This is a genomic window from Nocardia sp. NPDC056952, assembly GCF_042674185.1.
Taxonomy (GTDB): Bacteria; Actinomycetota; Actinomycetes; order Mycobacteriales; family Mycobacteriaceae; genus Nocardia.
In genome coordinates this window covers 394,168-451,838 of the sequence record NZ_JBHURA010000002.1, presented here as the reverse complement: position 1 = coordinate 451,838, position 57,671 = coordinate 394,168, and the positions used below count along the sequence as shown (strand labels likewise).

The following is a 57,671-nucleotide window of genomic DNA, read 5'->3' as shown; positions in this document are numbered from 1 at the left end:
GCCTTCCCAGCCCAGATAGAGCACGAGGAAGTTGTCGGCCAGCACCAGCACGAGCATCGCGGCCAGGAACAGGTTGAGATAGCCGAAGAACCGGCGCTTGCCGGGATCGTGGCTCATGTAGCCGATCGAGTAGAGGTGGATCAGCGACCCGACCCCGGTGATCAGTAGCGCGAAGCAGATCGACAACTGGTCCAGTTGCAGGCTGAACCCGACCTGTAGATCACCGACGGGCACCCAGTTGAACAGTTCCTTGTGCACGGCGCGGTCGGCGTCGGCGCGGCCGAGCATTCCGAAGAACGCGACAGCGGCGACGACGAACGAGGACAGCGCGGCCGTCGTGGCCAGGTAGGGGCCCCAGCGATCGGTGAGGTGGCCGAACAGGAGCAGGACGATCGCGCCTGCGAGTGGGAGGGCGGGCAGCAGCCACAGCGTTGCGGTACCCATGTCAGAACTTCAGCAGGTTGGCGTCGTCGACCGAAGTCGACCGGCGGGCACGGAAGATCGTCATGATGATGGCCAGGCCGACGACGACCTCGGCGGCGGCGACCACCATGGTGAAGAACGCGATCACCTGACCGTCGAGGTTGCCGTGCAACCGGGCGAAGGTCACGAACGCCAGATTCACCGCGTTGAGCATCAGCTCCACGCACATGAACACCACGATCGCGTTGCGGCGCAACAACACTCCCGCGGCGCCGATGGTGAACAGCAGCGCAGACAGGAACAGGTAGTTCTGGGGGTTCACCGCTTGCCTTCCTCGTCGGCCGTCGGATTGTCGTCGCGGACCGTGCCGACCGAGAGCACAGCGGCTTCGGTGTGGGCGCGGTTGCGGCGGTGACGCAGGATCGTGCTCACCGAGAGTTCGGCGAAGGAGCCGTCGGGAAGCTGGGCGGGGCTGTCGACGGCGTTGTGCCGTGCGTAGACACCCGGTGTCGGCAGCGGGGTGGCCCGTTCGCCGGCTGTGCGGAAGCGATCGCGTGACATTTCCCGCTGTCCGCGTTTCGGGGTGAACTGTTCGCGGTGGGCCAGCACCATCGCACCGATCGTGGCGGTGATCAGCAGTGCGCCGGTGAGTTCGAACGCCCACACATAGCGCAGGAAGATCAACTCGGCGAGTTCGGCGATCACGTCGCGGTCGCCGAAACCCCGGCCGGGGAAGCTGGTTCCGCTGTCGCGCAGGGCCGCGCCGATGCCGCCGATGAACAGCAATCCGAATCCGAGCCCGACGATCGCGGCGGCGATGCGCTGGCCGCGCAACGTTTCCCGCAGCGATTCCGCGGAGTCGACGCCGACGAGCATCAGCACGAACAGGAACAGCATCATCACCGCGCCCGTGTACACCACGATCTGCACGACGCCGAGGAACAGCGCACCCTGCGCGATGTAGAACACGGCGAGCGCGATCATGGTGGCGGCCAGGCACATCGCCGAATGCACGGCCTTGGCCGCGGTCACCATGCCGAGGGCGCCGAGCACCGCGATCGGGGCCAGTACCCAGAACAGCACGCCCTCACCCGTGGAGGTGTTGGTGACCTCGGCGGCCAGCACGTGTGCGGTGCTCATCGCAGTACCTCCTGCTCCGACGGTGCGGGACCGACCCTGCCCAGGTAGTAGTCGGCCGCGTCGGTGCCCGGTGCCATCGGGTGTGGCGCGGGCGTCATGCCAGGCTCCATGGGGGCCAGCAGCTGGTCCTTCTCGTAGATGAGGTCGGCGCGGTTGTCGTCGGTGAGTTCGTATTCGTTGGTCATCGTCAGCGCACGCGTCGGGCAGGCCTCGATGCACAGGCCGCAGCCGATGCAGCGCAGGTAGTTGATCTGGTAGACGCGGCCGTACCGCTCACCCGGGGAGAAGCGCTCGTCCTCGGTGTTGTCGGCGCCTTCGACGAAGATCGCGTCGGCCGGGCACGCCCATGCGCACAGTTCACAGCCGATGCACTTCTCGAGTCCGTCGTCGTAGCGATTGAGCTGGTGGCGACCGTGATAGCGCGGCGCGGTCGGCACCTTCTGCTCCGGGTAGGACTCGGTATTGGGCTTCTTGAACATCGTGGCCGCGGTGACCGCGAAACCCGCGAGCGGGTCGAACAACCCGAACTCGGGCTGGTCGTTCGCGCGCCGTGCCGGCATCGGCGGCACCGGGAAACCCAGGAACACCGACGAGGTCGAGGGCTCCTGTGGCGGCAACGGCGGCAGCCCCTTGCTGCGACCCGCGCGCAGGAACATCGCGATCATGGCCGCGGTGATCACCAGCCCTACACCGACCAGGATGAAGTTCTGTCCGGGGATCCCCTCGAGGTCCAGGACCCGTGCGGTGGCCACGACCATCACCCACACCAGCGAGGTGGGGATGAGCAGCTTCCAGCCGAGGTTCATGAACTGGTCGTAGCGCAGGCGAGGCAGGGTGCCGCGCAGCCAGACGAACACGAACAGGAACGTCCACACCTTGAGGGTGAACCACAGCAGCGGCCACCATCCGGAGTTGGCGCCCTCCCACAGGCTGATCGGGAACGGCGCCCGCCAGCCGCCGAGGAACAGCGTCGTCGCCAAGGCGGACACCGTGGCCATGTTCACGTATTCGGCGAGCATGAACATCGCGAACTTCAGCGACGAGTACTCGGTGTGGAAACCACCGACCAGTTCACCTTCGGCTTCGGGCAGGTCGAAGGGCGCCCGGTTGGTCTCGCCGACCATCGACACGCAGTAGATGAGGAACGAGGGCAGCAGCAGGAACACATACCAGGTGCCCTCCTGCGCGCTCACGATCTCGGAGGTCGCCATGGTGCCCGACAGCAGGAACACGGTGGCGAAGGTCAGTGCCATCGCGATCTCGTAGGAGATGACCTGCGCGGTCGAGCGCAGGCCGCCGAGCAGCGGATAGGTCGAACCCGAGGACCAGCCGGCGAGCACGATGCCGTACACGCCGATGGAGGTGATGGCGAGGATGTAGAGCACCGCGACGGGCATGTCGGTGAGCTGCAACGCGGTGTGGGTGCCGAAGATCGAGACCTCCGGGCCCATCGGGATCACCGCGAAGGCCATGAACGCCGGGATCACCGAGATGATCGGGGCGAGCACGAAGATCGGCTTGTCCACGATCGCGGGGATGATGTCTTCCTTGAGCGCCATCTTCACGCCGTCGGCGATCGACTGGAGCATGCCGCCGGGGCCGATCCGGTTGGGCCCGATCCGCATCTGCATCCACGCCACGACTTTGCGTTCGGCGTAGACCGCGATCAACGGCACCAGCATCAGGTAGATGAACACGCCGAGCGCCTTGACCACCACCAGCCACAGCGGATCGGTGCCGAAGACAGGCCCGGTGTCGGCCGCGAGGAGTAGGACTCGATCACTCATGACGGTGTTCCTTCATCCTGTCGTCGGCGCGACGCAGGCGCACCACGGCGCCGGGTGTCACACCAAGTTCGGCGGCGACCGTCGAACCGGGCGAGTGCAGCGGCAGCCACACCACCCGGTCGGGCAGGTCCGTGATCATCAACGGCACCGAGATCTCGCCGCGCTCGGTGGAGACGATGACGTGATCGGCATCGTCGGCTTCGATCTCGGCGGCGGTCGCGGCCGAGAGCCGTGCGACCGGCGGGCGGGCGACACCGGCGAGATTGGGTTCACCGTCTTGCATGCGGCCGGCGTCGAGCAGCATCCGCCATCCGGCGAGGACGGCCGTTCCTGGCCCGGGTGCGGGGCGAGTCTGGCTGGTCAGCTCCGGGGCGGGGATGGGCTCACCGGTCCAGGCGCCGAGTCCGTCGAGTTCGGTGCGTGCGGCGGCGGGGTCGGGCAGGTTGATCGGGACGCCCATCTGCGCGGCCAGCGAGTGCAGCACCCGCAGGTCCGACAGGGGAGCGGCGACGCGGCGGGTGGTGTCGAGCGAGGCCGCGGTGAAGGGACGCGGGCGCCCTTCCCAGGTGCGGAAGGTGCCGGACTTCTCCATCGCGGTCGCCACCGGGAAGACGACGTCGGCGCGTTCGGTGACGGCGCTGTGCCGCATTTCGAGGCTGACGACGAACCGGGCCGCGTCGATCGCGGCCAGGGCGGCGGCCGGGTCGGGCAGGTCAGCCGGATCGACGCCGCCGATGACCAGCGCACCCAGCTGGGCGGCGCTCGCCAGGATGGCGTTGGCGTCGCGGCCGACGGTGACGGGGAGTTCACCGGCTTGCCAGCGGTGTCGAACCTGTTGGCGTGCTGAAGGATCCACGACGGGTCTGCCGCCGGGCAACAGGCTGGGCAGTGCGCCGGCTTCCAGCGCGCCGCGTTCGCCCGCACGGCGGGGCACCCAGGCCAGTGCCGCGCCGGTGGCATCGGCCAGGCGGGTCACCGACGACAGGGCGCCGGGGCTGCCCGCGAGACGTTCACCCGCCATGATGACCGCGCCGGGCGTGTTCAGCATCGTCATGAGTTCGGCGGCATCGGCGGACGTTTCGGCCATGATCGAGGTGATGACGTCGGCTTCCCCGCACGGCGGGGTTTGGATGAGCGCGCCCGACATGCGTTCGAGGCCGCGGGAGGCGAACGGCGCCAGCGACACCACGCGTTGCCCGCGGGTCCGTGCGGCCTTGCGCAGCCGCAGATAGACGATGGGCGATTCCTCTTCCGGTTCGAACCCGACCAGCAGCACGACGGGGGCTTTGTCGAGCGCGGCGAAGTCGACCCGCACACCGCGTCCGGCGATGCGGGCGGCGAGGAATCGTTCTTCCTCCTCCGAATGCACCCGGCTGCGGAAATCGATGTCGTTGGTGGCGAGGACCATGCGCGCGAACTTGCTGTACGCGTACGCCTCTTCCTCGGTGACGCGGCCGCCGACGAGCACACCGGCATTGCCGATCGCCGCGCTCAGGCCCGCAGCGGCGGCGGCGAGAGCTTCGGGCCAGGAGGCCGGGGCCAGGACGCCGTCCCAGCCGCGCACCATCGGCGTGGTGAGGCGGTCGCGCTCGGTGGCGTAGGCGAAGGCCCAGCGGCCCTTGTCGCAGTTCCATTCCTCGTTGACCTGCGGGTCGTCGCCGGCCAAGCGGCGCAACACTTTTCCGCGACGGTGATCGGTGCGTTGTGCACATCCGGAGGCGCAGTGCTCGCACACGCTCGGGGTGGAGACCAGGTCGAACGGGCGGGCCCGGAAACGGTAGGAGGTACCGGTGAGCGCGCCCACGGGACAGATCTGGACGGTGTTGCCGGAGAAGTAGGAGTCGAGGGGTTCGGCTTGGGCGATGCCGACCTGCTGGAGCGCACCACGATCCATCAGTTCGATGAAGGGGTCGCCGGCGACCTGCTGGGAGAACCGGGTACAGCGTGCGCACAGCACGCACCGCTCCCGATCGAGCAGCACCGCGGTGGACAGCGGGATCGGCTTCGGATATGTCCGCTTCTCGCCGTCGAAGCGGGATTCGGCGCTGCCGGTGGACATCGCCTGGTTCTGTAGCGGGCACTCGCCGCCCTTGTCGCACACCGGGCAGTCCAGCGGATGGTTGATGAGCAGCAGTTCCATCACCCCGCGCTGGGCCTTTTCGGCGACCGGGGAACTGATCTGGGTACGCACGATCATGCCGTCGGTGACCGGGATCGTGCAGGAGGCGACCGGCTTTCGCTGCCCTTCGACCTCGACGAGGCACTGACGGCACGCGCCGACCGGGTCGAGCAGGGGGTGATCGCAGAAGCGCGGGATCTGCACGCCGATCAGTTCGGCGGCACGGATCAGCAAGGTGCCCACGGGAACTTCGATCGTGGTGTCGTCGATGGTGACGCTCACCATGTCGGTGGGCACCACATCGCTGCTGTTTCCTGGCGCGATGGCTGTCATCGGTCCTCTTTCGCTGGTGCCCACACGGTCGAGGCGGCCGGGTCGAACGGGCAGCCGCCGAGTCGCTGATGCGCGAGGTATTCGTCGCGGAAGTACTTCAGCGAGGAGAAGATCGGGCTGGCCGCGCCGTCACCGAGCGCGCAGAACGATTTGCCGTTGATGTTGTCGGCGATGTCGGCGAGCTTGTCCAGGTCGGCTTCGGTGCCGTCGCCGGCTTCGAGTCGGCGCAGCAACTGCACCAGCCAGTAGGTGCCTTCGCGGCACGGTGTGCATTTGCCGCAGGATTCGTGGGCGTAGAACTCGGTCCAGCGCAGAACCGCGCGCACCACGCAGGTGGTGTCGTCGAAGATCTGTAAGGCCTTGGTGCCCAACATGGATCCGGCGGCGGCGACACCTTCGTAATCGAGGGCGACGTCGAGGTGTTCGTCGGTGAACATCGGGGTCGAGGAACCGCCGGGAGTCCAGAACTTGAGGGTGTGCCCGGCTCGCACCCCGCCCGCGTAATCGAGCAGCTCGCGCAAGGTGATGCCCAGCGGGGCCTCGTACTGGCCGGGACGGGCCACATGCCCCGACAGGGAGTACAGGGTGAAGCCGGGTGACTTCTCGCTGCCCATCGAACGGAACCACTCGGTGCCGTTGCGCAGGATCGAGGGCACGCTGGCAATGGATTCCACATTGTTCACCACCGTCGGGCACGCGTACAGGCCCGCGACGGCGGGGAACGGTGGGCGCAGACGGGGCTGTCCGCGCCTGCCTTCGAGGGAATCGAGCAGTGCGGTTTCCTCACCGCAGATGTAGGCGCCCGCGCCGGCGTGCACGATCAGGTCGAGGTCGAAACCCGAGCCCAGGATGTCGTGGCCGAGCAGGCCCGCCGCGTAGGCCTCGGCGACGGCGGCTTGCAATCGGCGCAGAACCGGCACCACCTCGCCGCGCACGTAGATGAACGCGGTCGCGGCCCGGATCGCGTAGGCGGCGATCACGATGCCTTCGATGAGAGTGTGCGGGGTGGCCAGCATCAACGGGATGTCTTTGCAGGTGCCGGGTTCGGATTCGTCGGCGTTGACGACGAGGTAGTGCGGCTTCGTGGTGCCGTCGGGACCAGGGCCCTGCGGGATGAACGACCACTTCATCCCGGTGGGAAAGCCGGCCCCACCACGACCGCGCAGACCCGCGTCCTTGACGGTGTGGATCACCTCGTCGGGTGTCTTGCCCAAGGCGGCGCGGAGACCGTCGTAGCCACCGGTCGCGCGATAGCTTTCCAGGGTCCAGGACCGTGGAGCGGCCCAGTGTTCGCTGAGTACCGGGGTGAGGGCCATCATCGCGAACCCCCTGCCGAATCCTGTTCTGCGGCAGCGATGTCGAGCCCTGCCAAGGTGGGTGCGCCCGGTGTTCCTTCGAGCGCGCCGGGACGCTCGTCGGGGAATCCGGCGAGGATGCGGGCGGTCTCGCGGAATGTGCACAGCGGTGCGCCGCGGGTCGGGCGGACCTGGTGGCCCGCCCGGAGGGCGTCGGTGATCGCGACTGCCGATTCGGGAGTCTGGTTGTCGAAGAATTCCCAGTTCACCATCATGACCGGCGCGTAGTCGCAGGCGGCGTTGCATTCGATGTGTTCGAGAGTGATGGCGCCGTCGGAGGTGGTTTCGCCATGCCCGACGTCCAGATGTTGGTGCAGCGCTTCGTAGATGGCGTCGCCGCCGAGGATCGCGCAGAGGGTGTTGGTGCAGACCCCGACGTGGTAGTCGCCGGTGGGGGTGCGCCGGTACATCGAATAGAACGTGGCGACCGCGGTCACCTCGGCGCCGGTGAGGTTCAGGTGATCGGCGCAGAAGTCGATGCCGGTGCCCGTCACGTACCCCTCCTCGGCCTGCACCAGGTGCAGCAGGGGGAGCAGGGCCGAGCGGGGGTGCGGGTAGCGGGTGATGATCTCCTTGGCGTCCAGTTCGAGACGCTCGCGCACATGCGGCGGATACGGTTCGGGACGCGTGCTCAGGCTCAGGAGAATCGGTGTGCTGGTGGGGTTGTCGATTGTCATCTGTCCACTCCGCCCATGACCGGGTCGATGCTGGCGACCGAGGCGATCACGTCGGCGACCATGCCGCCCTCGCACATCGCGGCCACCGCTTGCAGGTTGGTGAACGAGGGGTCGCGGTAGTGCACCCGGTAGGGCTGGGTGCTGCCGTCGCTGACCATGTGCACACCCAGTTCCCCGCGCGGGGACTCCACCGCCGAGTACACCTGTCCCGCAGGCACTCTGATGCCTTCGGTGACGAGCTTGAAGTGGTGGATCAGCGATTCCATGGAGGTGCCCATGATCTTGCCGATGTGCTTGGGTGAGTTGCCCAGACCGTCGGGGCCCAGTTCCAGGTCGGCGGGCCAGGCGATCTTCTTGTCGTCGATCATCACCGGGCCCGGACGCAACTTGTCCAGGCACTGTTCGACGATCTTGATCGACTCGGTCATCTCGGCGATCCGGATGATGTAGCGGCCGTAGCAATCACAGCCGGTGGTCGTCGGGATATCGAATTCGTAGTTCTCGTACCCGCAGTACGGATCTGATTTGCGCAGATCGTGCGGCAGACCCGTGGCGCGAAGGACCGGCCCGGTGATGCCGAGGGCCATGCAGCCGGTGAGATCGAGGTAGCCGATGTCCTGGGTGCGCTTCTTCCAGATCGGGTTCGCGCTGAGCAGGTGCTCCATGTCGCGCAGGCGCCCGGGCAGCAGGTCGAGCAGTTCCCTGACCTTGGTGACCCCGTCGGCGGGCAGATCCTGCGCCAAGCCGCCGGGACGGATGTAGGCATGGTTCATCCGCAGGCCGGTGATGTTCTCGAAGACGTCGAGGATGAGTTCGCGTTCACGGAAGCCGAACAGCATCGGGGTGAGCGCGCCCAGTTCCATGCCGCCGGTCGCGAGGGCGACCAGGTGCGAGGAGATGCGGTTGAGCTCCATCAGCAGCACTCGCACCACGGTGGCGCGTTCGGGGATCTGGTCGGTGATGTCGAGGAGTTTCTCCACGCCGAGGCAGTAGGCGGTTTCGTTGAAGAACGGGGACAGGTAGTCCATTCGGGTCACGAAGGTGACGCCCTGGGTCCAGTTGCGGAATTCCAGGTTCTTCTCGATGCCGGTGTGGAGGTAGCCGATGCCGCAGCGGGCCTCGGTGACGGTTTCGCCTTCGATTTCGAGGATCAGGCGCAGCACCCCGTGCGTGGACGGATGCTGGGGGCCCATGTTCACCACGATGCGTTCTTCGGCGCCGCCGTCGATCACTTCGCTGACCTGGTCCCAGTCCTGGCCTGCGACGGTCACTACCGGTGGTTCGTCGCGGCGGAAGTCGGTGTCGGTCATCAGCTGTAGGTCCTCCGCTCGTCGGGCGGCGGTATGCGCGCGCCCTTGTACTCCACCGGGATCCCGCCGAGCGGGTAGTCCTTGCGCTGCGGATGCCCGCGCCAGTCGTCGGGCATGGTGATGCGGGTCAGGGAGGGGTGCCCGTCGAAGAGGATGCCGAAGAAGTCGTAGGTTTCGCGTTCGTGCCAGTCGGTCGTCGGATAGACCGAGAACAGCGACGGAATGTGCGGATCGGCATCGGGCGCGGACACTTCCAGCCGCACGCGGCGTCCATGCGTGATCGACTTCAGGTGATAGACCGCGTGCAGTTCGCGGCCGTCGTCGTCGGGGTAGTGCACGCCGTTGACACCCAGGCACAGTTCGAACCGCAGTGTGCTGTCATCGCGCAACGTGCTCGCGACCGCGACGAGGTGTTCGCGCTTCACGTGCAGGGTGAGTTCGTCGCGGAAGACGACGATCCGCTCGATGACGGTGTCGAAGGCGATGACCCGGCCAACGAGTGCGGCGCGCAAGGTGCCGACGAAGGCGTCGAACCAGCTGCCGTACGGGGGAGGTGTTCCCGCGGGCAGGGCGACTGGGGTGACCAGGCCGCCGTAGCCGGAGGTGTCACCGGTGCCGCTGACGCCGAACATGCCGCGCCGGGTGCCGATCACCTCGTCCTGTGGCGGTTTGGGTTGGGCCTGCGCGGGTGATTCCTCCGGAACCTGGTGTCCCGCAGGGTTGTCGGTGTTGTCGGGCGAGTCGAACGTCATCGCAGCAGGCCCTCCATCCGGATGGTCGGCGTGCTGGCCAGTGCGGCCTGCTCGGCGGCGCGGATCGCTTCCTCGCGGTTGACGCCCATCGGCATCTCGGCGATTTTCGCGTGCAGCGCCAGAATCGCGTTGAGCAGCATCTCCGGGCGGGGTGGGCAGCCGGGCAGGTAGATGTCGACCGGGACGATGTGGTCGACGCCCTGCACGATGGCGTAATTGTTGAACATGCCCCCCGAGGACGCGCAGACCCCCATGGCCAGCACCCATTTCGGTTCGGTCATCTGGTCGTAGACCTGGCGCAGCACCGGCGCCATCTTCTGGCTCACCCGGCCCGCCACGATCATCAGGTCGGCCTGGCGTGGGGAGGCGCGGAACGCTTCCATGCCGAAGCGGGCGATGTCGAATCGTCCGGCGCCGGTGGCCATCATCTCGATCGCGCAGCACGCCAACCCGAACGTGGCGGGCCAGACGGAGCCCTTACGCAGGTAGCCGGCGAAATCCTCGACCGTGCTCAGCAGGAACCCGCTGGGCAGTTTCTCTTCGAGACCCATTATTTCCCACTCATTCCCAGCTGAGGCCGCCGCGACGCCACTCGTAGGCGTAGGCGACAGACACGTTGACGATGAACAGCGCCATCGCGGCGAGACCGAACAGCCCGAGGGTGTCGAAATGCACGGCCCACGGGTACAGGAACACGATCTCGATGTCGAAGATGATGAACAGCATCGCCGTGAGGTAGTACTTCACCGGAAAGCGCTGTCCCGCTGCATTTCCCGGGCCACCGGCGATGGCGTGCGGGGTCGGCTCGATGCCGCATTCATAGGGTTCGAGTTTGGCCCGGTTGTAGCGTTTCGGGCCGATCAGCGACGCCATGATGACGGAGAACACCGCGAACGCCGCGGCGATGGCGCCGAGTACGAGTGCGGGCACCTCGATATTCACGACTGCACTTCCCCTCCTCGCTGGAGCAGGCCGAGCCGTGTGGCCCGGCCGCGGACGGCAGCTTTCGGCGAGACGGGGCCGACAACGTTGTCCGCCGAACCGGGGCTCGCGCAAGGCTGTGCAGCGATGGCGGAGCGTTATACAAGAGCCCGTGCTCGTGTGAGCTAGAGCACAGACTACCGCCGTTTCGGGGGTCCGCCGCACGTTTCCGGGGTGGGGTTTGATCGATATCGGTACCGCGATTCATGAGCGATACGGGGGTAATCGTCTGCGGGCATGCAGCAGCGAACCACTGGCGTTACCAGTGGTAATAGATAGAAAGGTGCGAAGCGGACTATCCGACAGGTCGGGACGATGCCCGGATGGTCCTGTTCAGCGAGCGAGCAGGATGCCCGCGACCGCGTTGGTGAGCTGCATGGCGTCGATCGGGTGCGAGACGGCGGCCTCGGCGCGCGACCAGTTGGCCAACCAGGCGTCATCGGGTCGGCCGGTGAGCACGACCACCGGCGGGCACTGATCGATCTCGTCTTTCAGCTGTTTGGCGATACCGAGGCCACCCGTCGGGGCGGATTCGCCGTCCAGGATCGCCAGATCGATCCCACCGGCATCCATCTGCTCGATGACCACCGGTGCGGTAGCGACCTCGAAGAAGTCGAGCTCCGGTAGGTCGGCGCGCGGCTTACGGCCCAGCGCCAGGATCACCTGTTGGCGGGTATCGGCATCGTTGCTGTAGACCAGCACACGCAGCGGGGTGGAACCATGGGATTCGGCCACGCTCGGATCGTACGTCCGCGGGTGGCGCCACCGTGGCAGGTTCGCCGGATCGACCAGTCGCGCAGTGGTATCGGCGGCGATCAGCACCAGCGGGGCTTGCGCTCACGACCGCGGGGGTAGATCGAACTCGCCGCGGATGCCGGTGAACAGGCTCTCGACGTCTGGGCCGAAGGTGATCGCGGCTTCGGTGATCGCGGAGAGCGCGCCCTGCAACGGATCGGTATGCCGCGCATGGAAAACCGTGTTGAGGGCGAAGTGGGGGCGACTGATGTTGCCGCGGTCGTAAGGGTTCGGTGTCGGGGTACTGGCCTCTGACACTTCCCGCATGACGCTGCTCTGGAAGCTCGCCTCGTCGGGTCCGTACTGGTCTCTGTCCAGCCGCGCGAACGCGGCGTCGTTGTCGTGGAAGGGTTCGGGCAGCGGTGCGCCGGATGCTAGCGCGTCCAGCGCGGGGCGCACCCAGGCGCGATCGCTGAGACCGGCGAGATCGTAGGCGCGCTGTGCGCAGTACTCGGCCAGTCGACGCAATCGCGTGGCGCTCATGGCGGCTATCGACTCCGCCATCGCGCGGTCGTAGCCCGCGAGTTCGCGTCCGTGATAGGTGTTGGCGAAGGCTGGTATCGGGTCGCCGCCCCATTCGGCGCGGACTCTGGTCTCGGCTTCTGTGCGGATCTCTCGTTGCCGGTCCGATTCGGGCTCGGGCAGATTCGGGGCAGGCTCGGTCGGCGGTACTGCGCTGTTGGCGGGAATGCCGTAGCCGGGCATATCCCACTGCCGGGCGGGTCGAGGAGCGGTGCCGTCGTCGGGCCAGAGCCGGATTCGCCAGTGGTCGCCGGGGGTGGTGTCGCCGGGCCAGCCGTAGTTCGCGAAACCCGTTCCGGCGATCTCGGCAAGGTAGTCGCCCGGCGGCACGGGTGCGTCGGCCCAGCCGTCGACGGGTGAGCCGATGGTGAGCCCGTGCTCGCCGATGTGCAGCCGGGCTTCGCTGACCTGCTGCCATTCGCCCTCGTCGACCGGTCGCCGATCCCACACCTGTATGTGAATCGGCATCTCGAAGTTGTTCTGGTGCGGGCTGAGCACCACCACGGTGTGGCCGTCGCCCGCCGACGGCCTGTCCGCATGCGCGGCGTCGAGCAACGCGAGCTCGATACCCTCCTCACCCTCCCCTCCGTGCAGGATGAACTGGCCGTAATCGAGCATCAGTTCCAGGTGATGCTCAGCAAGGAGGTGCGAGGGTTCGGTCACGCACGAGATCGTGGCACAGCCCATCGACAGCGATCCGCCGTCGATGGCGTTGTCGCCCAGTGCAATCACCGAGATCAGTGATCCACTACTCGTCCAACTCGGCGAGAAGCCGGGCCTTGGAGCGGGCGCCGACCAGGGTGCGCAGCAGTTGGCCGTCGCGGAAAAGCAGCAGCGTAGGAGCGGCCATGACCTGGTAGGCGCGGGCAGTGAGTGGGTTCTCATCGGCATTGAGCGTGCGAACGGCGAGCGTGTCCGCACGCTCGCGGGCGACTTCGGCCAGCACCGGCGCGATCATTTTGCATGACGGGCACCACGTGGCCCAGACGTCCACGAGAACGAGGCCGGGGTGGGCGAGCACATCGCGGTCGAATGTCTCATCGGTCACCGCCACGGTGCCGACGATCGCAGAACTCAGGGTCATCGGGAATCCTTCTGTTCGGTGGGGTTGTCGTGTGTTCGATCGGCCGGTGGCTGGGGCGTCCCATCGCGACCTGATGAGGGCTGCAGCGCGGAGACCGCTGTCGGCCACGGGAGCGTTCGTGTGGTGCTGTGGCGGTGTGCGGCCTCGCGGAGGCGATCGGTGAGGGCGTCTCTGCGGGCGGTGAGGGCGTCGATTTCCGGGAGTGCACGGGTATCGCGCGTTGGAGGGCACCTTCCTGGGCGGATGCATCTTCTCCGGACGTGCCGCCGGCCGGGCGGTCGCTGGTCGGCTGTGAGGCCGCGAGGACGGCGCCGTGAACGTCGACTCCGTGGCCGAGAACGCCCGGACATTCTCGACGAATCGCCAGGCGCGTATTGCGGGCCAACGGCCGTGTCCTGGCGGTGCGCGCGGTCAGTGCGTCGATGGTTCGCTGGTATTCGGCCAGGGAGGCCGGACAGTCGTCGACGTGTTCGCTGCCTGTCGCCAGGCAGTCCAGAAACGGGCGAGTCTCCTCTACCGGGATGCCCAGACGGTTCAGGGATCGGATTTCGCGCACCAGGCGGACGGTGTGGTCGTCGTATTCGCGGAAGCCGTTGGGGTGCCGTTCCGGTGCGACCAGCCCGAGCGCCTCGTACCGCCTGATGGCCTTGGGGCTGAGCTGAGCCAGCCGCGCAAGCTCTCCGATCCTCATGCAGCGAATGTAAACGCTGCCCCCAGGGGCAAGGTCAAGTGAGAGTTCACATTGCCTATCGGCGGGCGGTGAGCCATTCTGAAAAGGGCAAGGGACGCACCGGATTTCGCAGGGGGTCGTGACCGAATGGCGAATGGATTGAAAACGCTGACGCGGTACACGATCGAGGAAGAGCATCGGCATCCCGGTTCGTCGGGGGAATTCTCCGCGCTGGTGAATGTGGTGGCGACGGCGGCGAAGATCATTGCCAATCAGGTGACGCGCGGGGCGATCATCGGGTCCGGGGTCGAGGACGAGACGTCGGTGAGTGGGCGGCTCGATGTGTTGACCGATGAGATCATGGTGGGGCAGACGCAGTGGTCGGGGCATCTGTCCGGGTTGTTGTCCGAGCAGCATGCGACGGTGCTGCCCGCGACGCAGCGCCGGGGCAAGTATCTCCTGGCCTATGACGCGTTGGACGGGTCGAGCAATATCGACGTGAATCTGCCCGTCGGTTCGATTTTCAGTATTCTGCGGGCGCCGGAAGCGGTGGTCGCCGGCGACGCGGACCCCGCCGAAACCGACTTCCTGCAGCCGGGAGTGGAGCAGGTGTGTGCGGGGTTCACCCTGTACGGGCCCGCCACGATGTTGGTCCTCACCACGGGCAGCGGCGTCGACGGGTTCACCCTCGATCGGGAGATCGGTGCGTTCGTGCTGACTCATCCGCAGATGCGAATCCCGCAGGACACCTCGGGTTTCGCGATCAATGCCGCGAACGAGCGGTTCTGGGAGCGGCCGGTGCGCCGGTATGTGCTCGAGTGTTTGGAGGGAGTCGAAGGGCCGCGCGGGCGCGATTTCAATATGCGGTGGGTGGCGTCACTGGTGGCCGACACCTTCCACATCCTGACCAGGGGCGGGCTGTATCTGTACCCGCGCGATACGCGCAATCCCGCACAGCCGGGCCGAGTCTCGCTGCTGTACGGGGCGAACCCGATCGCGTTCATCGTCGAGCAGGCGGGCGGGGCGGCGACCACCGGGCACGAGCGCATGATGGAGGTTCCCCCGGCCCAGGTGCATCAGCGGGTGCCGTTCATCTTCGGTTCCCGCAACGAGGTGCTGCGCATCGAGCGGTATCACCGGGAACCGGACGCGGGCAAGCGGTTCGACAGTTCACTGTTCGGGACGCGGTCGTTGTTCCGGCCCGCCAAACACGATCAGCGCACGTAGATGCGCGATCGGCACCGTGCTTCTCTGGCGATCAGGCCGGGTCCTGGTCGCGTTCTTGCTGTTGCCTGCGGGCCTCGCGACGTTGCTGTTCGGCACGCTCGCGCAGGCCGCGGAGGAAGGCCTCGTCGTCGTCGGGATTCGACGCGACCCGGCGACCGGGGCGATCGTATTCGCCGAACCGGGTATTGGAGACAGGCCCTGACTCGCCGACCGGCTTGCCCGCGAACAACCACAGCAGCGCACCGATCGTCGGGATCAGCACGACGACGATGATCCACCCCATCTTCGGTAGGTGCCGGATGCCCTCGTCGGGGCTGGTGATGATGTCGACCAGGCAATACACCCACAGGGCGAGAGTCAGAAAGCCGATGACGGCGTATGGCATTCGGCGATTATTCCACGACGGCTCGCACGGTGGATCCGCAGTGGCCGGCGACGACCGACATGCCGGCGCAGTCAGTCGGGCAGGAGCGGAACCGAGAGGCCTTCGCCGCTGCGCAGGAGTGCGGCGCGGGTGACGGCGGTGGAGCCGAAGCGGCGGCGCAGGTCGTCGAGGGTGGCGTCGAGGGTGTTCTCGGCGCGCGCTTCCAGCGGCAGGGTGAGTTGCCTGGTGTCGGCGTCGTCGAGGTTGGTCAGCGACAGGCCGATCAGGGTGATGCCGCGTTCGGTGATCAGTGGTTGGGCGGTGTGCAGCAGCAGGCGGGCGGCGTGGCGGATCGCGGTGGAGGCGTCGGTGGCTTCGACGAGGGTGTGTGATCGGGTGGCTCGGGTGAAGTCGTCGAAACGTAAGCGCAGCACCACCGTTCGGCAGACGCGGTCGGCGGCGCGCAGGCGGCGGCCGAGGCGGTCGGTGAGACCGTCGAGGTAGGCGGCGATCTCGTCGGGGTCGCGAGGGCGGCGGCCGAGGGCGCGTTGGGCGCCGATCGAGCGCCGGCGTTTGCCGGTTTCCACGCGGCGTGGATCCCGAGCCCAGGACAGGGCGAACAGGTGACGGGCCGCGGCGGGGCCGAGAATGGCACGCAGGTGGGGTTCGCCGAGTTCGGCGAGCTGGCCGATGCGGGTGATGCCGTTGGCGTGCAACGTCGCCGAGGTGACTTTGCCGACGCCCCATAATCGCTCTACCGGCAGCGGATGCAGGAAGTCGATCTCTTTGCCGGGCTCGACAAGGCGTAACCCGTCGGGTTTGGCGACGGCGGAGGCGACCTTGGCGAGGAATTTGTTGCGTGCGATGCCCACCGAGATGGGCAGGCCCACCCGGGCGGCCACCTGCGTGCGCAGCCGGTGGCCGATGTCGATCGGTTCGCCGCTGATCCGGCGTAGCCCGCTGACGTCGAGGAACGCCTCATCGATCGAGATCCCCTCCACCACCGGGGTGGTGTCGTGGAATACTGCGAACACCGCTTTGCTCGCCTCGGCATAGGCCGACATCCGCGGCGGCACCACGATCGCGTGCGGACACAGGCGCAGCGCCTGGGCCGCGTTCATCGGCGTGCGGATACCGAACGCCTTGGCCTCGTAGCTGGCCGCCAACACCACCCCGCCACCCACGATGACCGGTTTGCCACGCAGCCACGGCTGGTCACGCTGCTCGACCGAGGCGTAGAACGAGTCGAGGTCGGCGTGCAGGATCGAGGCCTCGGCGCGGGACTGGATACGCGGGCGACGCGGGGCGGCGGAATCGGACACGAACATATGTTCGCATCGGGGTCCGACGAGTTCGGCCTGTCAGGGTGTGGAGATAGTCCTGGCCTGCAGGTTTTCGGCGAACTCGCGCGCGGCGGTGAGGTCGGAGGCGTCGGGGTGGCCCTTGCGGACACCACCGACCACGCGCAGCGGCAGCCAGGTGTCGAAGCCCCGGCAGTCGAAGGCGTCGACCACGTCGAAGCCCTTCTTCTCGATGTCGCGGGTCAAGGTGGTGACATAGCGGCGAAACGGCGTTTCCGGGAATCCACTGGTGCGGAACACGAACGCCTTGCCCTGGTGTCGGGCCGGCAGCGAGGCGATGAACCGGCGCAGTTCCGGATGGAAAGCCATGTTGTAGATGCCCGAGCCGAAGCCGACGAGGTCGTAGGCGGCGAGCTCGGCCGGATCGATGTCGGCGGGAGCGACGACCCGGCCGCCGAGCACCTGGCTGATAGCTTCGGCGACGCGCTGGGTATTGCCGTGCGACACCGACTTGCACACGAGGATGACCTTCATAGGGGTTGTCCTTTCGTTCCGCTGCGTTGCTGGACACTCTCGGAGACACCGCTCGAGTTCCCCGCGTGACACGTAGGTGTTGTGCCCTCCGTCACAGCGTGTGTTCGGCTGCGATGTCGAGATCGCGCACGACATCGATGGACTGCAGCTTGTCGGGGTTGCGGACCGCGTAGAGCCCGGTGATGAGGTCGTCGGCCAGCTCGACCACCAGCACCGTATCCAGGTCGCCGTTCTTCGATCGGGCGATCACCGTGGGCTGCGCGTTGAAACTGCCGAATTCGACTGTCGCGCCCGCCATCGAGTTCTGGGTCAGCCCGATCAGGAACCGGGCGACGGGCTCGGCGCCGATGATCGGGCGGCGCGCGGCACTCACGCGGCCACCGCCGTCGGAGATCTGCAGGACGTCGGGCGCGAGTACCGCCATGAGGGCGCTGACATCACCGGTGTTGGCGGCCAGCAGGAATCGGCCGATCACCGCGCGACTGGTGTCGGAGTCCGGTTGGAAGCGCCGGCGCCGTGACGCGACATGCGCGCGGGCCCGGTGGGCGATCTGCCGCACGGCGGTGTCGGATTTATCGATCATCCGCGCGATCTCGCGATGGCTGTGCCCGAACACCTCCGACAGCACGAACACCGCGCGCTCGGTGGGACCGAGAGTTTCCAGCACGAGCAGCATCGCCATCGACACCGATTCGGCCAGTACCACATCCTCTCCCGCGTCGGGCGCGGTCCGGATCGGTTCGGGCAGCCAGGTGCCGACGTAATCCTCGCGGCGACGCCGGACCGTGCGGAGATGATTGATCGCCTGACGGGTGACGATCTGCACCAGGTACGCGCGCGGATGCGTCACTTCCGTCGCGTCGCGCCAGCGAAGGTAGCTGTCCTGCAACACGTCCTCGGCATCGGCGGCACAGCCGAGGATTTCGTAGGCGATCGTGAACAGCAGTGGCCGGAATGTGGCGAATGTGTCGGACTCGGTCATCGGGCCACCCCGGCGCGCCTCATACGCCGATGATTCCGGGCGACAGCGAGTCAGCGCAACCACGCTGTCGCGCAGATGATCCCCGTGGATGCTGCGGACGACACCTCATATCGCCGCGGTGCCCTCGCGCCGACCGAACCAGACAGGCAGGTGGTCGAGGAGATCCTGCTGATCTCGACCGGCCCATGCCACATGCCCGTCGGGGCGAAGCAGTACCGCGGGGGCGTCGAGTTCTTCGCTGACATCGACGATGTGGTCGACCCGGTCCGCCCATCCCCGCACGGAGAGGTGGCCGGTCTGGTCGAGCAGGAGTCCACGGCCCGCGTGCATGTGCGCGTAGAGGCGACCGCGTTTCAAGGCGATATCGCGCAATCTCCGGCCGAGCAGTGGGCCGCCCTCGCCGAAGTCGTAGCGGATTGCGACGGCGATGATCTTCTCGGTGAGATAGCGGCTGACCTCGTCGAATTCCATCAGCTGGGATACCAGCCTGCGTACCGCCTGTGGTCCCGCGTCCAGCGACATCAGTTCCATCTGGGCGCGGGTGTTGTCGAGCACGTCGGCGGCCACGGGGTGGCGTTCGGTCTGGTAGGTGTCGAGCAAGCCCGGTGGCGCCCAGCCGTTGATCTCGGCGGCCAGTTTCCAGCCGAGGTTGAACGCGTCCTGCACGCCCAGGTTCAGGCCCTGTCCGCCGGTGGGCGGGTGGATATGGGCGGCGTCGCCTGCCAGCAGCACGCGGCCGACGCGGTAGTGCTCGGCTTGGCGGGTGCCGTCGCCGAAACGCGACAGCCAGCGCGGCGAGTGCGCGCCGAAGTCGGTGCCCGCGGTGGCGATGAGCTGTTGTTTCATTTCCTCGAGGGTGGGCGCGACAGCCCGGTCCTCGGCGACTCCGGCCGCGGGGGCGAGGACGCGGTAGACCCCGTCTGCCAGGGGCATCGCGCCGAATCGCAGCTGAGTCTTGCGGACTTCGGTCATCACCTCGGTGATCGTCTCCGGTGACGCGGTCAATGCCATTTCGCCGAGCAGGGTCTCGACCCGGCTCGGCTCACCGGGGAACGCGACACCGAGCAGCCTGCGCACGGTACTGCGGCCACCGTCGCAGCCGACGACATAGCGCGCACGCAGCCGGGTACCGTCGGCCAGTTCGACGGTGACCGCGTCGTCGCGCTGGTTCACGCCGACCACTTCGGAGCCGCGCCGGATCTCGGCACCGAGCTCGGTGGCGTGCTCGCTCAGCAGCTGATCGGTGCGGGGTTGCGGGATGGCCAGGACATAGGGGTGGGCGGTGTCGAGTCGTTCGGGCGCCGGTTTCGGAATGCCGGCGAAGTACCCGCCGAGCGGATGGCGGCGTCCGAGCGCGAGGAACCGGTCGAGCAGGCCGCGCTGGTCCATGATCTCGATACTGCGCGCGTGCAGGCCGAGCGAGCGGACGATCGTCGTCGGCTCCGCGTCCTTCTCCAGCACGACCACCCGCACCGCGTGCAGCCTCAATTCGGCGGCCAGCATCATGCCCGTCGGCCCACCGCCGACCACGATCACGTCGATCATCGAATACTCCCCTTCGACAAGATTCCCGCAGGTTGCGGGCTCGCCGAGAGATTGTGCGGCATCACCGGGGTCTTGCCGCAAGCCCCGGGGTGCGCTATATGTTAGAGGTGGCAAGGAGTGGTTTTCCCTCCTTGCCATTGCCATGCTCGCGACTCTCACCGAGGCAGTGCCGGTACTGTGAAGCGGTTCGGGCAAGGTGAAGGAGTCGGTCGGCGGTGCGTGGTTTCGGGGATCTCGAGGCAGTGCTGATGGATCGGCTGTGGGACCGCGATGTGGACACGACCACGGTGCGCGAACTGTTCGACGAGTTGGCGACCGAACGCGACATCGCCTACACCACCGTGATGTCGACGATGGACAATCTGCACCGCAAAGGCTGGCTGGCCCGCGAGCGTGCGGGGCGCGCGTACCGGTACTGGCCGACGGTGACCCGCGAGGAACACAGCGCCCGGCTCATGCACGAGGCGCTCGGTGTGGGCGGGCGCTCCGACCTCGTGCTCAACTACTTCGTCGACCGGATCAGTGACGACGAATTCGCGGGATTGCGAGCCGCGTTGCGCCGTGTCGCCACCCGGCGGACCGAGGCGAGTTAGCCCGTTCGTGTCGGAGTGATCTGATCTGATGGGACTCCGATCGGATCGTCACGGGGATGGGGACACATGCTGAGTGTCGGATGGAATCAGGTGTTCGCCTGGCGGCTGGGCCGTCAGTTCGTCGCGGCACCGACCGCGGGTTCTGCCGAGGAGGTCGCGGCCCGGTTGGCCGGGGTGCAGGCGCAGGTGGCGTCGGCGGCGGAGATGGCTGTGGCGGTACGCAGTTCCGATTCCCGCGGGCTCGGTGTCGGTGAGGCGTTGGCCGCGGGCACGTTGATCAAGACCTGGGCGATGCGCGGCACTCTGCACGCGATGGTGCCCGAGCAGGCCGCGGCCGCGCTGTCGCTGATCGGATCGGCGCGGACCTGGGAGAAGCCGTCGTGGCAGAAGACGTTCGGCGCGACCCCGGAGCAGGTGGCCGGTCTGGTGGAGGTGGTGTCGGGAGTCCTGGCCGGTCAGGTCCTGACCCGGGACGAACTGGTCGAGGCGGTACTCGCCGAACCCGGCTTCGCCCACCTCGGCGAGCAGTTGCGCTCCGGCTGGGGTGCGGTGCTCAAGCCGTTGGCCTGGCAGGGCGCGCTGTGTCACGGTCCCGCGCGCGGGACCAAGGTCACCTTCACCGCGCCGGCCGACCTGACTCCCGGGTGGAAGGGCATCCCGGAACCCGATATCGCCGCACCGGCGCTGATCCGCGCGTATCTCGGCGCGTACGGTCCCGCGACCCCGGAGGCCTTCGACGCGTGGCTCAGTCGCAACAGCGTGCGCAAAACCGTGCTGCGCGGGTGGTTCGCGGCGATGGGTGACGCGCTGACCGAGGTCGACGTCGAAGGACGGATCGGCTGGATTCCGAGCGAGTTCGCCGACGATCTCGCCGCGGCGACTCTCGACGGCGGTGTCCATCTGCTCGGTCCGTTCGACCAGTACGTGCTGGGACCCGGTACTGCCGACACCGTGCTGCTGCCCGCCGAGCACCGGTCGAAGGTGAGCAGGACGGCGGGCTGGATCTCGCCGCTGGTGCTGGTCGACGGTCGCATCGTGGGCACCTGGGAACAGGTCGACGATGAGGTCGTGGTGTCGATGTTCGACGCGCGCAAGGTGGCGAAGCGCGACCTGACCGCAGCGGTGAACCGGCTGGCAGAGGCTACCGGCGCATCGGGGCTCGGCGTCCGCGCGAGCTGAGATTTCGGATACGCCAGACGACGAACCAAGCGCTTGCTACGGTGGCTCGATGATCCCCACGATCGTCTGGGGCACCGGAAACGTCGGCCGCGCGGCCATCCGTGCCGTGGCTGCCCATCCGGCGCTGGTTCTCTCCGGGGTGCTGGTGCACAACCCCGACAAAGTCGGCCGAGACGCGGGCACGCTCGCGGGCCTGGACACCGAATTGGGGGTGGCCGCCGTCGACGACGTCGACGCGCTACTCGCCACCGGACCCCAGGCGGTGGTGTACGCGGCGTCCGGAGACATCCGGCCCGACGACGCGCTCGCCGACATCGTGCGGGCAATCCGGGCAGGCGCCGTCGTCGTCACCCCGGCGCTCTACGCCCTCTACGACCCGCGCAACGCACCGGCCGAAATGCGCGAGCCGGTGCTGGAAGCCATTGCCGCAGGCGGTGGTTCGCTGTTCGTCTCCGGGGTGGATCCCGGCTGGGGCAACGATGTGCTGCCGCTGTTGATCAGTGGGCTCGCCGCCACCGTCGACGTGGTGCGCTGCCAGGAGATCTTCGACTACTCCACCTACGACCAACCCGACTCGGTGCGCTACCTCGTCGGGATGGGACAGCCGATGGACTACCAGCCACCGATGCTGATGGCGAGCGTGCCGACGATGGTGTGGGGCGGCCAGATTCGGCTGATGGCCAGAGCGCTGGGTGTCGAACTCGACGAGATCCGCGAAACCGTCGACCGGCGCGCCCTCGACGCGACAGTGCAGACCACCCAGATGGGGGCGTTCGACGCCGGCACGCAGGGGGCGGTGCGGTTCGAGGTGCAAGGCATCGTCGACGGGCAGGCGCGCATCGTGATCGAGCACGTCACCCGCATCCATCCCAGCTGCGCACCGGACTGGCCGACACCACCCGACGGGGACGGTGCCCACCGGGTGATCATCGAGGGTTCGCCACGCATCGAGGTGAGCGTCGAAGCGACCGATGAAGGCGGCAATCGCGCGGCGGGCGGAAACGCCACGGCGGTGGGACGTTTGGTCAATGCCATCGACTGGCTGGTCGAGGCGCCGCCCGGTCTCTATGACGCACTCGATGTGCCGCTGCGCGCCGCGGTCGGCAAACTCGGAAGGACACCACGATGATCATCGATATTCCCGAGGGCAAAGATCCCATCGGCTACGTGTGGGGCGAGATGGTGCCCGGCATCGGCGTCGCCGCGGCGGCGTTCTCGCTGTCGGTCTACGAGCACTCCACCCTTGGCCTGCGTGAATTCGAAGCGGCCCGGCTGCGGATCGCCCAGATCAACGGCTGCCTGTTCTGTCAGGACTGGCGCACCGAACGCGACGGGCAGAAGGTCGAAGCGGAATTCGCCGAAGCCGTCACCCACTGGCGTGACACCGACCGGTTCGACGAACGGACCCGCCTCGCCGCCGAATACGCCGAGCGCTACGCCACCGATCATCACGGCCTCGACGACGAATTCTGGACCAGGATGTTCGCCGAGTACTCCCAGGCCGAGGTGGTGGAGCTGAGCATGAGCATCGGTTCCTGGCTGGCGTTCGGCCGCCTCAACCGTGTCCTCGGGCTGGACACCGTGTGCGTGCTGCCCGGCCACTGACCGCCGGGTGCGCCGGACGGAGCACCACCGCGCCGGCGGCCGGGCGGCAGGGACTGGGCAACACTGTCGCGCCCGCGCCGATTAAGCTGCGGGCCGTGATGGAACCTGCGAGACAGCAGCTCATCGATACGGTGGCCTGGGTGCTGATCGAGAACGGTCGCATCCTGTGTGCCCGCCCGCGCGGCAAGGACGTGTTCTTCATCCCAGGCGGTAAACGGGAAGGCGTCGAGACCGACCTGCAGACCCTGGTCCGTGAGGTCGCCGAAGAACTGACCGTCGAGCTCACGCCCGAGAGCGCCACCCACGTCGGCACCTACGAGGCCGCGATCGCCGACGGGCACGACACCGTCGTCCGGATGGCGTGCTACACCGCCGACTACCGCGGGGTGCTCACGGCCAGCAGCGAGATCGAGGCGCTGGCCTGGTTCGGATTCGGGGACCGCGATCTGGTTCCCCCGGTCGACCAGTTGTTGTTCGACGACCTCGCGGCGGCCGGATCGCTGCGGTGATCGGCGCGGTGGCACGGTCGGCGTTCTACGAACTGCTGGCACTGCCACTGGCCTTCACCCGGGTGCGGACCCGGCTGCGGGTGCCGCGACTGCTCCTGCGCGAACCTGTCAGCGCTCACAATATTTCGCTGCGACGCTGCCTGATCCAATCGGTGCTCTCCGGTGGTGTCGGGCTGCTCGGCTGGTTCCTCGCGATGCTCAGCGTGCTGGTTGTGGTGCGTGGGTTCGCCTATCCGTGGGTCGCCGCCGACAGTTATGAGACCTCGTGGGGCGGGCCGACGCTGGCGGGCGCGTGGCTGGTGCACGCGGTGTTGGGTGGGTTGATCGCGCCGGCATTCGTCGCGGTGATCGCCCTGTTCGGCCGGTTGCAGCTGCGGGTGACGCGGACTGTGCTCGGCGGTGACCGGTCGTGGTGGGCGATTCCGGTCGCCCTGGTTCTCGTGGCGGCGGGCGGGTTGTTCTTCGTCGCGTGGGTGCGGCAGATCTGAGCGTGCGGGTCAGCGGGATCCGGGGATGTAGACGCCGGCGGCCCGCAGTTTCGCCTCGACGAGGGCAGAGAGCCGGGCCGGGGCCGATTCCTGCTCTTCACCGTGGTGGCGGATCAATTTGTAGCGTGTCGCGGCTTCTGTGCGGGCTTGCAGACCCGTCACGATCTTCAGCTGTTCGGGGTGGGCGAGATAGTGCTCGGCCAGTGCGGTGGCCACTTCCTCGATACGTGGGTCGTCCGGTTCCCAGGTGGCCGATTCCGAGGCGCGCCTGCTCAGGGTGAGGAACTCGGTGTCTTCGAGGGCGTTCTCGACATTGGTGAGGTAATCGTCGAAGCCCTCCGGGACCAGCGCTCTGGCCAGCACCCACCCTTCCCTGGCCGCCGCCACCTCCGCCGGGGGAAAGCCGAGGCCGGGCAGGCGCGCGAGCAGCTCCACCGCGCGGTCGGGCAGCAGCGTGCGGTCGCCGTCGGCCAGCCGGTGCAGCGTATCTCGGCGCACGATCAGTTCCTCGATCCGCTCGGTGAGACGCCGTTCGACGTCGGCGAGCTCGGTGGCGAACGCGTCGGCGTCGGCGTCGAGCAGCGATCCGATCTCGGCCAGCGGAACTCCGGCGGCGGCGAGGGTTCTGACCTGCACCAACCGCAACAGCTCGGCGGAACCGTAGCGCCGGTAGCCGGAGCTGTCGCGGGCCGGTTCGGCGAGCAGACCGTTCTTCTCGTAGTGCCGCACGGTCTTGATCGTGACACCGGCGAAAACCGCGGCCTGGCCGATCGTGACGCCGTTCATCATCTGCATCAGCCCGCCTTGTTCGAGGTAGTCCTACTCAGAAAGTTGACCTTGATGGTGCGTCGAGGTCAAGCATCCGGGCCGCGCCCGACTCGGCACGGCCCGGACGGTGCGTTCAGTCCGTCGCGGTACCGAACACTTCGTCGAGCAGTCGCTGCGTCGCGGCCTGGAACGTCGCCGACATCGACAGGTCGGCGTCGTCGATGTAGTTGAGTGCGGCGGTCATGGTCTTGGCGCCGTCGAGCGTGCTGTACATCAGCGCCGCATGGCCACCGTGGCCGCCGTTGTGGGTGATGACGGTGCCGGTCTCGGTCTGCTGGACGAACACCCCCAAGCCGTAGCCGACCTTGGCTTCGGGCGTGAGCATCTCGGCCAGCAGCGGGGCGGGCAGCAACGTGCCGCCCACCAGTGCGGAGAGGAAGGTGTGCAGGTCCTTGCTGGTCGAGATCATGTCGCCGCCGCTGGAAATCCAGGACGGGTTCTGGGAGGTGACGTCGACCGTCTTCTCCACCCCGGCGTCGTCGTAGCGGTAGTAGGCGTGGGCGTGCGGTCCGCCGATCTCGGTCGAGGTCTCCGGCACGACAGTGTCGGAGAGCCCGAGCGGACCCAGGATCAGTCGCTGCATCTCCTCGGCCAGTGAGTGACCGGTGACCGCTTCGATCAACAGCTTGGCGAGCGCGTAATTGGTGTTGGCGTAGCTCCAGTCCGTGCCCGGCTCGAACCGCGCGGGCTTTGCCAATGCCAGCCGCACCAGCTCGTCGGTGTGGTGGGTCTGGAAACGGTTGTCCACCCAGTCTTTGCCGCCCCAGGCGACGACTCCCGGCGCGCTCGTCCCGTCTTCGTAGAACTCGCCGGTGAAGTTGAAGATCCCGCTGGTGTGCTGCAACAGCATGCGGACGGTGATGCGCGGATCCAACTCGAACCGGGGCAGGTAGTCGACGGCGGGAGTGTCGAGGGCGATCTTGCCCTCGGCGACCAGTTGCAGGACCACGGTCGCGACGAAAGTCTTGGTGTTGCTGCCGATCCGGACGCGTCCGTTGACCGGCGGTGGTGCACTGTGGCCCAGCTCGCTGCGCCCGGCGGTGCCGACCCACGTGCCCTGCTCGTCGTCGACTCGCACGTGCAGGCCGACGAATCCGGTGGCGACGATCTCCTCGATGGTCTGCTGCAGGGTCGGGTAGTGCTGTGCGGCAGCGGGTGTGGTGGTGTTCGCTGTGGTGTTCGCGTTCGAAGTCATGGGATGAGCGTCCGGGTTGACCCAAGGTCAACCGCAAGAGTGATCTGCGTCACCCGGTGTGCTCGGGTCCGATCGTGTCGGACCCGAGCATCGGGTTGTGGAATCGGTGTCGGCTAGCCGAGTTCCTTGCGCAACGTGTCGGCGATGACGGTGAGGGCGTGGTCTTCGGTCATGCGCCAGTGGGTTGCGGCCACCGCGTGATTGTCGACGGTGCCGGTCACCGCCTCGGACCAGGACGACGCACCGGTGGTTCCGGTCGGATCACTGTGGGCCGCGGTGAAATAGGTGAGGGTGCCGTCGAAACGGCGGGGGTGGTAGGCGGCGTCGAGGGCGACCGAGGCTGTCGCCGCGTCGACGATCCGGTCGATGCGGGACGGGTCGGCTGCGGCTTGTGGTGCGGAGAGCTCGAACAGTGTCCGGGCGAGCTGGTGGATGTCGACCGGGTCGGCGAGGTCCACCTGGTCGGTGCCGGCGAATCCGCCGAGCAGGTCGGCGGCGGTCACCGTCGTCGCGACAGCCGTCGAAGCCGACGACAGGGTGCTGTCCAGCATGGCCAGCACCGCGACTTCCTCGCCGTCCTCCTGCAGTTGCACCGCCATGGCGTGCGCGATGACACCGCCCAGGGACCAGCCGAGCAGGTGGTACGGACCTTCGGCCTGCACCGCGCGAATCTCCTTGAGGTAGCGCAGTGCCCATTCCTCGATCGAATCCGGCAGCGGCTCGCTCGAACTCAGCGCCGGTGACTGCAGACCGTACAGCGGGCGGTCGAGGTGGGCTGCGAGGCCGCTGAACGACCAGGCGATACCGCTGATGGGGTGGACGCAGAACAGCGGTGCGCCGGTGCCTTCGGCGCGCAAGGGCAGCAGGACATCGAAAGCCGCATCGATGCCCGCGCTGTCGGCGCCCTCGGCGCGCAATGCCGCCACGATGCCCGCCGGGGTAGGGGTGGTGAAGATCCAGGTGACGGGGACGGTCGCGGCCGTCGCGGCACCCAGCTGGGTCGACAGGCGGGTGGCGCTCAGTGATGTGCCGCCGAGTTCGAAGAAGTGATCGTCCATGCCGACGCGGTCCAGGCGCAAGACGTCGGCGAAGATTGCGGCGACCGTGTGTTCGATGGCCGTGGCCGGGGCCCGATAGGCGCGGGTGGCGAATTCGGGCGCGGGCAGCGCGGCGCGGTCGAGTTTGCCGGTGTGGGACAGGGGGACTTCGTCGAGCACCATGATCGTGGCCGGGATCATGTGGGTGGGCAGTGCCTGGGCCGCCCATCGCGCGAGGCCGTCCACGTCGACCTCGTGGCCGTGCGAGGCCACCACGTAGGACACCAGAACTGTTTCCCCGGCCTGGTTCTCGCGACCGACGGTGACGGCGAAACCGACGTCGGGATGGGAAGCCAGCACCGCGTCGATCTCTGGGAGTTCGATGCGGAAGCCGCGGATCTTGAGCTGGAAGTCGGTGCGGCCGCGGTATTCGAGTTCGCCGTCGGCGCGCCAGGCGGCCAGGTCGCCGGTGCGGTACAGGCGGGTGCCGACGTGGAAAGGATCGGCGACGAAGCGTTCGGCGGTGAGGTCGGGACGGCCCAGGTAACCGGTGGCCAGCTGAGCACCCGCCAGATACAGCTCGCCCGGGACGCCGACGGGGACCGGGCGTAGCCGTGCGTCCAGGACGTAGACCTGGCTGTTCCAGACCGGTGTGCCGATCGCGACGGTGGTCGTGTCGGCGGCGCTCACCCGGTGGCTGGTGATCGAGACCGCGGCCTCGGTCGGCCCGTAGACGTTGAACAGGGCGGTGTTCGGCGCCGCGGTGGCGAATCGGCGCGTCAATGCGACCGGCAGGGTTTCACCGATGGCCAGGACGCGGCGCAGCGACGATGGGAGTTGCTCGGTGACCAGGGTGTCGAGCATCGACGGCACGACGTGCAGAGTTGTCACTTCTTCGCGGCGCATCAGGTCGGCGAGGTAGGCCGGATCCCGGTGGCCGTCGGGCGCGGCGAGGACCAGTCGACCGCCGCAGATCGCCGCGGACCAGAACTCCCAGACCGACAGGTCGAAGGTGGCCGCGGTCTTGAGCAGCACGCTGTCCTGTGCTGTGAGGCCGAATTCGGCTGTCTTCCAGCGCAACTGGTTGACGATCGCGGCGTGGGAGACGGCGACACCCTTCGGGCGCCCCGTCGATCCCGACGTGAAGATCACGTAGGCGGTGTTCGCGGAACGCAAGGGCGCGCGGCGATCACGGTCGGTGATCGAGGCGGGACTGTGTGCGGCGAGGTCCACCTGCTCGACACATCGAACACGGGTTGTCGCGAGGTCGTCGGCCGCGCCGAGCCAGGTGCCGGCATTGGTGAGGACGAGCAGCGGGGCGGCCGTGTCCAGGATGTAGCCGGTGCGCGATCGGGGGTGGTCGGGGTCGATCGGCACGTACACGCCGCCCGCGGCGCTGACCGCGTACATCGCCACGACCAGGTCGATCGATCGCCGCATCGCCAGCGCCACCCGCGTTTCCGGGCCGACGCCCGCGGCGATGAGGTAACGGGCCAGGCGGTTGACCCGGTCGTCGAGGTCGGCGTAGGTCAGCCGGGTGTCGTCGGCGACGAGGGCGAGGGCGTCCGGGGTGCGCGAGACGGTCGCGTCGAACAGCGAGGCGAGGGTCGCGGTCGGATCTGTTCGGCGCGCTGTGTGATTCCAGGTGTCGAGGATCCGGGCTCGTTCGGCGGGGGCGAGCAGGTCGATGGTGTGCAGCGGTGCGCCCGGGTCGGTGACCACCGCGGTGATCAGGCGGGTGAGCCGGGCCAGGAAACCTGCGACTGTGGCCGCGTCGAACAGGTCGGCGGCGTAGGTGCAGTAGCCGGTGATGCCCGCCGGCGAACCCTCGGCGGTGTAGCGGTCGGCCACGATCAGGTGCAGGTCGAACTGGGACAGCTCCCGATCGAGCTCCACCGACGACACGCTCGTGCCGGGCAGGTCCATGCGCACCTCGGCCAGGTTCTGGAACGACAGACCGACCTGGAACAGGGGGTGGCGGGCGGTGGAGCGGGCCGGGTTGAGGACTTCCACCAGCCGTTCGAACGGGATGTCGGCGTGGGCGAAGGCGGCCAGGTCGGTGTCGCGCTGGCGGGTGAGCTGTTCGGCGAAGCTCGCATCCGCGTCGACGCGGGTGCGGAAGACCAGGGTGTTGACGAACATCCCGATCAGGTCGTCGAGGGCGGCCTCGCCGCGGCCGGCGACCGGCGTGCCGATGGCGATGTCGGTGGTGCCCGACAGCTCGGCGAGTACCACCGCGAAGGCGGTGTGCACGGCCATGAACAGGGTCGCGCCGTGGGTACGCGACAGTTCGGCGAGGGCGGTGTGGGTGGCGGTGTCGACGGTGAACGGGACCCGGCCGCCCGCGTAGGACTGGATCGCCGGTCGGGGCCGGTCGCGGGGTAGTTCGAGCTGGTCGGGTAGCCCGGCCAGGGCTTGCTGCCAGTAGGCGAGCTGGGTGGCCGACACCGAGGTGGGATCGGTTTCGTCGCCGAGCAGGGTTTGCTGCCAGATCGCGTAGTCGGCGTACTGCACGGGCAGCGGTGCCCAGGTGGGGCCCTGTCCTTGTGCGCGTGCGGTGTAGGCGATGACGAGGTCGCGGGTGAGGGGTCCGCCGGAGAAGCCGTCACCGGCGATGTGGTGCACGGCCATGGCCAGGACGTAGTCGTCCGGGCCGAGCTCGAACAGGGTGGCACGCAAGGGCACTTCTCGGGTGACATCGAAAACGGTCGAAACCAGTGCTGTCACTGCGGGGGTCAGGCTTTCGTCGACGTCCGGGGCGATCGTGGTGATGTGCAGGCGCGGTACATCCGGGTGGTCCGACGGCAAAACGATCTGGGCTGGTGCCTGGTCGACAGTCGGGTAGACGGTGCGCAGGATCTCGTGGCGTGCGACGAGATCGGTGAAGGCCTGCCGCATCGCGGTGGTGTCGAGTTCGCCGGTCAGGCGGAGCACGACCGGGATGTTGTAGGCGGCGGTCGCGGTATCGAAGCGGTTGAGGAACCACATGCGCTGCTGGGCGGGCGAGAGGGGGATGTGATCAGGTCGTGGGCGCGCCCGCAGGGCGGGTCGGCGGGCCGCGCGGGCCAATCCGGCGATCTCGTGCGCGCACGCGGCGACGGTGGGTGCGGCGAACAGCACGCGCACCGGCACCCGGATGTCGAGTGCGGCACCGATTCGAGCGGTCAGGCGGGTGGCGAGCAGTGAGTTGCCGCCCAGATCGAAGAAATTGTCGTCGGCGCCGACGCGTTCGGCACCGAGCACCTCGGCGAACGCCTCGGCGACGGTTCGTTCCTGCCCGGCCGCGGGCGCACGGTAGGCGCGCGTCGCGAACTCCGGTGCGGGCAGCGCAGTTCGGTCGATCTTTCCGGCGGCCGAGAGCGGGATCCGGTCCAGGACGACGACGGCGGCCGGGACCATGTGCGCGGGCAGCATCGACGCCGACCACCGTGTGATGGCGCCGGGGTCGACCTCGCGGCCTGTCACATACGAGACCAGCACGGTGTCCCCGGCGGGGTTCTGCGTGCCGAGCGTGAGAGCGAAACTCACCTGCGGGTGCCGCAGCAGGACGGCGTCGATCTCACCGGGCTCGATGCGGAAGCCGCGGATCTTGATCTGGAAGTCGGTGCGGCCCAGGTATTCCAGCTCGTAGGTGTCGCCGTGCACCCAGCGGACGAGGTCGCCGGTGCGGTACATGCGTGCGCCGGGTCCGGCCCAGGGGCAGGCGACGAAACGATCCGCGGTGGCGGCGGCGCGGCCACGGTACCCGCGTGCGAGTGCGGGACCCGCGAGATAGAGCTCACCGGTGGCGCCCACCGGCACCGGGTGCAGACGGGCGTCGAGGACCACGGCCCGCATGCCCGGCACGGGGCGACCGATCGTGACGCGGTCCCCGGCACGCAGCGCCGAGTAGGTCGCGCCGATGGTCGCCTCGGTGGGGCCGTAGCCGTTGAGGAAGCTGCGGCCCGGTTGCCACGTGGCCAGCAGTTCGGGGGCGGTGGCTTCGCCGCCGGCGGACACGCACTGCAGGTCGGGCAGGGTGGTCGGGTTCAGCGTGCTCAGCAGGGCGGGGGTGATGATCGTGTGCGTCACCTGTTCGGTGCGCAGCAGGTCGTCGAGGTCGGCGCCACCCAGGGTGTCCGGCGGGGCGATGACCAGGGTGGCGCCGTGGTGGAAGGCCGTGCCGAGTTCCTCGATCGACTGGTCGAAGCTGGGCGAGCAGACGTGCAGCATGTGGTGGTCGTGGCGCAGGCGCATCAGGGCCGCCGAGTGGGTCACGAGGGCGCCGAGTCCCGCATGGGTGACCGAGACGCCCTTGGGTGTGCCGGTGGAGCCGGAGGTGTAGATCACGTAGGCGATGTTGTCGCGGCGCAGGGGTGCTCGGCGGTCGCGGTCGCGTACCGGGGTCGACGAGCGGGCGGCGATACGGGCCCGGGCGGCCGGTTCGTCCAGCGCCAGCCAGCGCAGCGAGCCGGGCAGGCTGTTCGCCCTGGCGGCGACGGTGAGGCCGATGGTGGCGCCGGAGTCGGCGATCATGTGACGGACACGGTCTTCGGGGTAGTTCGGGTCGACGGGGAGGTACACGCCACCCGCTTTGGCGATCGCCCAGAACGCGAGGACCGACTCGTAGGAGCGCGGGATCGCCGAGGCGACGACCGTTTCCGGGCCGATTCCCTCGTCGATGAGGACTCTGGCCAGGCGTGAGGAATCGGCGTCGAGGGTGCCGTAGGTGTAGGTGTTCGCGGTGTCGCGCACGGCGATTCGATGCTGGCCGTAGCCGGTGCCGCGTACGAGCAGCTCGGGCAGGGTGGGGGTGGCAGCCGGGGTCTGGCCGTCACCGAGGTGCGTCAAGAAGGTGTACTCGGCGTGATCGGACAGCGGTAGATCGCCGGCCGGAATCCGTGGATCGGCGGCGACCGCGGTGAGCAGCCGGGCCAGACGCCGCACGAACGTGTCCGCTTCGTGGTCATCGAAAACGGTGCGGGCGAAAGACATCTCGATCGCCGTGCCCGACGCCGTCTCGACCACCGTCACGGTGAGTTCACCGGCTGTCACGGCGTCGTCCCCGGGCAGGGTGTGCCGCGCATCCGAACCCGCTTCGCTCGTCGCCGCCCCGGGGACGGGCAACGAGTTGTCCGATGAGCCGGTGGACCGTACTTCCAGCGACACCTGTCCCAGTGCACGGGGCTCCACGCCGAGCAGCTCGGCGAAGTCCGCGAGCGGAATTCCGGCATGAGCCAGCGCCGACGTCTCGGCCTCGTGCGCCCGCGTGAGCAGATCGAGGAAGGGCTCCGCGAGATCGACGACGGTGCGCAGCACCAGATCAGGGGTGCGGGTTCGGATCACGATGTCATCGGACGCGGTGAGCCGCGCGAGGAGTACGGCCAAGGCTGTGCGGACCAGCGATTGCCGGCTCACGTTCGCGGTGTCGGCGAGTTCATGGAGGGCTCGGTGCACCGTCGTCGGGACGGTCGTCCGGGCACAACCGTGCTCGGCATCGAGGCGACGCTCCGCGTGCCCACTCTGCGCGCGCGAGCGGTCGGGGCGTGCGCCGCCGGCGACCACGTGGTCGGTGGGTAGAGCCAGGCGAGCCGGCAGGTCGGCCAAGGTCTGGCGCCAGTAGCGGGATCGGGTGATCGGGTCGGCGGGGTCGGTGGTGAGCTGTTGGGCGATGCGGACGACAGGCGTGGTCACGGTGGCGACGAGGTTGTCGATCGCTGCGCGGAGACGGTCGGTGAGCGCGCGGGCCGCAGGATCCGAGACGACGTCGCGGCGGTACTTGATCTGCACCTGGGTGCGGGCACCGAGGAAGACCAGGACTGTGATCGGGTAGTGGGTGTGGTCGGCGCCGTGCAGGTCGTCGATGCTCAGGTCGTCGAGCGCGCCGCCTGCCTGTTGGAGGCCTTCGACGTCGACGGGGTAGGACTCGAAAGCGAGCATGGTGTCGAAGAGTTCGCCCAGTCCCGCGACGCGCTGGATCGCGCCGAGGCCGAGATGGTGGTGATCGAGCAGCGAGGCCTGCTCGGCTTGGACGGCGCGGATCAAGTCACCGACGGTGGCGGTGGGGTCGATGCGCACCCGAACCGGGACCGCGTCGACGAACAGCCCGATCATGTCGCCGACGCCGTCGAGCTGGGGCGGGCGCCCGGACACGGTCGCGCCGAACACGACATCCTCGCGCGCGGTGCTCGCGGCGACGACCAGGCCCCAGGCTGTTTGGAACACGGTGTTCGCGGTGACCTCGGCGGCCGCGGCGAAGGCGGTCAGTGCGGAAGTCCGCGCGGCGTCGAGTTCGAACTCGCACAGGCCGTAGCCGTGGCCGGTCGCCGGTGGCCAGGTCAGCTCGGGGGCGATCATCGTCGTCGACACCCCGTCGAGGACCTCCGACCACGCGCGCTCGGCGGCGGTGCGGTCCTGGCGGGTGAGCCAGGCGAGGTAGTCGCGGTAGGGGCGCACCGGCGGCAGCGGGGTCGCGTCGCCGTGGGTGGCGTAGAGGACGAGCAGTTCCTTCATCAGCAGCGGCATGGACCAGCCGTCGAGGAGGATGTGGTGGCCGGTCAGGACGAGGTGGCTGCGCCCGGAACCGGTGGTGTACACCGTGAATCGCAGCAGCGGCGCGATCGTGGGGTCGAACCCTGCCTGTTGATCGGCGGCGAGCAGGGCGGGCAGCTCGGTGTCGGTGGTTGCGACGATCCGCAACGGCGCCTCGACGGCGTCGGCGACGAGCTGAACGGGGGTGCCGTCGGGGGTGGTGACGAAGGCCGAGCGCAGGTTGGCGTGCCGGTTCAGCACCGTCGCGGCCGCGTGGCGAAGCCGGTCGGTGTCGAGCTCGCCGGTCAATTCGGCCATGAGCTGGATGACGTAGGCGTGGACCGACTCATCGAGCATGTCGCCCAGTGCGAGCAACGAGTGCTGCAACGGTGACAGTGGAAGCACATCCGACAGGCCCGGGTGGGTGGTGCGCCAGGTGTCGAGGTCGTTTTGCGAAACCTGTACCAGGGCAACATCGGAGGGGGTCAGCCCACCCGCGCACGGGTGGAGGGTGTGGTCGGCCAGTGCGGTGAGCCAGCTCGTCCAGTCGTCGGCCAGCTCCTGGACCTCGGACTCGGACAGGATGCCGGTGGCGTAGCGGAAGTCCGCCCGCAGCCGCGGCCCGGTGTCGGTGGTGACGGCGATCGCGTTGATGTCGAGAACGGTGTGCGCGGGCAGGGTGGGGTCGTAGTCGACGTCGATGTCACCGAGGTCGGCGGTGGGCAGCCACGCGGTGTCGTCGGTGGGCTGGGCCGCGGTGCTCGCGCGACCCAGGTAGTTGAGGCCGATCTGGCCGACGGTGCCGGACAACCGGTTTCGGGTCCGCGGGTTCCGGCGCAGCACACCGAAGCCGATGCCGTTGTCCGGCACGGCCAGCAGCTGTTCTTTGACGGTGCGCACCGTCGCGGCGAGGGCTTCGTCGTCGAAGACCGTCGGTGTGATCGCCGACAGGTCGAGGGCGACGGGGTAGACGGTGGTGAACCAGCCGACGGTGCGGGTCAGATCCGCGCCGGGGACGGCGTCCTCCTGGCGGCCGTGGCCTTCGAGCCGCAATCGCAGTGTGGGAGCGTCGACACCGCGACGGGCACGCCAGACCCGCACGGCCAAGGCCAAGGCGGCGAGCAGGGGGTGATCGGCGCCTGCCCGGTATTGCGCGGGCAACGTCGTGAGCAGGGGTTCGGTGATCTCGGCGGGGATCTGCACGGTGATCGACCGCATCGTCGCCTCGGTATCGAGGCTGCTGTCGACCGCGCGGGCGCCGAGCAGCGGGTCAGGGGTGGACAGGACCTGTTGCCAGTGGTCGAGTTCGGCGGTGCGGTCGGCGGTGGCCAGGCCGTGCGCCCATCGGCGGAACGACGTTCCGACCGGCGGCAGGGCGATCCGCTGACCTGCGGTGTACTGGGCCCAGGCCACGACCAGGTCGGGGAGCAGGATCCGCCAGGAGACGCCGTCGATGACGTAGTGGTGGGCGGCGACCGCGAGGACATCGCGGCTGTCGTGCCTGCGGATCCAGGTGAAGGCGATCATGCGGGCGGTGGTGGGGTCCAGCGCCGAGAGCGCCGAATCCATGGCGGCCGTGCCGATTCGGGTCAGCTCGTCCGGGGTGATCGCGGTGAACGCGTCGACCTCGGTGATCAGGGCGTCCACGTCGACGGCGTGGGGTGGCAGGACTTCGAACTGCCAATCGTCGCTGTCTCGTCGCAGGCGCGAGCGCAGCATGTCGTGGTGGCGCAGGACCGCGGCGATGACGGCGACCAGAGCCGGGCGGTCGATGTTCTCGGGGAGCGCCAGGACCATGGTCTGGGCGAAACGGTCGCTGGAACCGGTGGTCAGGAACTCGGCAAGGACCGGCGTCAACGCGACATCGCCGATGCCCCCGCCGGGCAGTTCCGCCAGCACGGGCGACTGTGGGCTGTCGAGCGCGGCGATGTCGGACAGCTTTGCCACAGTGCGGTGTTCGAACACGTCACGGGTGGTGAAGACGATGCCCGCGGCGCGGGCCAGTGATACCAGCTGGATCGACAGGATGCTGTCGCCCCCGAGCGCGAAGAACGAATCGTGCACGCCGACGCGCGCTATGCCGAGGACGCGGGCGAACAGCTCGGCCAGCAGAGTTTGTCTCGCACCGATGGGTGCCGCGGTGGGCACGGTCGCGACGACCGGTTCGGGCAGGGCGTTGCGGTCGAGTTTGCCGTTGGAGGTCAGGGGCAGCGCGTCGAGAACCACGATCGCCGACGGCACCGCGTGCGCGGCCAGGCGGTCGGTGGCGTACGCGGTGAGGACGTGGGGGTCGGCGCAACGATCCGGTGCCGCGAGCACATAGGACACCAGCGTGGTCGATCCGGCGGGGCTCCGACGCCCGACGGTCACCGCGAATTCGACATCGGGGTGGCTGACGAGCACGGCATCGATCTCGCCCGGTTCGATCCGGAAACCGCGCACCTTCACCTGGGCGTCGGCACGGCCGAGATAGTCGATGTCGCCGGTGTCGCGCAGACGTACCAGGTCGCCGGTGCGGTACATGCGGGTGCCGGGCGCACCCCACGGGTCGGGGACGAATCGGGCCGAGGTCGTCGTCGGCTGATTGCGGTAGCCGCGCGCCAACGCGCGCCCGCTCAGATAGAGCTCGCCGGTGACACCGCGCGGGACCGGGTTCAGGCGGGCGTCCAGGATCATCGCGTGCGTGCCGTGCACCGGGGCGCCGATCGAGATCGGTTGTCCGGCAGCGAGTTCGGCGTAGGACGAGATGATCGTGGTCTCGGTGGGGCCGTAACCGTTGAGGTAGCGGCGGCCGGGCTGCCATTTCGCGAGAAGTTCCGGGGTGGTCACGTCACCGCCGACGGACAACGATTCCAGTGCGTGCAGACCGGCCGGGTCGAGGGTGCCCAGGACCGCGGGGGTGATGATGGCGTGGGTGACGGACTCGGCGGCCAGCAGATCCGCGAGTTCGATCCCACCCGCGATGTCGGACCCGACGACGACCAGCGTCGCGCCGGTGGTGAACGCGCACAGCCATTCGAGCACGGAGGGGTCGAACCAGGGGGCACAGATGTGCAGGAAGCGGTGCTCGGACTCGAGGCGGTAGCGGCGGACCGCCTCCTCGACCAGCGGTGCCAGACCGGCGTGGGTCACGGTGACGCCCTTGGGCAGACCGGTGGAGCCGGAGGTGTAGATGAGGTAGGCGGGGTGGTCGACGCGCAGGGGTGCGCGGCGGTCGGCGTCGGTGATCGGTGTCGTCGGGTGGGTGGCGGTGACTCGGTCGAGGTCGTCGAGGGTGAGCCAGGTCAGGTCGTCGGGCAGGTCTTCCAGATGCGCGGCGGCGGTGATGCCGAGTATCGCGCCGGAGTCGGTGACCAGGTGCTGGAGGCGATGCGCGGGATTGCGCGGGTCCATCGGCACATACACCCCACCCGCGGCGGCGATGGCGAGCGCGGCCGCGACCATGTCGTAGGACCGGGGAAGGGCAACGGCGACAGCGACTTCGGGGCCGACGCCTTGGGCGATCAGTTCGCGGGCCCACCGGGAGGTCCGCTCGGACAGCTCGCCGTAGGTGATCGAACGGCTCTCGTGCCGGACGGCGATCCGGTCGGGACCCAGCGCGTGGCCACGTGCGATCAGGTCGGGCAACAGTGCGGTGCGGGTGTCGGTGTCGGTGTTGCGCGCGGTGAGAGTCGTTTCCTCCACGGTACTGAGGATCGTGAGGTCACCGACCGCGGTGTGGGGGTGCTCGATCGCGTCGGTGAGCAGCCGAATCAGCCGTTGCGCGAACACTTCGACTGTTGCCTCGTCGAACAGTGCGCTCGCGTAGACGAATTCGGCATTGATGCCGCCGGTCAGGCGGTCGTCGTCGGCACAGCCTGCCGCGACGGCACCTAGCCCGTGGTCATCCTCGGCTCCCGATCGCCGGTGGTCGTCGACGCGGGCGGAACTCTGGGTGCGCAGGGACAGTACGAGGTCGCGTTCCCCGGCGGCCGTCGCGCATTCGTCCGGCACCAGCATGACCCGGACCATTGGCTGCGCGGCGTCAGTGAGAGCCTTAATGCTCTTGTGTGACAATGCGTTTCGCGTGAACGCCCGACGGTGAGCCGTGGTCGCCTCGGCCAGCAGCTCGTCGACGGAAATGGCACCGCGTACCGGTAGTCGCAACACCAGGCGGGCGTCCGGAAACTGTGGGCACAGGGTGTCGATCGCGATGTCGTCGGTGTTGGACAGTCGGGCCAGCAGCACCGCGAAGGCCGTGTGCACGAGGCTGAAGACGGTCGTGCCGCGGGAATCGGCGAAATGCCGCACGCGGTCATGAAGTTCGGCGGGGATCTCGAAGCCGACGCGGGCATCGGCTTGCACGGGGCTCGCGGGGCGGGGGCGATCTGTCGGGAGGTCCAGTTCCGCAGGCAGGTCCGCGAGGACGCGACGCCAGTAGCTCGCCTCCGTGATCGCATCATTGTGCTGGTCGAAAGTGTCCAGGAGCTGCGTGGCGGTCTGGTCGGGTGTGTGGAGGAAGGCGTCGAGGGTGGCGCGGAGGCGGTGCGCGAGAGCGTGCGCGATGCCGGTATCGATCAGGTCCAGGCGGTACTGGAGGCCGACGCGGATCCCCTCGCCCACCTCGACACCCACGGCCACCGGGTAGTGCGTGGCGTTGGCGGCTCGGACATCGACGATCTCGAGGCCGTCGATGGAGCCCTGCGCGCGTCGCATTCCCTCGGTGTCGACGGGGTAGGACTCGTAAGCCATGAGCGTGTCGAACAGCTCGCCCGAGCCCGCGGCCCGCTGGATCTCGGCGAGACCGAGGTGGTGGCCGTCCAGCACGGCGATCTGCTCGGACTGTAGCTGCGACAACATGTTTCGCAGCGGCTCGGACTCGGTGAAACGGACGCGAACGGGGATCGTGTCGGCGAAGAGTCCGACCATGGTGTCGACACCGTCCAGCTGTGGCGGGCGGCCCGAGACCACCGCACCGAACACGACGTCGTCGCGGCCGACCGCACCGGCCAGCACCACACCCCATGCCGCTTGGAACAGGGTGTTGACCGTGACGTCGTTGGCCGCGGCGCAGGCCGCCAGGTCCTCGGCCTCGGCCGGTGACAGCTCGACCGTGCACATCCCGTGGCCCTCGCACGGCTCGGTCGGCGGCGCGACCGCGGTGGTCAGCAGGGTCGGGGTGTGCCCGGTCAACGCCTCGCGCCAGCCGCGCAACGCGGCGGAGCGGTCTCGGCCCGCGAGCCAGGCGAGGTAGTCACGGTAGGGGCGTACCCGCGGCAGCGCCGCCGGGGCGCCGTCGGTGGCGTAGCAGAGCAGTAGTTCCTGCATCAGCAACGGCATCGACCAGCCGTCGACGAGGAGGTGGTGCGCGGTCAACACCAGGTGCATGCCGTCGGCACGGCGGTACAGCGTGAAGCGCAGCAGCGGCGCGGTGGAGAGTTCGAAACCGATCCGCGCCTCGGCGGCCAGGAACTCGTCGGCGTCGGTGAGTTCGGTGTCGATGATCTGCCACGGCACCGCGACACCCTCGGCCACGAAACCGACCGGTGTGCCCGCTGCCGACGATCTGAAGGCCGTGCGCAGAATCGCGTGGCGGTCGAGGACGGTTCGGGCGGCTCGCCGCAGGCGGTCGGTGTCGACCTCGCCGGTCAGCTCGACCGCGAGCTGGACCAGATACGGGTCGGCCGGCGACACCTGGGCGAGGAAGAACAGACCGAGCTGCAGCGGCGCCAAGGGCAGCACATCGGTCAGGTGCGGGCGTTCGCGATGCCAGGTGTCGAGTTCTGCCTGGGTGACCTGGACCAGCGGCACGTCGGCGGGTGAGAGGCCACCGGCCGCCGGATCGCGCAGGTGTTCGGCGAGGATCGTCAGGGCCTCGGTCCAGCTGTCGGCCAGTTCGCGCACCGAGGCCTCGTCGATGATGCCGGAGGCGTAGGAGAACGACGCGCGCAGTGTCAGTCCGGCGTCGGTACCGGTGGCGAGGGCGTTGATGTCGATGACGGCGGCAGCGGGCAGATCGGGGTCTTGTTCGGCGACGGGCTCGCCCCACGCGTCGGTGGGTAGCCAGCTGTGGTCGGAATCGCCGAGATCGCCCGTGGTGATACGTCCCAGATAGTTGAAGCCGACCTGGCCCAGGGGGCCGTCGAGCTGCGGTGCCGATTCCGGGTCCAGATGGCGGAGCATGCCGAAACCGATGCCCTTGTGCGGCACCGCGCGCAGCTGTTCCTTGATGGCCTTGACGACGGCGGCCGTGGCGTCGCCACCGTGCCACGCGGCGTCGGCCTCGACCTCGCTCAGGTCGAGGGCGATCGGATACATGCTGGTGAACCAGCCGACCGTGCGGGTCAGATCGGCGCCGTCGACCGCGGACTGTTCGCGGCCGTGGCCTTCCAGGCGGACGCGGGTCGCGGGTGCGTCGACACCGCGCCGGGCCCGCCACCTGCGCACAGCCATGGCCAGGGCGGCGAGCAGGCCGTCCTCGGCGCCCGCGCGGTACCGGGTTGGTAGGTCGGTCAGGATCGCCTGGGTGATGTCGGCACGAACTTCGACGTTGATGGTTCGCACCGTCGACGCGGTGTCGCGAGAGTCGAGCCGACGATCGCCGAGCAGCGGGTCGGGTACCGACAGGGTCTGGCGCCAGTGGTCGAGTTCCTCGCGCCTGCTCGGCGCCGTCTCGGTCAGGCCGTGCGCCCAGCGACGAAACGACGTGCCGACCGGGGGCAGGACGACACGTCGACCGAACTGGGCCCATGCGGCGACCAGGTCCGACAACAGGATTCGCCACGACACACCGTCGATCGCCGCGTGGTTGGCCGCGACGACCAAACCGTCGGGGCCGTCCGGACGGGCGAGCCACGCGAAGCCGATCATCCGGTACGCCTGCGGATCCAGCGCCGCGAGCACGGAATCCATCGCGGCGTCGGCGATCTCACCGAGCTGGTCGGTGCCCGCCGGGACATCGACGCGCAGGAGCAGCTCGCGCACATCCACCGCGCCCGGCGGCAGGGTGTGCAGCTCCCACTGACCGTCGACCTGCCGCAGACCGGCCCGCAGCATGTCGTGGTGATCGATCACGGCGGTGAGGGTGTCCACGAGGGCGTTTCGGTCGATACCGGCAGGCAGGGCCAGGACCATCTGCTGGGTGAACCGGCCGAACACCCGTCCTGAGGCCAGCGAGGCGGCCAGCACCGGCGTCAACGGCATCACGCCCACACCGCCGCCGGGCAGTTCGGTCAACGTGGGCGCGGACTCGGCACCCAGCACCGCCACCCGTGCCAACCCGGCGACAGTGCGGTGCTCGAACACCGCCTGCGGGGTGAACGAGATGCCGGCATTGCGCGCTCGCGACACGAGCTGGATGGACAGAATGCTGTCACCGCCGGCGGCGAAGAACGAATCCTCGGCACCGATCTGCTCCAGACCCAGGATCTGGGTGAACAATTCGGCGATGGCGGTCTCGACCGGGCCTTCGGGCGCGCGCGACCCCACAGCACCGAAAACCGGTGCGGGCAGGGCGTTGCGGTCGAGTTTGCCGTTGGGGGTCAACGGGATCTCGTCGAGGGTCATCAGGACGGTCGGCACCATATGGGCGGGCAAGGAAGTGCCGACGAAACGGGCTACGTCGTCGGTGTCGATCGTCGTGCCGTGCCGGGCGAGCACATACGACACCAGCACGGTCGCGCCGGAGTCGGCTTTCGTGCCGAGGGTGACCGCGTACTCGATGTCGGGGTGGGCGGTGAGTGCGGCGTCGATCTCGCCGAGCTCGACGCGGAAACCGCGGATCTTGACCTGGAAATCGGAGCGGCCGAGGTATTCGATATCGCCGTCGGCGGTGCGCCGGACCAGGTCGCCGGTCCGGTACATGCGGGAATCGGTGAAAGGTGAGGCGACGAATCGTTCGGCGGTGAGCGCGGGCCTGCCCCGATAACTCTGGGCCAGCGCGGGCCCGAACAGATACAGCTCACCCGCCACGCCCGCGGGAACCGGGCGCAGGCGCGAATCCAGCACTGTCGCACCGACTCCGGCGAATGCCGTGCCGATCGTGATGGGCTGCCCGGGCCGTAGTGCGGTGGTGCCGGTGGCGAGGATGGTGGCCTCGGTCGGGCCGTAGCCGTTGAAGAAGGCACGCTCGTCGGCCCAGCGGTCGACCAGGGTCGGGCCGAAAGCGTCGCCCGCGACGACGACGACACGCAGGGCATCCAGATCGTGGGCGTCGACAGATTCCAGCGCTGCCGGGGTGATCAGCAGGTGGGTCACGCGTTCGCGGCGCAGCAGCTCGGCGAGTTCGGGGCCGCCGAAGACCGTCGACGGTGAGACCACCAGCGTGGCACCGGAGTTGAAGGCCACCAGCAGCTCGAGTACCGAGACGTCGAAGTTCGGCGAGCACACGTGCAGCACGCGGTCGCCTTCGTCGATCGAATAGCGTTCCCGGGCGGCCGCGACCAAGGCACCGAGACCGGTGTGGGTGACGACCACGCCTTTGGGACGGCCGGTCGAACCGGAGGTGTAGATGACATAGGCCGGGTGCTGATCGATCAGCGGACGAACTCGGTCGAGGTAGGAGATCGGGTGGGCGGGGTAGGTGGCGATGCGGTTGTGCTGGGCCGGGTCGTCGATGTCGAGCCAGTCGACCGAATCGCCCAGCATTTGTCGGTGTGCAGTGCCGGTGAGACCGAGGACGGCGCCGGAGTCTTCGAGAAGATAGGCGATCCGCTCGGCGGGTAGCGCCGGATCGACAGGGACATAGGCAGCGCCGGTCTTGGCCACCGCCCACACCGCCGCCACCGACTCGATCGACCGGGTGAATCCGAGCGCGACGACATCGCCGGGTCCGATGCCGCGTGCGATCAGGTCTCTGGCCAGTTGGGACGAGTACTCGTCGAGTTGGGTGTAGGTGAGTTCGCGGCGTGCACCGTCGACGGGGGTGTAGGACACGGCGACGGCATCACCGGCGGTATCGACCGCCGCGGTCAGCAGCTGAGGGAAGAGGGGAGTACTCGACTTTCGGTTGCCTCGACCGCGCGGCGCACGACGAACTTCACGTGGAGAGGTGCGCGCTTCACGCATTCGAGTACAACATCCTTCAGCTAACCGGCCCACAGCTCTGCGATGACCCACGAACCCTGTCGGATTCGGCCTACCGGGGCGGACCAGTGTCGAACAAGCAAGAAGGAGTCGATATCGGGGCGTTCGGCGACCATGACACCACATGTCACGCTGTCACGACCACATGACCGGTTTGTTTATCGACGCCGAGACCGAATCGACCAGAAATTTGTGCGGATGGCACAATGCCGTCGACGGTTTTTGTTCAACGGACGGAAGCGCGCATGGCGGCATACGGATCCCTGGTGTGGGTGGGACAGGCACTGGGCCCGCGCGTCGACGCCATCACCGCCGACCTCATCCGGGTGACCGAGCAGATGATCCCGCTCAACGACGTCGCCGCCGATCTGGCCGAGATGCGCGCCGCCAGCATCGCCGAGAACATCGCCGCCGTGCAGTACGTGCTGGCGAACGGTATCGACCCGGCCACCGCCGGCCCGCCCCCCGGGGCCGCCGCCTATGCCCAACGGCTGGCCCGGCGCGGTGTGCCGCTGACGATCCTGCTGCGCGCCTACGGGCTCGGGCAGTACCGGATCCTCGATGCCGCGATCGGGCTCGTCCTGGCCGTTCCCGGCCCTGACCAGCCCGCCCGGATCGCCGAACTGCTCAAGTTCGCGGGCACCTACCTGGATCGGCTCAATTCGTCGATGGGTCGGATCTACGAGGCGGAACGGGACCGCTGGCTCAGCAGCCGCCAAGCCGCACGCCAGCAATGGATCGCGCGGCTGCTCGACAACGACGACGTCGATGTCGGGGCCGCCCAGGAAGCGCTGGGCTACCGACTCGATCAGTGGCACCACGCGGCCGAAGTGTGGTCGACGGTCACCGGCGCGGAGGCGGTGCGCGCGCTCGAGCAGGCCCGACAGCTGCTGGCCGCGGCGATGGGCACCGGTGGCGCCGAATTGGTCGCCGCGTCGGGAGACCGCGCCATGTGCCTGTGGTTCCCGACCGGGCAACCGTGCGCGGTCGAGGAACTCACCGCCCAGCTCGAGGCTTCCGGCTTGCCGATACGGGTGGCGCTCGGGCCGGTCGGCGAGGGACTGCCGGGCTTCCGGCGCTCGGCCCGCGGCGCGGCACGAGCCAAGGCGCTCGTCGTCTCGGCCGGGGAGACCGCGCCCACCGTCGTCGACTACGACACGATCGCACCCTTCGCGCTGCTGTCCGACGACCCCGACGAGCTGACCGGCCTCGTCCACCGCGTTCTCGGATCGCTGGCAGGCGACAGCGCCAAAGTGGAACTGCTGCGCCACACCCTCGAGGTATTTCTCGCCGAAGGCGCCAGCTACTCGCGCACCGCCCGCGTCCTCGACGTCCACCGCAACACCGTGCAGTACCGCATCCAACAGGTCACCGGTCGCTACGGCATCGCTGTCGACACCGACACCTTCGAACTACGCTTCGCCCTGGGCATCTGCCGCTGGTATCCCCATGTCCTGACCCGGACAATCTGAGCCCAGCTGGTTTGTGCGGGACGCACAGCAGGCCGGGCGCGACCATCGGGTCGGTGACCTGCTCGTCGCCGTACGGCGCGCCACAGCCCGGGGCGAGTGGGAATGGCTCTGACAGTGGCGATCTCGATCGCTGACGTTCATGATGGTCGGAAGCAGGACGAACGAGGTGGGGGAATGAACAAGAAGCTGATCGCCGCTGTCGCGGCGCTGTTCGCGGGTGCCATCGCGGTGACCGGGTGCTCGAGCGACGCCGACGTGGTGTCCAAGAACCTGTCCAAGGAATCGGACCAGTTCAAGATCAACCGTCGCGTGGTCTTCTTCAACGGGATCACCGACAAGTACCTGCTGTCCATCGAGGGCAAATGCTCGATCAAGGACGAGAACAACCAGCTCGAGGTGACGTGCAAGACCGGCGACGAGGAATACAAGAAGCACTTTCTCGGGCTCTCGGACAACGTGAGCTACTTCGTCGAACAGCTCGAGGCCGCCGAGGTGAGTCCCTACCACTACAAGGTCATCTTCAAGCCCGAGGTCATCATTCCCGACGTCGACCGCCCCTGATGGTGGTACACAGACCCGCGGGCGTTCCCGATGAGCGGGAACGCAGGCACCCGGTGACCGAGTTCGGGTCATACGGTGGCGGCCGCGAGACGTAGGAGAGAAAGCGGACGCTCACGGCCATTTCGAGCTCCTTCACGTCTGATCTGTCGATTCGACCGAGGAGCTCGATGTCTGCAACACCGCCGCCCGACGACCTGGCCCGCCACCTCGCACGGTTGGCGGCGATCGAGTCGATCACCGCGCTCAAGCACCGCTATTTCCGTGCCTGCGACGCCAAAGACCCGGTCGGGTTCCGTGACTGTTTCGTCGCGACCGGCTCGGTGCTGGACTACGGCACGCTCGGTACGACCGACGCCGACGGCATGGCCGCGGTCTTCGCCTCGATCGCGCTGCAGCAGGTGGACGGCAAGAACGCGATCCTCGACATGCACCACGGCGTGCACCCCGACATCACCGTGCGCGAGGACGGCACAGCCAGCGGCCGGTGGACGCTGCGCTTTCGCCAGGTCAACCTGATCGAGCGCACCGAAACCGTCGCCACCGGTGAGTACGCCGACGAATACCGGGTGCAGGACGGGCACTGGAAGATCGCGACGTGCACGTTCCACCAGTTGTGGGCGATCACCCGCCCCCTCGATGACGCCACCCGGATCGCGCAGTAGGAGCGGACATGTCGAAGATCGCTCTGGTGACCGGCGCCAGCCGTGGCGTCGGCAAGGGAATCGCGCTGGCACTGGGCGCATCGGGCTGGACGGTGTATCTGACCGGGCGCGGCACCGAAGGTGACGGCGGCCCCCTGGAGGTCGCGGCCGCCGAGGTGAGCGCTCGCGGCGGCGCCGGCATCGCCGTGCGCTGCGACCATCGCGACGACGCGCAGATCGCCGCGGTGTTCACCCGCATCGCCGCCGAACAGGGCGGGCTCGACCTGCTGGTCAACAACGTCTGGGCCAATCCCGACGGTTTCGCCGGATTCAGTGATCCGTTCTGGCGACGGCCCGTCGCCGACTGGGACACCCTGATCGGTGTCGGCCTGCGGGCGCACTACGTGGCCTCGGTCGAAGCGGCACGGCTCATGGTGCCTCGCGGTAGCGGCGTCATCGCCAACATCTCCTCGTTCGGCACCCGCGGCTACCTGCACTCGGTGCTGTACGGAATGTCGAAGGCCGGCCTGGACAAGATGGCGGCCGACATGGCCGTGGAACTGCGCGACACCGGCGTGAGCACGCTGTCGCTGTGGCCCGGCATCGTGCGCACCGAGCAGGTACTGGCGATGGGTGTCGAAGACATCGAGGGGTTCCCGATCGCCGGCGCGGAGACACCGGAATTCGTCGGCCGGGTCGTTCTGGCCCTGGCCACCGATCCACAGGTCGGCACGCGCAGCGGTAGCACGGTGATCACAGCCGAGGCCGCCGTCGACTACGGGATCACCGATCTCGATGGCGGACAACCGGTCTCACATCGCGCGGCGTTCGGTGGCGGCGCGCTCTTCGGCGTCCGTTGAGGCAGGAGCCGTGGCTCCCGCTGTGCGGGAGACCCGCATGTGGCGAAAGACGCGGCGCCGCTAGCTTTCCCCCATGATGCAACTGACTCTTCTCGACGGTGTCACGCTGGTCTTCGGTGGCAGTGGCGGCCTCGGCCGAACCGTCGCCGCGGACTTCGCACGGGCGGGTGGTGACGTGGCGATCTGCTACCGCAGCAAACAATCCGTCGCCGAGACCACCGTGGCCGAATTGCGTGAGCTCGGCGTGCGGGCCAGCGCCCATCAGGTCGATGTCCGCGACGCGGCCGCCGTCGACCGGGTGATCGCGGAGGTGATCGCCGAGCACGGACGGATCCGCACGCTCGTGTGGGGTGCCGGCCCGGTCGTCGACCAGATCACCCTCGCCGACACCGAACCCGACCGCTACCGGCAGTCGATCGAGGTGGAAGCGCTCGGCATGTTCACCGCCGTGCACGCCGTGCTACCGCATCTGCGCGAACACGGCGGCGGCTCGGTGATCCACCTCGGCTCCGCCGGTGATCGGTGGTGGCCCCGGCTCGACGGTCTGTCCGTGCTGCCCAAGGCCGCCAACGAGGCGCTGGTCCGCGGGATCGCGAAAGAGGAAGGTAGGCACAATATCCGCGCCAACTCGGTGCTGGTCGGAGTCATCGAGGCAGGCATGTTCCTCGAACTGAAGGCCGCGGGTGTGGTCGACGCGGCCTGGGAGGCCGAAGCCCGCCGCTTCGTGCCGATGAAGCGATGGGGCACGGCGGCCGACATCGGCGCCGCCTGCGTGTTCCTGGCCTCCGAACAGGCCGGGTACATCACCGGCCAGCAACTGTCGGTCTCCGGCGGTTTCGGCATCTGAACCGATGCGGGCAGACCCGGTCTGCCCGCATTCGGTGGGAGTCAGTCCGCGGAAAAACCGGGCCGGACGATGATCTTCACGTGATCCTGTGGGGTACGCAGGATCGTGAACGCGTCTGCGACACCGTCGAGATCCACGCGCCCCGTATCCCGGCGCGCCCACTGCATTCGTAGGCGATGAGGATTCCGTTCGCGGCCGCACCGACGACGGAGCCGACGTCGGCGACCAGGGCATTCCACACCTCGATGGGATTCCGCTCGGCCGGATCGACGACGATATCGGCGCACCTTTCCCGACACCGACCCGATCCGGCTCGAACAGCGCTGGGCCACCGCACTCATGGTCTTCCTCCAGGCACTGAGCCGGGCCGAGGAATGGAACCACCGCCGCGGCGCGATCCCCAGCGCTGACGACCTGATCCACTTCTTCGACGACCAGGTGACCTACCTGGCAGGCGGTCTGATCCGGCAACTCACCTGAGTCTCGCAGGCAGAGCTGATCACAGCATGCGCTGCCTGCCGTGCGCGGCGAACTCCGACTCCACCGCCTGCCGGTCCGCCTCGGTCATGCGCTCGTAGACCGGCCGGCCACGCCCCACCCACCGGTACACCGGTTCATCGGTGCGCCACGCCTGTTCTTGCATGTCGCGTTTGAGCACCTTGTTCGACCCCGTCACCGGCAGATTCGCCGAGACGCGCAGCAGCCGGGGGAGACCTTTGCCGCCTAGATCGGACTGCGCACAGAGGAATTCGGTGAACGCGTCGACATCGAAACCACCCGGATCGGCGACCTCGACGGCGGCCATCACCTGATCGCCCGAACGCGGATCGGGCACCCCGAACACCGCGGCGGCGATGACAGCGGGATAGCGGCGCAGAACCTGCTCGATCATCAGCGCCGAGGTGTTCTCGCCGTCCACCCGGATCCAATCGCCCTTGCGGCCGGCGAAGTACAGGAATCCGCCGGTGTCGATATAGCCGAGATCCCCGGTCCAATACCAGCCGTTGCGGAGGCGGTCGGCATCAGCGACCTCGTTCTTGTAGTAGCCCTCGAACGCGAGCGCACCGGCCTTGTCGATCATCTCCCCGATGGCCTCATCAGGATTGCGTACCCGGCCGTACTCGTCGAGCTCGGCCCGCGCGCACTCCCGCAACGAATCCGGATTCACCACCGCCACACCGGGATGCGCCGGCCTGCCGAGCGCAGCGGGCGGTGCGGCCGGATCCAGGGCGGCCAGGCTCGGGCCCTCGCTGGAGCCGTATCCCTCGAACAGCTTCGCGTCGAAGCGGCGGCGGAACTCGTCCTGATCGGCCACCGACGCCTCGGTACCGAATCCGCGCACCAGCGAATTGTCGGAATCCGTTGCGGTTTCGGGCGTGGCCAGCAGATACCCCAGCGCCTTGCCGACATAGGTGAAATAGGTCGCCCCGAAGTACCGAATATCCGGAAGGAACTGCGACGCAGAGAATTTCGGCGTCAGGCAGACCGTCGCACCGACCGACAACGCAGGCGCCCACAACGCCATGATCGCATTGCCGTGAAAAAGCGGCATACAGCAATAGTCCACGTCCTCGCGCACATGCCCGAACTTCGCCGTCGCCGCGTACGCGACCACCGACAGTCGGCGCTGGGTGCACCGCACCGCCTTCGACGCACCGGTGGTGCCGGACGTGAACAGCAACAGCAGCAACGAGTCCGGCCCACCCACCGCCGCAGGCTCCACCTGGCAGGCATCGATCCGCGCGCCATAGCCGGGATCATCGACCAGCAGGAACCGATCCTCGGCCAGATCGAGCTCCAACTGCCGCAACCGCGCCATCCCCACGGCATCGGTGACGATCAGCTGACAGTCGACATACCGAACATCGGCAGCCAACTGGGCATCACCCCGGGTCGGATTGAGACCCGCCACCGTCGCACCCGCCAAAGCCGCCGCGCCCAGCCAGAAGACGAAATCGGGCACATTGTCCAACAGCACCCCGATATGGAACGGGCCGTCACGGCACAGGGTGCGGGCAAGCTCCGCACGGGCAGCCGACTCCCGGACCACCGCATCCCAGCTCCACTCGGTATCGCGGGTGCGCAGGCCGAGTCGCTGGTCGCCGACCCGGTCGAGCAGCATGGACGCGATATCCGCCCGGCGCACGCCCGTCATTCCGACCCCGGGTAGATCTGTTTCAGGAAACCCTCGTTCACCACACAATGATCATCGACGACAAGCCGATCCAACCCGGATTCGAGGATCGCCATGCTGAGACTCCCTGTTTCGGTAGCCGCCGACTCGGTTCAGGACGACGCGGCAGGCGCGGCCGCGGCGACACCGGCGCGGCGACCGAAGAAGGTGCCGTCACCGAGCGACGTGCCGCTGATGTAGCCCCACGAATGCAAGCCCGACGTTGCTCTGCCCGCGGCGAACAGACCCGGGATCGGTGCGCCGTCCAAGTCGAGAACCTGGCCGTCGACCGTCGTGTGCAGACCGCCGATGGTGAACACCTCAGCGCCGCCACGGCCCGCTTCGCCGTACTCGGGCGGAGCGATGCCGCGCTGGACGTCGATCGCGGCGAACGGTGACCGCAGCGGCCGCAACCAGTGCGCCGCCTTGTGGAAGTAGGGGTCCTGCCCGTCAGCCGCGTGCCGGTTGTATTCGGCGACCGTCGTCGCCAGCGCGCCGGGCGGCATCCCGATCTGCTGTTCGAGATCGTCGAGAGTCTCGGCCACGAAATGCGGTTGCACGCCCCACCGCTCGTTCTCCGGCACTTCCTCGTAGGCCTGTTCGTCCAGGATCACCCACACCTTCAGGCCGTGCTTGAACAGCGCGGCCTGGCCGACGAGCCCGGGATAGACATCCTCGTTGATGAAGCGCCTGCCGAGGTCGTCGACGATCATACCGCGCACCATCATCCCCGGAATCAGGGAGATCCCGACCTGTGCGGCGGACATGTGCCGCACCGCCGCACCCGCGGCCTGTGCCATGACGATGCCGCGCCCGTCGTCACCGCCGTCACTGTTGACGCCGAGCCCGACCAGCTGCGGTGCGTGCTGAGCCACCATCGCGGCATTGTCGGCGAACCCGCCCGTGGTCAACACGACGCCACGTCGAGCACGGTAGGCGTAGTACCGGCCGTACTGCTTCGCCACGACACCGACCACACGTCCGGCTTCGGTGACGAGCCGGATCGCGTTGGTGTCGGTGTGCACCGTCACCGCGGTCGCGGCGACGGCCTCGAACAGCTTCTGCATCAACACCTTGCCACCGAAACCGTCGGAGGTGACCCGGTGTCCGCGCGGCGACGGCTTCGCGAGATCGGCGAAGGGCCAGGCCTTTTCGCCCATCCACATGAGACCGTCGTCGGTGGGCGGCACCCACGTGGGGGAGTCCCACAGCGAAGGTTTGAACGGGACGCCGTGGTCGACGAGCCACTGGTAGTGCCGCGCGCTCTCACGGCTGTAGAGGCCGACCTTGTCCCGGTCGGCGTCCGGCCCCAGCGCGGCCAGCAGGAACGCTTCCATGTCTTGTGCGGTGTCGTCGAACCCGCAGGCCCGCTGGACCTCGGTGCCGCCGCCCAGATACATCTCACCACCGGACAGCGCGGAGGACCCGCCGCCACCACCCAGCTTCTCCAGCACGATGACATCAGCGCCCGCGGCGGACGACTCGAGCGCCGCTGCCGCACCCGCGCACCCATAGCCAACGATCAGAACATCGGTTTCGTAGTCGACCTGCTCGACATCGCCCGCATCGACGGGTGCCACCGAATTGTGTGTGCTCATTACAACTCCCATCCGCTGTGCTGCGCACGCTAAGGAGTTCGCGCGCACGCCGGGCGGGGGAGTGTCCATCCACCGGGAGACCGTCTGCTGATCACCTGCTCGCTACGGGCAGCCCTGCTTTTCGATCATTGAATCGCGCCTTCTTCTGACGATTCCCGCACGTGTTCATGTCACACCATTTGCGGGTGCGGCTCTGGCTGGTGTCGAAGAAGGCGGCTCGACAGGTCGGCGATGCGCACAAAGCCAGTTTTCCGTCGCGCTCGCCGGCGAGGATGCTGATCGCATCGGCGGCGATCACGCCCAGTGCGTCTTCGACGCAGGAATCCGAGTTGAGTAGCCAGTGCCGATTGCCCTCTGGCGTCAGGACCGCTGACGCGCGGCCCTGAATGCTGCGGTCGTTGATGACTCGGACTGCGGCGGCCGGGGGAGTGTCGTGCACAGCGGTGGCTGTCGCGACGAGGTGAATCGCCTCCCTCAATTCCCGCGCGAGTTCGAGCTGGGCGGTGGTGCAGGAGTTCACGGCCAGGCCGCTCACCGCGAGCCAGTCGACGAGTCGCTGCGGCGTGGGGATGCGCTCCACAGCGTCGCCGGAGCGCTCCGTCAGCGTCGCTGTGAAGCTGGTCGCCAGCACGGTGCCGAGGCGGAAGTCAGGGAACTCAGCATGCATGGAACCACCTTAGCTGGTTGCACGCTGACGTCCGGTCATGTTAGAACCGTCTAAGCCGGTTCATCAAGTGCAGGAGGTCTCGTGCCCAGTACCACCCGCGACGTGCAAGCATTCGACGCCCACGCAACCGATGCCGACCTCGACGATCTGCGCGCCAGACTGGCCGCGGCACGACTACCGGAGCCCGAGACGGTCTATCGCGCCGCACCCGACCCGCGCCGATGGGAGCAGGGGGTCCCGCTCGCCGATCTCGCCGAGGTCGTGAACTACTGGCGCACCGAATACAACTGGCGGTCGTTCGAAGAGCGCCTCAACCGGATCGGCCAGTTCCGCACAACCATCGACGATCTGGGAATCCACTTCCTGCACCGCCGATCCACGCGAGCCGACGCGACGCCGCTGATCATGACGCACGGCTGGCCGGGCAGCATTGCCGAGTTCACCGATGTAGTAGACGAACTGGCAGATCCGAACGACGCGAACGCGCCGGCGTTCCACGTCGTCGTTCCCTCGCTACCCGGCTTCGGTTACAGCGACAAGCCGGCCACCACCGGGTGGGGGACCGAGAAGATCGCGGCAGCCTGGGTGGAACTCATGGGGAGGCTCGGCTACCGCGAGTTCGTGGCCCACGGCGGCGACTGGGGCGGCAATATCACCACGGTTCTCGGTGGCAGATTCCCGGAGCATGTTCTCGGTATCCACTCCACGTTCGCAGAGGCACCGCCCGGGTTGACGACAGACGGGCTCACAGACCTCGAGTGCGCGTGGATCGAGGAGACTCGCGATTTCTGGCGCCACCGCGCGGCATACGCGAAGCAGCAGGCGACCCGGCCACAGACCATCGGTTACTCGCTCGTCGACTCACCGGTCGGGCTCCTGGCCTGGATCCTCGACAAGTTCGCCGAATGGACAGATACCGAGGACAGCCCGTTCGAGACGCTTTCCATCGACCACGTTCTCGACGACGTCACCCTGTACTGGCTGACGCGGACCGGCGCATCGGCAGCCCGCATCTACTACGAAAGCCACAATTCGCTCGATCCCGAACTTCGCGTCGACGTCCCGTCGGCGATCACCATGTATCCACGTGACATCGAGAAGTGTCCACGGGTCTGGGCACAGGAGCGGTATCGACAGATCGTCCACTGGGGATCGCCCGACAGTGGGGGACATTTCCCGTCGCTCGAGGCTCCCGAGTACTTCGTCGAGGATCTGCGGGAAGGTCTCGCAGCTGTATTGGCCGCCAGCAGAGGGACTACTTGACATAATGTGCATTATCGGCGTTTGAAGGCGGCCTGTCGGAAGGGGTTTTTGCAGTTGTTTGCGGTGCATGCCTAGTTGCATCACATGCTGACAGGCGCTCACTGTCGCTTCTCAGCATTGCCGCGCGTGTGTGCCGACGCTTCGGTACTTGCAAGCTCGATTAGCCATATTTTGGGACACCCGAAGGAACGCTGACGAATCCGGATAATTCTCGGTTCGGCGGATTCATGACCGTTCGCCCTGAATGTGCTTATCGGCGAATCTGGGCCCGCATCCTCGGCAAACCGGGCCGGCTGCCCGAAACCCGGCACTCCCCCTCCCACTTCCCCGACCCTATTTCGTCACAGTGACGAAACTACTGAGGGTGCCTGGATGGCGCACCGCATCGCCTTTTTCGCCGTGATGCGGTGCGCCATGGAGATCAGACCAGAACCGGGGTCAGTCGGCGCGATTCGGTGGCCTTTTCGGAGCTGGTTTCCGGCGCGTTGTCGGCGTCGGCGGTGAGGTACTTATCGGGCAACGACAGTTTGGCGATCGTGCGCAAGGTCAGCGCGTACTGACGGACCAGGCTGCCGGTGGTGTACGGCAGGCGATATTCGGCCGCGAGCTTGCGCACTTCACGCTGGATTTCGGGCAGCCGGTTGCTCGGCAGGTCCGGGAACAGGTGATGTTCGATTTGATGGCTGAGTGTGCCGGAAAGGATGCGCATCAGGGGACCGACGTCGATATTCGCGCTGCCCAGGTATTGGCGCAGATACCATTCGCCACGGGTCTCGCCCTCGATATCGCGCTTGGTGAATTTCTCCGCGCCGTCGGGGAAATGTCCACAGAAGGTGATGATCTGCTCCCACACATTCTTGGTGAGGTTGGCGGTCACGTTCGCGCGGATCGTCGATTTCCAGTTCCGACCGGTCATCGCCGGGAAGATCACGTAGTCCTTGAGCAGCTGCTTACCGGCCTTCTGAGCGATTTCGTCGCGCGCCTGCCGGAACTTCTTCTTGTCCTTCTTACCCGCCAGCACGCGCGGGATCTCCAGGTGGTACACGCACATACCCAGCTCGTACAGCAGTGACACGGGGACCAGGTAGACGAAGTTGCCCAGGTGGTACGGACGCCAGCGCCGGTCACGGGTGATCCGGAGCAGCCCGTACCCTTCGTCGGGGTCGAGCCCGAGCACATTGGTGAAAACGTGGTGGCGGTAGTTGTGCGCTTCCTTCCAATGGGCGGCGGGCATGGAATGGTCCCATTCCCAGGTGCTGGAGTGGATTTCCGGGTCGTTCATCCAGTCCCACTGGCCGTGCATGACGTTGTGCCCGATCTCCATGTTCTCGAGCACCTTCGACAAGGTGAGCAGGCCTGTCCCCCACCACCAACTGCTTTTCCGGCCCGAGTCGATCAGCACGAGCCGGGCGGCTATCTCGCACGCTCGCTGAACGCGGATGACTGTCTTGATGTATTTCGCGTCGCGTTCACCCAGGCTGGATTCGATCTGCCTGCGCAACGCGTCCAGGCGTTGCCCGAACTCTTCGATGTCGGTCGGCGTGGGATGTGTGTACGCCTCGACGTCAGATATAGCCATCTGCTGTGTTCAACCCCTGTTCCGGTGCCGCGCGCCGGGCGCGGTCCAGGTGAGAATACGAACTCGAGGGGTTGGTTCGGTGGTGTGCGCGGTATTTAGTTAGACGTAACAGCCGGGAGTCACCGATTGGGTGTCAGTGACTACTGGCGGCGGGTTCGTAGATCTTGTCCACCTCGGTGGCGTACTTCTTCATGACCTCTGCTCGCTTGAGCGACATCTTCGGTGTCAGTTCGCCGGTGGCCTCGGTCCAGTCGACGGGCAGGATTCGGACCTTCTTGATCGCCTCGGCATGGGACACCTTCTTGTTGGTGTCGGCGAGGGCCGCATCGATCTCCGCGACGAGATCCGGGTTGTCGATCAGAGCCTCGTTCGTGGTGTCGGCGGGCAGGTTGTGGCTTTGCTTCCACGCCGGGAGTGCTTCGGGGTCGAGGGTGATCAGCGCACCGACGAACGGACGGCCGTCACCGACCACCATCGCCTGGCTGATCAGCGGGTGGGCGCGCAGCGAGTCTTCCATCAGGCCCGGGGAGACGTTCTTTCCGCCCGCGGTGACGATGATTTCCTTCTTGCGGCCGGTGATGGTGAGGTAGCCGTCGCGGTCGATGCTGCCGAGATCGCCGGTCTGGAACCAGCCGTCGGCGAAGGCGTCGTCGGTGGCCTGGGGGTTGCCCCAGTATTCGTGGAACACGACAGGGCCGCGGAGCAGCAATTCGCCGTCGTCGGCGATCTTGACGGCGTGGCCTTCGGTCGGGCGTCCGACGGTGCCGACCCGGGTATCGGCTGGGGTGTTCACCGTGATCGCCGCGGTGGTCTCGGTGAGTCCGTAGCCCTCGTAGACGGGGATGCCGACACCGCGGAAGAAGTGACCGAGCCGCGCGCCGAGTGGTCCACCACCGGATACCGCCGCCTCGCATCGTCCGCCGAGCGCGAGACGCAGCGTGCGGTAGACGAGTTTGTCGAACAGGGCGTGACGCAGTCCGAGGACGATTCCGGGGCCGCCGGTGTCCTGGGCTTCGCTCCAGGCGATGGCGGTCTCGGTGGCCAGGTCGAAGATCTTTCCCTTGCCGCCGGCGTGTGCCTTCTGTTTGGCGCCGTTGAAGACCTTTTCGAACACTCGCGGCACCGCCAGGATGAAATGCGGCCGGAAGCTGCCGAACTGGTCGACCAGCGTGGACCAGTCGGAGCTGAACGCGACGACCACCTTGGCGTCGAGCGCGGCCAGCGTCACCGCGCGTGCGAAGACGTGGGCGAGTGGCAGGAACATCAGTGTCTTGTTGCCCTTTGTGACGAACTCCCCCAGCGCGATTCGGTCGGATTTCGACTCGGCGTAGAGGTTCCCGTGGGTGAGGATCACGCCTTTGGGGCGGCCGGTGGTGCCCGAGGTGTAGATCAGGGTGGCCGGGGAGCTCGCGCCGACCTCGGCTCGGCGGGTGTGCACGGCCGCGTCGTCGAGGTCGGCGCCGCGCGTGATCAATTCCTCGACGGCACTTTTGTCGATCTGCAGGATTTCTCGCAGGTCGGGCAGGGCGCGGTCGTCGATCTCCTCGATGATCCGGCGGTGTTGGTCGCTGTCGACGATGAGCAGTTTCGTCGCGGAGTCCTGCAGGATCCATTTGGCCTGCTCGGCGGCGGAGCTGTCGTAGATGGCCACGGTACAACCGCCGGTGGCCCAGATCGCGTGGTCGAGCACGACCCACTCGTAGCGGGTGGGTGCCATGATCGCTACGCGGTCACCGGGTTCGATGCCCGAGGAGATGAGACCCTTCGCCACGTCGGTGACCGTGCGGGCGAACTCGGCCGCGGTGACATCGGTGAGTGCGCCGCTGCCCGTGGAGACGTTGAACAACACCGTGTGGGGCGAGTGCTCGGCGTGCAGGAACACACTGTCGGAATTGTTCGCGTGCTCGGGAATCGTGTAGGAAGCCGGGGCTTCGAACTCATGCATCACAGGGCCCTTCCACATGGAGTGATCAGTTACTGCGCGGGCGCGTGCTCGATGCCGAGTCGCAGCATGCCGCGCAGGTCGTAGGTGTTGGTGGCGACCGCGCCGACGATCAGGCCGATCGCCAGTCCCGCGCAGGTCATCCAGAGACCCTGTGCCATGCCGGCTTCGAGGTGTCCGTCGAAGAACAGGATGGCGCGCACGGCCAGGTAGATCTGGTGCATGGGTTCGAACGTGGCCATGTCGGCGATCCAGCGCGGTGTCGCCTCGAGCGGGATGGTGCCCGACGATGACGGGATTCCGAGCACCACGAACACGATGAGGTTGATCATCAGGCCTGCCGTGCCGAAGGCGGCCATCACCGACAGGGCGGTGACCGCGATGGCGGCGATGGCCAGTGTGCCATAGAGGAACAGCATCAGTGGCCGCTCGATCGCCATGTTCAGCAGGGTGCCGACGCCGAGGAACACACCGGAGGCCAGCGGGGCGCTGATCGCGGCGATCCCCCATTTGATGAGCAGCGTGCGCCACCGGCTGATCGGGGCCGGGGTGGTGGCCTTGTGCCATGGGCCGTATTCGGCGGGGATATAGCCCAGTGAGGCGTCGACGAGTGAATTGATCATCATCGCGCCGCTGAATCCGACGATCAGCAGGACCAGGGTGTAGAAGAAGGCCGCCAAGCCCTGGCCGGTGCCTTCAGGGAGTGGGTGGTACGCGGTGACGACGACGTCGATCGGCTCGGCGAGTTGTAGCTGTGCGGCGCCGCTGAGTGGTGTGGCCCCGGCCGCGGTGCGGACCTGTTCGGCGAGTTGGGTGCCGACGGTGCGGTTGACCTGTGTCATGGCCTGGTCGGCGACGGTGTTCATGATCTGTGCGGCGAGGGTGCCTGCCCGCGGGTTGGTGAGCACGGAGATGATGGGCTGCTCGACCTGGCCGGGGACGATCGAGGCGGCGCCGAGGATGGCGACGCGTTTGGTGAAGTCGCCGGGGATGACGATGGCGCCGTAGACCTCGCCGTTCTGCAGCTGTTGCTGGGCTTCGTTGATGCCGAGTGGGCGCAGGTCGATCTTGTCGGCGGGGATGTTGTCGCTCAGCGCCGAAGTGATCTGTGCGCCGATGTTGGCGGGTTTGCCACCGACGGTGTCGCCGACGTCCTGGTT

At 67.8% G+C, this 57,671-nt stretch carries 42 protein-coding genes and 1 pseudogene (2 of these 43 only partly in view); 14 read left to right on the top strand and 29 right to left on the bottom strand.

Annotated features, from left to right (window positions below):
- From nuoL to ACFTS5_RS09230, 15 genes and pseudogenes are all read right to left on the bottom strand, one after another.
- Positions 1 to 444 carry the start of an NADH-quinone oxidoreductase subunit L gene (nuoL, locus tag ACFTS5_RS09300; RefSeq protein ID WP_378629177.1) on the bottom strand. It extends 1,443 nt beyond the left edge of the window, so 444 of the gene's 1,887 nt are visible here — the first part of the coding sequence; its start codon is at positions 442 to 444; the stop codon falls past the left edge of the window.
- A 1-nt stretch (position 445) separates the two neighbouring features.
- A complete protein-coding gene (gene nuoK / locus ACFTS5_RS09295; RefSeq protein ID WP_266288663.1) occupies positions 446 to 745 on the bottom strand; it encodes an NADH-quinone oxidoreductase subunit NuoK in 300 nt (99 codons plus the stop codon).
- On the bottom strand, positions 742 to 1,563 hold the full coding sequence (locus tag ACFTS5_RS09290; protein ID WP_378629175.1) for an NADH-quinone oxidoreductase subunit J: 822 nt from the start codon (positions 1,561 to 1,563) through the stop codon (positions 742 to 744). Before ACFTS5_RS09290 ends, nuoK begins: the two co-directional genes overlap by 4 nt.
- Positions 1,560 to 3,350 (bottom strand): NADH-quinone oxidoreductase subunit NuoH, encoded by a 1,791-nt coding sequence (gene nuoH / locus ACFTS5_RS09285; protein WP_378629172.1) that lies wholly within the window; start codon positions 3,348 to 3,350, stop codon positions 1,560 to 1,562. The genes ACFTS5_RS09290 and nuoH overlap by 4 nt, the downstream gene beginning before the upstream one ends.
- Positions 3,343 to 5,802, bottom strand: coding sequence for an NADH-quinone oxidoreductase subunit G (locus ACFTS5_RS09280; RefSeq protein ID WP_378629170.1), 2,460 nt, complete (start codon positions 5,800 to 5,802; stop codon positions 3,343 to 3,345). Before ACFTS5_RS09280 ends, nuoH begins: the two co-directional genes overlap by 8 nt.
- Positions 5,799 to 7,118 carry an NADH-quinone oxidoreductase subunit NuoF gene (gene nuoF, locus ACFTS5_RS09275; protein ID WP_378630006.1) on the bottom strand — a complete coding sequence of 440 codons (1,320 nt, stop codon included), beginning with the start codon at positions 7,116 to 7,118 and terminating at the stop codon, positions 5,799 to 5,801. Before nuoF ends, ACFTS5_RS09280 begins: the two co-directional genes overlap by 4 nt.
- Complete coding sequence (gene nuoE / locus ACFTS5_RS09270; protein ID WP_378629167.1) at positions 7,118 to 7,834, bottom strand: NADH-quinone oxidoreductase subunit NuoE; 717 nt, start codon at positions 7,832 to 7,834, stop codon at positions 7,118 to 7,120. Before nuoE ends, nuoF begins: the two co-directional genes overlap by 1 nt.
- Entirely contained in the window at positions 7,831 to 9,144 is a 1,314-nt protein-coding gene (gene nuoD, locus ACFTS5_RS09265) for an NADH dehydrogenase (quinone) subunit D (RefSeq protein WP_378629165.1), read from the bottom strand. The genes nuoE and nuoD overlap by 4 nt, the downstream gene beginning before the upstream one ends.
- Positions 9,144 to 9,896 (bottom strand): NADH-quinone oxidoreductase subunit C, encoded by a 753-nt coding sequence (locus tag ACFTS5_RS09260; RefSeq protein WP_378629163.1) that lies wholly within the window; start codon positions 9,894 to 9,896, stop codon positions 9,144 to 9,146. Before ACFTS5_RS09260 ends, nuoD begins: the two co-directional genes overlap by 1 nt.
- Positions 9,893 to 10,447 (bottom strand): NADH-quinone oxidoreductase subunit B family protein, encoded by a 555-nt coding sequence (locus ACFTS5_RS09255; RefSeq protein WP_019047013.1) that lies wholly within the window; start codon positions 10,445 to 10,447, stop codon positions 9,893 to 9,895. Before ACFTS5_RS09255 ends, ACFTS5_RS09260 begins: the two co-directional genes overlap by 4 nt.
- 10 nt (positions 10,448 to 10,457) lie before the next feature.
- Complete coding sequence (locus tag ACFTS5_RS09250) at positions 10,458 to 10,838, bottom strand: NADH-quinone oxidoreductase subunit A (RefSeq protein WP_056819816.1); 381 nt, start codon at positions 10,836 to 10,838, stop codon at positions 10,458 to 10,460.
- A 372-nt stretch (positions 10,839 to 11,210) separates the two neighbouring features.
- Complete coding sequence (locus ACFTS5_RS09245) at positions 11,211 to 11,612, bottom strand: hypothetical protein (protein ID WP_378629161.1); 402 nt, start codon at positions 11,610 to 11,612, stop codon at positions 11,211 to 11,213.
- A gap of 102 nt (positions 11,613 to 11,714) precedes the next feature.
- Complete coding sequence (locus ACFTS5_RS09240; RefSeq protein WP_378629159.1) at positions 11,715 to 12,926, bottom strand: hypothetical protein; 1,212 nt, start codon at positions 12,924 to 12,926, stop codon at positions 11,715 to 11,717.
- A gap of 16 nt (positions 12,927 to 12,942) precedes the next feature.
- On the bottom strand, positions 12,943 to 13,278 hold the full coding sequence (locus tag ACFTS5_RS09235; protein WP_378629157.1) for a thioredoxin family protein: 336 nt from the start codon (positions 13,276 to 13,278) through the stop codon (positions 12,943 to 12,945).
- A gap of 562 nt (positions 13,279 to 13,840) precedes the next feature.
- A pseudogene (locus tag ACFTS5_RS09230) lies at positions 13,841 to 13,969 on the bottom strand (MerR family DNA-binding transcriptional regulator); the annotation flags it as partial.
- A 126-nt stretch (positions 13,970 to 14,095) separates the two neighbouring features.
- On the opposite strand from ACFTS5_RS09230, the gene ACFTS5_RS09225 reads away from it, so the two are divergent.
- Entirely contained in the window at positions 14,096 to 15,175 is a 1,080-nt protein-coding gene (locus tag ACFTS5_RS09225) for a class 1 fructose-bisphosphatase (protein ID WP_378629156.1), read from the top strand.
- Positions 15,176 to 15,206: 31 nt separating this feature from the next.
- On the opposite strand, the gene ACFTS5_RS09220 is transcribed toward ACFTS5_RS09225, so the two are convergent.
- From ACFTS5_RS09220 to rox, 5 genes are all read right to left on the bottom strand, one after another.
- Complete coding sequence (locus ACFTS5_RS09220) at positions 15,207 to 15,560, bottom strand: PLD nuclease N-terminal domain-containing protein (protein WP_378629155.1); 354 nt, start codon at positions 15,558 to 15,560, stop codon at positions 15,207 to 15,209.
- Between the two features lie 71 nt (positions 15,561 to 15,631).
- Complete coding sequence (dinB, locus tag ACFTS5_RS09215; protein WP_378629154.1) at positions 15,632 to 16,867, bottom strand: DNA polymerase IV; 1,236 nt, start codon at positions 16,865 to 16,867, stop codon at positions 15,632 to 15,634.
- 33 nt (positions 16,868 to 16,900) lie between these two features.
- Positions 16,901 to 17,374: a flavodoxin family protein gene (locus ACFTS5_RS09210; protein WP_378629153.1), complete on the bottom strand. Its 474-nt coding sequence runs from the start codon at positions 17,372 to 17,374 to the stop codon at positions 16,901 to 16,903.
- A 91-nt stretch (positions 17,375 to 17,465) separates the two neighbouring features.
- A complete protein-coding gene (locus tag ACFTS5_RS09205) occupies positions 17,466 to 18,356 on the bottom strand; it encodes an RNA polymerase sigma-70 factor (RefSeq protein ID WP_378629152.1) in 891 nt (296 codons plus the stop codon).
- Positions 18,357 to 18,461: 105 nt separating this feature from the next.
- Positions 18,462 to 19,901: a rifampin monooxygenase gene (rox, locus tag ACFTS5_RS09200; protein WP_378629151.1), complete on the bottom strand. Its 1,440-nt coding sequence runs from the start codon at positions 19,899 to 19,901 to the stop codon at positions 18,462 to 18,464.
- 215 nt (positions 19,902 to 20,116) lie between these two features.
- On the opposite strand from rox, the gene ACFTS5_RS09195 reads away from it, so the two are divergent.
- The 6 genes from ACFTS5_RS09195 to ACFTS5_RS09170 all read left to right on the top strand — a co-directional run bounded on the left by ACFTS5_RS09195 (position 20,117) and on the right by ACFTS5_RS09170 (position 24,275).
- A complete protein-coding gene (locus ACFTS5_RS09195) occupies positions 20,117 to 20,494 on the top strand; it encodes a BlaI/MecI/CopY family transcriptional regulator (protein WP_255284061.1) in 378 nt (125 codons plus the stop codon).
- A 66-nt stretch (positions 20,495 to 20,560) separates the two neighbouring features.
- Positions 20,561 to 21,673, top strand: coding sequence for a winged helix DNA-binding domain-containing protein (locus ACFTS5_RS09190; protein ID WP_378629150.1), 1,113 nt, complete (start codon positions 20,561 to 20,563; stop codon positions 21,671 to 21,673).
- A 49-nt stretch (positions 21,674 to 21,722) separates the two neighbouring features.
- Positions 21,723 to 22,802 (top strand): dihydrodipicolinate reductase, encoded by a 1,080-nt coding sequence (locus ACFTS5_RS09185; RefSeq protein WP_378629148.1) that lies wholly within the window; start codon positions 21,723 to 21,725, stop codon positions 22,800 to 22,802.
- Positions 22,799 to 23,278, top strand: coding sequence for a carboxymuconolactone decarboxylase family protein (locus ACFTS5_RS09180; RefSeq protein ID WP_378629147.1), 480 nt, complete (start codon positions 22,799 to 22,801; stop codon positions 23,276 to 23,278). The genes ACFTS5_RS09185 and ACFTS5_RS09180 overlap by 4 nt, the downstream gene beginning before the upstream one ends.
- A gap of 98 nt (positions 23,279 to 23,376) precedes the next feature.
- Positions 23,377 to 23,787, top strand: coding sequence for an NUDIX domain-containing protein (locus ACFTS5_RS09175; protein ID WP_378630003.1), 411 nt, complete (start codon positions 23,377 to 23,379; stop codon positions 23,785 to 23,787).
- Positions 23,784 to 24,275 carry a hypothetical protein gene (locus ACFTS5_RS09170; RefSeq protein WP_378629146.1) on the top strand — a complete coding sequence of 164 codons (492 nt, stop codon included), beginning with the start codon at positions 23,784 to 23,786 and terminating at the stop codon, positions 24,273 to 24,275. The genes ACFTS5_RS09175 and ACFTS5_RS09170 overlap by 4 nt, the downstream gene beginning before the upstream one ends.
- A 9-nt stretch (positions 24,276 to 24,284) precedes the next feature.
- On the opposite strand, the gene ACFTS5_RS09165 is transcribed toward ACFTS5_RS09170, so the two are convergent.
- From ACFTS5_RS09165 to ACFTS5_RS09155, 3 genes are all read right to left on the bottom strand, one after another.
- Positions 24,285 to 25,070: a MerR family transcriptional regulator gene (locus ACFTS5_RS09165; protein WP_378629145.1), complete on the bottom strand. Its 786-nt coding sequence runs from the start codon at positions 25,068 to 25,070 to the stop codon at positions 24,285 to 24,287.
- 106 nt (positions 25,071 to 25,176) lie between these two features.
- Positions 25,177 to 26,298, bottom strand: a complete 1,122-nt coding sequence (locus ACFTS5_RS09160) for a serine hydrolase domain-containing protein (RefSeq protein ID WP_378629144.1) — start codon at positions 26,296 to 26,298, stop codon at positions 25,177 to 25,179.
- Positions 26,299 to 26,411: 113 nt separating this feature from the next.
- Positions 26,412 to 42,890 carry an amino acid adenylation domain-containing protein gene (locus ACFTS5_RS09155; RefSeq protein WP_378629142.1) on the bottom strand — a complete coding sequence of 5,493 codons (16,479 nt, stop codon included), beginning with the start codon at positions 42,888 to 42,890 and terminating at the stop codon, positions 26,412 to 26,414.
- Between the two features lie 263 nt (positions 42,891 to 43,153).
- Here ACFTS5_RS09155 and ACFTS5_RS09150 point away from each other — a divergent pair, with 263 nt between their 5' ends.
- The 6 genes from ACFTS5_RS09150 (at position 43,154) to ACFTS5_RS09125 (ending at position 47,769) form a co-directional block, all read left to right on the top strand.
- The gene (locus ACFTS5_RS09150) at positions 43,154 to 44,380 is read left to right on the top strand and encodes a PucR family transcriptional regulator (RefSeq protein ID WP_378629139.1); all 1,227 of its coding nucleotides are present in this window, start codon (positions 43,154 to 43,156) and stop codon (positions 44,378 to 44,380) included.
- A gap of 174 nt (positions 44,381 to 44,554) precedes the next feature.
- Positions 44,555 to 44,941 (top strand): hypothetical protein, encoded by a 387-nt coding sequence (locus ACFTS5_RS09145; RefSeq protein WP_378629137.1) that lies wholly within the window; start codon positions 44,555 to 44,557, stop codon positions 44,939 to 44,941.
- Between the two features lie 167 nt (positions 44,942 to 45,108).
- Positions 45,109 to 45,603, top strand: coding sequence for a nuclear transport factor 2 family protein (locus ACFTS5_RS09140; protein ID WP_378629135.1), 495 nt, complete (start codon positions 45,109 to 45,111; stop codon positions 45,601 to 45,603).
- An 8-nt stretch (positions 45,604 to 45,611) separates the two neighbouring features.
- The gene (locus ACFTS5_RS09135; RefSeq protein ID WP_378629132.1) at positions 45,612 to 46,442 is read left to right on the top strand and encodes an SDR family NAD(P)-dependent oxidoreductase; all 831 of its coding nucleotides are present in this window, start codon (positions 45,612 to 45,614) and stop codon (positions 46,440 to 46,442) included.
- 73 nt (positions 46,443 to 46,515) lie between these two features.
- The gene (locus tag ACFTS5_RS09130; RefSeq protein ID WP_378629131.1) at positions 46,516 to 47,289 is read left to right on the top strand and encodes an SDR family NAD(P)-dependent oxidoreductase; all 774 of its coding nucleotides are present in this window, start codon (positions 46,516 to 46,518) and stop codon (positions 47,287 to 47,289) included.
- A gap of 339 nt (positions 47,290 to 47,628) precedes the next feature.
- Positions 47,629 to 47,769 carry a hypothetical protein gene (locus ACFTS5_RS09125; protein WP_378629129.1) on the top strand — a complete coding sequence of 47 codons (141 nt, stop codon included), beginning with the start codon at positions 47,629 to 47,631 and terminating at the stop codon, positions 47,767 to 47,769.
- 19 nt (positions 47,770 to 47,788) lie between these two features.
- On the opposite strand, the gene ACFTS5_RS09120 is transcribed toward ACFTS5_RS09125, so the two are convergent.
- The 3 genes from ACFTS5_RS09120 to ACFTS5_RS09110 all read right to left on the bottom strand — a co-directional run bounded on the left by ACFTS5_RS09120 (position 47,789) and on the right by ACFTS5_RS09110 (position 51,727).
- The gene (locus ACFTS5_RS09120; protein WP_378629127.1) at positions 47,789 to 49,444 is read right to left on the bottom strand and encodes an AMP-binding protein; all 1,656 of its coding nucleotides are present in this window, start codon (positions 49,442 to 49,444) and stop codon (positions 47,789 to 47,791) included.
- Positions 49,445 to 49,575: 131 nt separating this feature from the next.
- Complete coding sequence (locus tag ACFTS5_RS09115) at positions 49,576 to 51,060, bottom strand: FAD-dependent oxidoreductase (RefSeq protein ID WP_378629126.1); 1,485 nt, start codon at positions 51,058 to 51,060, stop codon at positions 49,576 to 49,578.
- 91 nt (positions 51,061 to 51,151) lie between these two features.
- Positions 51,152 to 51,727, bottom strand: a complete 576-nt coding sequence (locus ACFTS5_RS09110) for a CGNR zinc finger domain-containing protein (protein WP_378629124.1) — start codon at positions 51,725 to 51,727, stop codon at positions 51,152 to 51,154.
- Between the two features lie 81 nt (positions 51,728 to 51,808).
- Between ACFTS5_RS09110 and ACFTS5_RS09105 the strand changes: the two genes are divergently transcribed.
- Complete coding sequence (locus tag ACFTS5_RS09105; RefSeq protein WP_378629123.1) at positions 51,809 to 52,990, top strand: epoxide hydrolase family protein; 1,182 nt, start codon at positions 51,809 to 51,811, stop codon at positions 52,988 to 52,990.
- Positions 52,991 to 53,411: 421 nt separating this feature from the next.
- Here ACFTS5_RS09105 and ACFTS5_RS09100 read toward each other — a convergent pair whose 3' ends face one another.
- From ACFTS5_RS09100 to ACFTS5_RS09090, 3 genes are all read right to left on the bottom strand, one after another.
- A complete protein-coding gene (locus tag ACFTS5_RS09100; protein ID WP_378629121.1) occupies positions 53,412 to 54,569 on the bottom strand; it encodes a fatty acid desaturase family protein in 1,158 nt (385 codons plus the stop codon).
- Between the two features lie 133 nt (positions 54,570 to 54,702).
- Positions 54,703 to 56,514, bottom strand: a complete 1,812-nt coding sequence (locus ACFTS5_RS09095) for an AMP-dependent synthetase/ligase (protein WP_378629119.1) — start codon at positions 56,512 to 56,514, stop codon at positions 54,703 to 54,705.
- Positions 56,515 to 56,543: 29 nt separating this feature from the next.
- Positions 56,544 to 57,671: the 3' portion of a DUF3533 domain-containing protein gene (locus tag ACFTS5_RS09090; protein ID WP_378629117.1), read on the bottom strand. 168 nt of this gene lie beyond the right edge of the window; the window shows 1,128 of its 1,296 coding nt (coding positions 169–1,296); its start codon lies beyond the right edge, outside the window; it ends in the stop codon at positions 56,544 to 56,546.

Bases quoted from the DNA above. Each gene is read 5' to 3' on its own strand.
- ACFTS5_RS09290 (WP_378629175.1), bottom strand. From the start codon at position 1,563: ATGAGCACCGCACACGTGCTGGCCGCCGAGGTCACCAACACCTCCACG.
- nuoH (WP_378629172.1), bottom strand. From the start codon at position 3,350: ATGAGTGATCGAGTCCTACTCCTCGCGGCCGACACCGGGCCTGTCTTC.
- ACFTS5_RS09280 (WP_378629170.1), bottom strand. From the start codon at position 5,802: ATGACAGCCATCGCGCCAGGAAACAGCAGCGATGTGGTGCCCACCGAC.
- nuoF (WP_378630006.1), bottom strand. From the start codon at position 7,118: ATGGCCCTCACCCCGGTACTCAGCGAACACTGGGCCGCTCCACGGTCC.
- nuoE (WP_378629167.1), bottom strand. From the start codon at position 7,834: ATGACAATCGACAACCCCACCAGCACACCGATTCTCCTGAGCCTGAGC.
- nuoD (WP_378629165.1), bottom strand. From the start codon at position 9,144: ATGACCGACACCGACTTCCGCCGCGACGAACCACCGGTAGTGACCGTC.
- ACFTS5_RS09260 (WP_378629163.1), bottom strand. From the start codon at position 9,896: ATGACGTTCGACTCGCCCGACAACACCGACAACCCTGCGGGACACCAG.
- ACFTS5_RS09255 (WP_019047013.1), bottom strand. From the start codon at position 10,447: ATGGGTCTCGAAGAGAAACTGCCCAGCGGGTTCCTGCTGAGCACGGTC.
- ACFTS5_RS09235 (WP_378629157.1), bottom strand. From the start codon at position 13,278: ATGACCCTGAGTTCTGCGATCGTCGGCACCGTGGCGGTGACCGATGAG.
- ACFTS5_RS09225 (WP_378629156.1), top strand. From the start codon at position 14,096: ATGGCGAATGGATTGAAAACGCTGACGCGGTACACGATCGAGGAAGAG.
- ACFTS5_RS09220 (WP_378629155.1), bottom strand. From the start codon at position 15,560: ATGCCATACGCCGTCATCGGCTTTCTGACTCTCGCCCTGTGGGTGTAT.
- dinB (WP_378629154.1), bottom strand. From the start codon at position 16,867: ATGTTCGTGTCCGATTCCGCCGCCCCGCGTCGCCCGCGTATCCAGTCC.
- ACFTS5_RS09210 (WP_378629153.1), bottom strand. From the start codon at position 17,374: ATGAAGGTCATCCTCGTGTGCAAGTCGGTGTCGCACGGCAATACCCAG.
- ACFTS5_RS09205 (WP_378629152.1), bottom strand. From the start codon at position 18,356: ATGACCGAGTCCGACACATTCGCCACATTCCGGCCACTGCTGTTCACG.
- rox (WP_378629151.1), bottom strand. From the start codon at position 19,901: ATGATCGACGTGATCGTGGTCGGCGGTGGGCCGACGGGCATGATGCTG.
- ACFTS5_RS09190 (WP_378629150.1), top strand. From the start codon at position 20,561: ATGCTGAGTGTCGGATGGAATCAGGTGTTCGCCTGGCGGCTGGGCCGT.
- ACFTS5_RS09185 (WP_378629148.1), top strand. From the start codon at position 21,723: ATGATCCCCACGATCGTCTGGGGCACCGGAAACGTCGGCCGCGCGGCC.
- ACFTS5_RS09180 (WP_378629147.1), top strand. From the start codon at position 22,799: ATGATCATCGATATTCCCGAGGGCAAAGATCCCATCGGCTACGTGTGG.
- ACFTS5_RS09175 (WP_378630003.1), top strand. From the start codon at position 23,377: ATGGAACCTGCGAGACAGCAGCTCATCGATACGGTGGCCTGGGTGCTG.
- ACFTS5_RS09165 (WP_378629145.1), bottom strand. From the start codon at position 25,070: ATGCAGATGATGAACGGCGTCACGATCGGCCAGGCCGCGGTTTTCGCC.
- ACFTS5_RS09160 (WP_378629144.1), bottom strand. From the start codon at position 26,298: ATGACTTCGAACGCGAACACCACAGCGAACACCACCACACCCGCTGCC.
- ACFTS5_RS09155 (WP_378629142.1), bottom strand. From the start codon at position 42,890: ATGCGTGAAGCGCGCACCTCTCCACGTGAAGTTCGTCGTGCGCCGCGC.
- ACFTS5_RS09150 (WP_378629139.1), top strand. From the start codon at position 43,154: ATGGCGGCATACGGATCCCTGGTGTGGGTGGGACAGGCACTGGGCCCG.
- ACFTS5_RS09145 (WP_378629137.1), top strand. From the start codon at position 44,555: ATGAACAAGAAGCTGATCGCCGCTGTCGCGGCGCTGTTCGCGGGTGCC.
- ACFTS5_RS09140 (WP_378629135.1), top strand. From the start codon at position 45,109: ATGTCTGCAACACCGCCGCCCGACGACCTGGCCCGCCACCTCGCACGG.
- ACFTS5_RS09135 (WP_378629132.1), top strand. From the start codon at position 45,612: ATGTCGAAGATCGCTCTGGTGACCGGCGCCAGCCGTGGCGTCGGCAAG.
- ACFTS5_RS09130 (WP_378629131.1), top strand. From the start codon at position 46,516: ATGATGCAACTGACTCTTCTCGACGGTGTCACGCTGGTCTTCGGTGGC.
- ACFTS5_RS09125 (WP_378629129.1), top strand. From the start codon at position 47,629: ATGGTCTTCCTCCAGGCACTGAGCCGGGCCGAGGAATGGAACCACCGC.
- ACFTS5_RS09120 (WP_378629127.1), bottom strand. From the start codon at position 49,444: ATGACGGGCGTGCGCCGGGCGGATATCGCGTCCATGCTGCTCGACCGG.
- ACFTS5_RS09115 (WP_378629126.1), bottom strand. From the start codon at position 51,060: ATGAGCACACACAATTCGGTGGCACCCGTCGATGCGGGCGATGTCGAG.
- ACFTS5_RS09110 (WP_378629124.1), bottom strand. From the start codon at position 51,727: ATGCATGCTGAGTTCCCTGACTTCCGCCTCGGCACCGTGCTGGCGACC.
- ACFTS5_RS09100 (WP_378629121.1), bottom strand. From the start codon at position 54,569: ATGGCTATATCTGACGTCGAGGCGTACACACATCCCACGCCGACCGAC.
- ACFTS5_RS09095 (WP_378629119.1), bottom strand. From the start codon at position 56,514: ATGCATGAGTTCGAAGCCCCGGCTTCCTACACGATTCCCGAGCACGCG.